Annotated in this window: 50 protein-coding genes and 2 pseudogenes (1 of these 52 cut by a window edge); 28 read left to right on the forward strand and 24 right to left on the reverse strand. The window is 63.4% G+C overall.

The genetic code is table 11. The features are described from left to right. Positions 1-287 precede the first annotated feature (287 nt). The 3 genes and pseudogenes from MMB92_RS13040 to MMB92_RS13050 all read right to left on the reverse strand — a co-directional run. Positions 288-436 (reverse strand): annotated as a pseudogene (locus MMB92_RS13040) (IS256 family transposase); the annotation flags it as partial. Between the two features lie 225 nt (positions 437-661). Next, positions 662-2923, reverse strand: a complete 2262-nt coding sequence (locus MMB92_RS13045) for a UvrD-helicase domain-containing protein (protein ID WP_146127435.1) — start codon at positions 2921-2923, stop codon at positions 662-664. Positions 2924-2925: 2 nt separating this feature from the next. Continuing rightward, positions 2926-3759, reverse strand: coding sequence for a hypothetical protein (locus MMB92_RS13050; RefSeq protein WP_146127436.1), 834 nt, complete (start codon positions 3757-3759; stop codon positions 2926-2928). Positions 3760-4293: 534 nt separating this feature from the next. On the opposite strand from MMB92_RS13050, the gene MMB92_RS13055 reads away from it, so the two are divergent. From MMB92_RS13055 to MMB92_RS13065, 3 genes are all read left to right on the forward strand, one after another. After that, positions 4294-5007 carry a DUF5343 domain-containing protein gene (locus MMB92_RS13055; protein ID WP_048988742.1) on the forward strand — a complete coding sequence of 238 codons (714 nt, stop codon included), beginning with the start codon at positions 4294-4296 and terminating at the stop codon, positions 5005-5007. 8 nt (positions 5008-5015) lie between these two features. Continuing rightward, positions 5016-5525 carry a hypothetical protein gene (locus MMB92_RS13060; protein ID WP_048988755.1) on the forward strand — a complete coding sequence of 170 codons (510 nt, stop codon included), beginning with the start codon at positions 5016-5018 and terminating at the stop codon, positions 5523-5525. A 656-nt stretch (positions 5526-6181) separates the two neighbouring features. Further along, positions 6182-6385 carry a hypothetical protein gene (locus MMB92_RS13065; protein WP_277562723.1) on the forward strand — a complete coding sequence of 68 codons (204 nt, stop codon included), beginning with the start codon at positions 6182-6184 and terminating at the stop codon, positions 6383-6385. Here MMB92_RS13065 and MMB92_RS13070 read toward each other — a convergent pair. Beyond that, positions 6377-7587 (reverse strand): IS3-like element ISBcen6 family transposase gene (locus MMB92_RS13070; RefSeq protein ID WP_265221795.1). Its coding sequence is split into 2 segments (ribosomal slippage): positions 6377-7272 and positions 7272-7587, totalling 1212 coding nucleotides; the frame shifts between segments, so codons are not numbered across the junction. The two genes, MMB92_RS13065 and MMB92_RS13070, sit on opposite strands and share 9 nt — an antisense overlap. Before the next feature lie 145 nt (positions 7588-7732). Here MMB92_RS13070 and MMB92_RS13075 point away from each other — a divergent pair. Further along, positions 7733-8797 carry an IS110 family transposase gene (locus MMB92_RS13075; RefSeq protein ID WP_062885190.1) on the forward strand — a complete coding sequence of 355 codons (1065 nt, stop codon included), beginning with the start codon at positions 7733-7735 and terminating at the stop codon, positions 8795-8797. A gap of 622 nt (positions 8798-9419) precedes the next feature. Here MMB92_RS13075 and MMB92_RS13080 read toward each other — a convergent pair. The 3 genes from MMB92_RS13080 to MMB92_RS13090 all read right to left on the reverse strand — a co-directional run bounded on the left by MMB92_RS13080 (position 9420) and on the right by MMB92_RS13090 (position 13034). Continuing rightward, positions 9420-10661 carry an amidohydrolase family protein gene (locus tag MMB92_RS13080; protein WP_048988741.1) on the reverse strand — a complete coding sequence of 414 codons (1242 nt, stop codon included), beginning with the start codon at positions 10659-10661 and terminating at the stop codon, positions 9420-9422. A gap of 12 nt (positions 10662-10673) precedes the next feature. After that, entirely contained in the window at positions 10674-11990 is a 1317-nt protein-coding gene (locus MMB92_RS13085; protein WP_226245121.1) for an MFS transporter, read from the reverse strand. 132 nt (positions 11991-12122) lie between these two features. Continuing rightward, positions 12123-13034 carry a LysR substrate-binding domain-containing protein gene (locus MMB92_RS13090; RefSeq protein WP_034178642.1) on the reverse strand — a complete coding sequence of 304 codons (912 nt, stop codon included), beginning with the start codon at positions 13032-13034 and terminating at the stop codon, positions 12123-12125. A 194-nt stretch (positions 13035-13228) separates the two neighbouring features. On the opposite strand from MMB92_RS13090, the gene MMB92_RS13095 reads away from it, so the two are divergent. The 6 genes from MMB92_RS13095 (at position 13229) to MMB92_RS13120 (ending at position 21414) form a co-directional block, all read left to right on the forward strand. After that, entirely contained in the window at positions 13229-13639 is a 411-nt protein-coding gene (locus tag MMB92_RS13095) for a TIGR02594 family protein (RefSeq protein ID WP_006496036.1), read from the forward strand. Between the two features lie 539 nt (positions 13640-14178). Then, positions 14179-16731, forward strand: a complete 2553-nt coding sequence (locus MMB92_RS13100) for a type VI secretion system Vgr family protein (RefSeq protein ID WP_319000285.1) — start codon at positions 14179-14181, stop codon at positions 16729-16731. Between the two features lie 10 nt (positions 16732-16741). Continuing rightward, positions 16742-17545, forward strand: a complete 804-nt coding sequence (locus MMB92_RS13105; RefSeq protein WP_226245123.1) for a DUF4123 domain-containing protein — start codon at positions 16742-16744, stop codon at positions 17543-17545. Positions 17546-17575: 30 nt separating this feature from the next. Continuing rightward, positions 17576-20152 (forward strand): T6SS effector BTH_I2691 family protein, encoded by a 2577-nt coding sequence (locus MMB92_RS13110; RefSeq protein WP_226245124.1) that lies wholly within the window; start codon positions 17576-17578, stop codon positions 20150-20152. A 12-nt stretch (positions 20153-20164) separates the two neighbouring features. Next, a complete protein-coding gene (locus tag MMB92_RS13115) occupies positions 20165-21133 on the forward strand; it encodes a DUF6708 domain-containing protein (protein WP_011694664.1) in 969 nt (322 codons plus the stop codon). Then, positions 21130-21414 (forward strand): PAAR domain-containing protein, encoded by a 285-nt coding sequence (locus tag MMB92_RS13120; RefSeq protein ID WP_077190822.1) that lies wholly within the window; start codon positions 21130-21132, stop codon positions 21412-21414. Before MMB92_RS13115 ends, MMB92_RS13120 begins: the two co-directional genes overlap by 4 nt. A gap of 372 nt (positions 21415-21786) precedes the next feature. On the opposite strand, the pseudogene MMB92_RS13125 reads toward MMB92_RS13120, so the two are convergent. The 6 genes and pseudogenes from MMB92_RS13125 to MMB92_RS13150 form a co-directional block, all read right to left on the reverse strand. Then, positions 21787-22210: pseudogene (locus MMB92_RS13125) on the reverse strand (transposase); the annotation flags it as partial. 75 nt (positions 22211-22285) lie between these two features. After that, a complete protein-coding gene (locus tag MMB92_RS13130; protein ID WP_226245125.1) occupies positions 22286-23728 on the reverse strand; it encodes an efflux transporter outer membrane subunit in 1443 nt (480 codons plus the stop codon). Between the two features lie 18 nt (positions 23729-23746). Further along, entirely contained in the window at positions 23747-25321 is a 1575-nt protein-coding gene (locus MMB92_RS13135; RefSeq protein WP_006484370.1) for a DHA2 family efflux MFS transporter permease subunit, read from the reverse strand. A 13-nt stretch (positions 25322-25334) separates the two neighbouring features. Continuing rightward, a complete protein-coding gene (locus MMB92_RS13140) occupies positions 25335-26429 on the reverse strand; it encodes an HlyD family secretion protein (protein ID WP_034202668.1) in 1095 nt (364 codons plus the stop codon). Between the two features lie 64 nt (positions 26430-26493). After that, positions 26494-26925, reverse strand: a complete 432-nt coding sequence (locus MMB92_RS13145) for a MarR family winged helix-turn-helix transcriptional regulator (RefSeq protein ID WP_006491751.1) — start codon at positions 26923-26925, stop codon at positions 26494-26496. 109 nt (positions 26926-27034) lie between these two features. Then, a complete protein-coding gene (locus MMB92_RS13150) occupies positions 27035-27955 on the reverse strand; it encodes a LysR family transcriptional regulator (protein WP_006491760.1) in 921 nt (306 codons plus the stop codon). A gap of 92 nt (positions 27956-28047) precedes the next feature. Here MMB92_RS13150 and MMB92_RS13155 point away from each other — a divergent pair, with 92 nt between their 5' ends. The 3 genes from MMB92_RS13155 to MMB92_RS13165 all read left to right on the forward strand — a co-directional run bounded on the left by MMB92_RS13155 (position 28048) and on the right by MMB92_RS13165 (position 30398). After that, positions 28048-28476, forward strand: coding sequence for a MarR family winged helix-turn-helix transcriptional regulator (locus MMB92_RS13155; protein WP_006484349.1), 429 nt, complete (start codon positions 28048-28050; stop codon positions 28474-28476). A 202-nt stretch (positions 28477-28678) separates the two neighbouring features. Further along, positions 28679-29926 carry an aconitase X gene (locus MMB92_RS13160; RefSeq protein ID WP_058902839.1) on the forward strand — a complete coding sequence of 416 codons (1248 nt, stop codon included), beginning with the start codon at positions 28679-28681 and terminating at the stop codon, positions 29924-29926. Beyond that, the gene (locus MMB92_RS13165; protein WP_034202666.1) at positions 29919-30398 is read left to right on the forward strand and encodes a DUF126 domain-containing protein; all 480 of its coding nucleotides are present in this window, start codon (positions 29919-29921) and stop codon (positions 30396-30398) included. The genes MMB92_RS13160 and MMB92_RS13165 overlap by 8 nt, the downstream gene beginning before the upstream one ends. Positions 30399-30497: 99 nt before the next feature. Here the strand turns inward: MMB92_RS13165 and MMB92_RS13170 are convergent, their stop codons facing one another. The 3 genes from MMB92_RS13170 to MMB92_RS13180 form a co-directional block, all read right to left on the reverse strand. Further along, positions 30498-30947 (reverse strand): hypothetical protein, encoded by a 450-nt coding sequence (locus tag MMB92_RS13170; protein ID WP_226245126.1) that lies wholly within the window; start codon positions 30945-30947, stop codon positions 30498-30500. Positions 30948-31096: 149 nt separating this feature from the next. Further along, on the reverse strand, positions 31097-31642 hold the full coding sequence (locus tag MMB92_RS13175) for a hypothetical protein (protein ID WP_226245127.1): 546 nt from the start codon (positions 31640-31642) through the stop codon (positions 31097-31099). Between the two features lie 202 nt (positions 31643-31844). Continuing rightward, positions 31845-32915 (reverse strand): AraC family transcriptional regulator, encoded by a 1071-nt coding sequence (locus MMB92_RS13180; protein WP_196432809.1) that lies wholly within the window; start codon positions 32913-32915, stop codon positions 31845-31847. A 75-nt stretch (positions 32916-32990) separates the two neighbouring features. Here MMB92_RS13180 and MMB92_RS13185 point away from each other — a divergent pair, with 75 nt between their 5' ends. Further along, positions 32991-35024, forward strand: a complete 2034-nt coding sequence (locus tag MMB92_RS13185) for an NADPH-dependent 2,4-dienoyl-CoA reductase (protein WP_060268383.1) — start codon at positions 32991-32993, stop codon at positions 35022-35024. 187 nt (positions 35025-35211) lie between these two features. On the opposite strand, the gene MMB92_RS13190 is transcribed toward MMB92_RS13185, so the two are convergent. Together MMB92_RS13190 and MMB92_RS13195 are read right to left on the reverse strand one after the other, a co-directional pair. Then, entirely contained in the window at positions 35212-35616 is a 405-nt protein-coding gene (locus MMB92_RS13190) for a DUF2471 family protein (RefSeq protein ID WP_006484347.1), read from the reverse strand. A gap of 164 nt (positions 35617-35780) precedes the next feature. Further along, positions 35781-36674 (reverse strand): LysR family transcriptional regulator, encoded by an 894-nt coding sequence (locus tag MMB92_RS13195; protein ID WP_006484342.1) that lies wholly within the window; start codon positions 36672-36674, stop codon positions 35781-35783. An 86-nt stretch (positions 36675-36760) separates the two neighbouring features. Between MMB92_RS13195 and MMB92_RS13200 the strand changes: the two genes are divergently transcribed. Beyond that, entirely contained in the window at positions 36761-37540 is a 780-nt protein-coding gene (locus MMB92_RS13200; protein WP_006496025.1) for an NAD(P)H-dependent oxidoreductase, read from the forward strand. Between the two features lie 179 nt (positions 37541-37719). On the opposite strand, the gene catC is transcribed toward MMB92_RS13200, so the two are convergent. From catC to MMB92_RS13215, 3 genes are read right to left on the reverse strand one after another with little or no spacing between them, the layout of a single operon-like run. Continuing rightward, positions 37720-38010 (reverse strand): muconolactone Delta-isomerase, encoded by a 291-nt coding sequence (gene catC, locus MMB92_RS13205; protein ID WP_006484359.1) that lies wholly within the window; start codon positions 38008-38010, stop codon positions 37720-37722. Positions 38011-38053: 43 nt separating this feature from the next. After that, positions 38054-38956 carry a catechol 1,2-dioxygenase gene (gene catA / locus MMB92_RS13210; RefSeq protein ID WP_006496024.1) on the reverse strand — a complete coding sequence of 301 codons (903 nt, stop codon included), beginning with the start codon at positions 38954-38956 and terminating at the stop codon, positions 38054-38056. Positions 38957-38988: 32 nt separating this feature from the next. Further along, positions 38989-40122: a muconate/chloromuconate family cycloisomerase gene (locus MMB92_RS13215; RefSeq protein ID WP_058902842.1), complete on the reverse strand. Its 1134-nt coding sequence runs from the start codon at positions 40120-40122 to the stop codon at positions 38989-38991. Positions 40123-40213: 91 nt separating this feature from the next. On the opposite strand from MMB92_RS13215, the gene MMB92_RS13220 reads away from it, so the two are divergent. The 3 genes from MMB92_RS13220 (at position 40214) to MMB92_RS13230 (ending at position 43302) form a co-directional block, all read left to right on the forward strand. Continuing rightward, positions 40214-41104, forward strand: coding sequence for a LysR family transcriptional regulator (locus tag MMB92_RS13220; protein WP_058902843.1), 891 nt, complete (start codon positions 40214-40216; stop codon positions 41102-41104). Between the two features lie 165 nt (positions 41105-41269). Then, positions 41270-42946 carry a methyl-accepting chemotaxis protein gene (locus MMB92_RS13225; RefSeq protein WP_226245128.1) on the forward strand — a complete coding sequence of 559 codons (1677 nt, stop codon included), beginning with the start codon at positions 41270-41272 and terminating at the stop codon, positions 42944-42946. Positions 42947-42990: 44 nt separating this feature from the next. Beyond that, positions 42991-43302, forward strand: coding sequence for a hypothetical protein (locus tag MMB92_RS13230; protein ID WP_012493170.1), 312 nt, complete (start codon positions 42991-42993; stop codon positions 43300-43302). A 156-nt stretch (positions 43303-43458) separates the two neighbouring features. Here MMB92_RS13230 and andR read toward each other — a convergent pair whose 3' ends face one another. Further along, entirely contained in the window at positions 43459-44418 is a 960-nt protein-coding gene (gene andR / locus MMB92_RS13235; RefSeq protein WP_034202656.1) for an anthranilate 1,2-dioxygenase regulatory protein AndR, read from the reverse strand. A gap of 212 nt (positions 44419-44630) precedes the next feature. Here andR and andAc point away from each other — a divergent pair, with 212 nt between their 5' ends. The 5 genes from andAc to MMB92_RS13260 all read left to right on the forward strand — a co-directional run bounded on the left by andAc (position 44631) and on the right by MMB92_RS13260 (position 49349). After that, positions 44631-45902 carry an anthranilate 1,2-dioxygenase large subunit AndAc gene (andAc, locus tag MMB92_RS13240; protein WP_058902844.1) on the forward strand — a complete coding sequence of 424 codons (1272 nt, stop codon included), beginning with the start codon at positions 44631-44633 and terminating at the stop codon, positions 45900-45902. A gap of 15 nt (positions 45903-45917) precedes the next feature. Next, entirely contained in the window at positions 45918-46394 is a 477-nt protein-coding gene (andAd, locus tag MMB92_RS13245; protein WP_006490977.1) for an anthranilate 1,2-dioxygenase small subunit AndAd, read from the forward strand. A gap of 35 nt (positions 46395-46429) precedes the next feature. Further along, on the forward strand, positions 46430-46756 hold the full coding sequence (gene andAb / locus MMB92_RS13250; protein ID WP_006496019.1) for an anthranilate 1,2-dioxygenase ferredoxin subunit AndAb: 327 nt from the start codon (positions 46430-46432) through the stop codon (positions 46754-46756). Next, positions 46746-47966 carry an anthranilate 1,2-dioxygenase system ferredoxin--NAD(+) reductase gene (gene andAa, locus MMB92_RS13255; protein WP_058902845.1) on the forward strand — a complete coding sequence of 407 codons (1221 nt, stop codon included), beginning with the start codon at positions 46746-46748 and terminating at the stop codon, positions 47964-47966. The genes andAb and andAa overlap by 11 nt, the downstream gene beginning before the upstream one ends. A gap of 96 nt (positions 47967-48062) precedes the next feature. Continuing rightward, on the forward strand, positions 48063-49349 hold the full coding sequence (locus tag MMB92_RS13260; protein ID WP_006490986.1) for a DUF445 domain-containing protein: 1287 nt from the start codon (positions 48063-48065) through the stop codon (positions 49347-49349). 48 nt (positions 49350-49397) lie between these two features. Here the strand turns inward: MMB92_RS13260 and MMB92_RS13265 are convergent, their stop codons facing one another. Both MMB92_RS13265 and MMB92_RS13270 read right to left on the reverse strand, forming a co-directional pair. Then, positions 49398-49697 (reverse strand): addiction module antidote protein, encoded by a 300-nt coding sequence (locus tag MMB92_RS13265; RefSeq protein WP_006490972.1) that lies wholly within the window; start codon positions 49695-49697, stop codon positions 49398-49400. Positions 49698-49700: 3 nt separating this feature from the next. After that, positions 49701-50018: a type II toxin-antitoxin system RelE/ParE family toxin gene (locus tag MMB92_RS13270; RefSeq protein ID WP_059722545.1), complete on the reverse strand. Its 318-nt coding sequence runs from the start codon at positions 50016-50018 to the stop codon at positions 49701-49703. Positions 50019-50406: 388 nt separating this feature from the next. Here MMB92_RS13270 and MMB92_RS13275 point away from each other — a divergent pair, with 388 nt between their 5' ends. The 5 genes from MMB92_RS13275 to MMB92_RS13295 form a co-directional block, all read left to right on the forward strand. Then, positions 50407-52047: an acetolactate synthase large subunit gene (locus MMB92_RS13275; protein ID WP_006490980.1), complete on the forward strand. Its 1641-nt coding sequence runs from the start codon at positions 50407-50409 to the stop codon at positions 52045-52047. Positions 52048-52075: 28 nt separating this feature from the next. Next, the gene (locus MMB92_RS13280; RefSeq protein ID WP_006490987.1) at positions 52076-53509 is read left to right on the forward strand and encodes an aldehyde dehydrogenase family protein; all 1434 of its coding nucleotides are present in this window, start codon (positions 52076-52078) and stop codon (positions 53507-53509) included. A gap of 242 nt (positions 53510-53751) precedes the next feature. After that, the gene (locus MMB92_RS13285; protein WP_058902848.1) at positions 53752-55335 is read left to right on the forward strand and encodes a Na+/H+ antiporter; all 1584 of its coding nucleotides are present in this window, start codon (positions 53752-53754) and stop codon (positions 55333-55335) included. A gap of 474 nt (positions 55336-55809) precedes the next feature. After that, positions 55810-56943: a hybrid sensor histidine kinase/response regulator gene (locus tag MMB92_RS13290; protein ID WP_006490975.1), complete on the forward strand. Its 1134-nt coding sequence runs from the start codon at positions 55810-55812 to the stop codon at positions 56941-56943. Between the two features lie 124 nt (positions 56944-57067). Next, a protein-coding gene (locus tag MMB92_RS13295) for a methyl-accepting chemotaxis protein (protein WP_012493173.1) crosses the window boundary here: on the forward strand, positions 57068-57511 show its 5' end (the start). Its footprint extends 1233 nt past the window's final position; only the first 444 of its 1677 coding nucleotides appear in the window; it begins with the start codon at positions 57068-57070; its stop codon lies beyond the right edge, outside the window.

The raw sequence follows: 57511 nt of genomic DNA on the forward strand, positions 1-57511 counted from the left end.
TGGGGTAGTGCAGCTCATGACTGGAAGACCGCCATGAACCAATTCGCTATCCTTTACGCAGATCGATTCATCCGGCCTTCCGTGTAATTACTCAACCCGCCTTGAACACGGAAATCCTGACACCCCCGGCTGGCGCTACGCAACGTACTGGCCAAGACCGTGCGGTCCGCCTTCGACTGGAAATCAGCGATGAACCAGTTTGCTATCCTGTTCGGCGAGCGATTTACGCAGGCGCGCGGATAACCGGTTGTTCAACCGCCTCGCCCACAAAAACGCGGACAGGTTCAGCCGAGATGGTGACTCATCTCACCGCCCAGTGCTCGCTCGATTAGCGCCTTCTTGCTTCGACCGTCATCGGACCGCTGCCGAATTGCTCGAGCAACTCGGCAGGAATCGCAGGCAGGTCTACCGGTTTGGCTTTCGGTTTGCGAGGTATATAGTCTCTTTCGGAGCATCATATGCCTTGAACACGAAATTCCTGACAGGCACCCTAAAGCTACAACCGGAACGAACAATATGCCGATAATATACTGTGTCAGACCGAATCTTGATCATACCGCAGCCTTTCCGCCAGCTTTTCATGACACGCACACGCGAAAATGGAATTTCCGGCGAGCAGTAGCCAGCCGCAGCTGGCACACTGTTTACATCGACAAGATAGTCATCGTTTCTTTTGAGAGGAAACTACTGTTTTCTTCAAGCTACCTCGACTGATTGCCATGTTCAATACATCCGACGGTCCGCCGCGGGTTTGACACGAGCCGAGCTTCAAAACACGCTCAGCTCGACTAGATCCGAGATAGACATTCGAAATGAATCGTCGCTTTAAACCAACACTCGCGTCTGCCGGCGCATCTACCGCATCGGCATGCAACAAGAAGACCGTGTCAAATTGCAAGCCGGCAACATACTCTGGCATACTAAATATAAATCTCTTGCCGGCGTGACGTAATTCGGATGATGGCTCGCGGCTGGTGATTGGGAATATCGAGCCTTCGTATTGCCCCGTAGCAATCTCCAAATAAGTATCGAACATCTCGTCGCTTGCACATAGTACTGCAACTCGTCGCCCTCCACCTGAAATGGTTCTTGCCAGACTACGTGCTTGATCGAAAATGCTTCGGAATAGTTCCTTTTCATCTCGGAAAACTAGAAGCTCGGGGGCGTCACCATTCGCCAACTGTGCTTTTCCGCTATATGCATCCCATTCACCGGGAATGTCGATGGCGGGAAAAGTTGCATCCAAGTCGGAAAGAAAATCGGCGATTTCAGGTGTGTACCGAAAAACCTTTTCAAGCTTTATGAGCTCAGAATTTTGAAGCCGTGCACCTGAAGAGAAGATTGTTCCGGTTGAATCGAGCGACGCGAACGCATCATTCGGGCTTTGCTTAAGATCATAGGCCATAAAGATCGGCGGCCGCATCGGCGTACCACTCGCGTCAACGGAGCGTTTGATGAGTTTGTGCAGAAGCTGCCGTTCTACCCCGGTAAATAAATGAAGTTCGTCAACGAAGAGAGCATCGTAGCCGTATCTATTTCTTAAGCTGTCCCACCGATTCGAGTCGAGAAATGAATTGAAATCTGCGATCATCTGATCAACGCTCAGAGTGTTCATTTCACTCAAATATGTGCGATATCGTCGATGTACCTCGAGTACAAATCGTCGATCAATTTCTTTGTCGAGTGGGATTAACCAATTGGCTCTATGTAAGCTTCCTTTCGAATATCTCTCGCCTTTTTCCTCTCCTGCGCGGACACCTTCGGCATCGAGAACGCTAGCGAATTCGTTCATCATTTCCGTGATGAACTTCGGGTCATGGCCAGAGGCGGCTGCACACCAACGCGTCGCCAGTTCAGCGGTTAAATCTTCATATTGAAGCTGAATAATTGGTGATGTGTGCATCTCCTTAAGAGTGCTCGAAATCAACTCAAATTGCAGGCGGCGCCCCTCACGTCCATCAAGGGATAGCGGTTTCAAATCATCCAGATTGAACTTTAGATGCTGATGTGCCAGATCGTATAACGTTCGAAGTTCTACGCTGCATGATTGCCCTCCTCCAGAAAGAAGCCCTCGCGTATCCAATGACTCCGTCAAGGCTGATACCATGTCCACGGAGGCTAAGCTATGCGTTAAAAAGCCGTACTTTGCAGGCCGTTTTTCTAGCTCAGCCACCTCTCCATCGCGTAGTACTTTGACCACCAACGAGAGCGTCTTTCCAGTTCCTGCTGCACCCCGCAATCTGACTGGTCCATCGTGGCTTTTGTCAACGAAATTGCGCTGCTCGGCTGTAAGCATCGATTCGTACCATTGCTTAAGAGTCGCTCCTTGAGCGAAGCCTTGGGGCAGACGACTACTGAGCACAATCCCTGCGCGACTCGTCGATTCATTCTCAGAGGGAACATCTGACAAAATCGCATCGGCTAGGTTTTCCCGTGCGAGTTGATAGAGATCTTCGTTGCGAGGAATTCGATTTAGATCAAAAGCATCTTTTGTCACCGCAAAGACAAAGAGAGAGTCTTCCCCGTTCGGTCGGCTGTCAAAATTGATTCTAGATCCGTCCCCCTTTTGACGATTGGAGACATATATAGAAAGTAAGCTTCTTTCATGGTATTCACGCCACGCAACAGGAATTCTGACGCTGTTCGTAAAAATAGAGCGTGCCACCGTAATAATGCGCTCCAAAATATAAACGTCCCGATGCGTGCCGCAAAAGACCGGATTTTCGCCGGCAAGACTCACCACTACGAGTGGTGTGTTATCTTGATCAAGGTCTGGTTCCAAAAAATAAACAATCTCGTCGATTTTTACTCGCTTGAATCCTTCGGCTCCTGCCGGGAGAAGGAAATCCGAGAACCATTCTCTTGATATTTCAAACTGGGATAGTCGGAAAAGTGCAGATGGGCTGAATGCAAGTGCTTTCATTTTTACGATGATTTAATGTGTTCAACAGCATTGTCAATGGCCAAGCTGGATAGCGCTGTCAACTCATCTGGTAGGCCGATGCGCGAATATTGTTGGGCAAAAATTTGAGCGATCTTAAATTTGTAGTGTGGCGTGAATCTGGATAGTCTATACGCGGAGGCTTCAGTACCCCGTTCGGTTGACTGCAGCGCCGAGTAAGCGGAAAAGCATCTCCGCGCATCAATGGAATGAATTCTTCGCATTCGAATGACGAAGCCAACACTGTTGTCACCTTTGAGATCTGTGACAAAGAAATGACCATCGCCAAGTGTTTTTTTTGCATCTAAAATTTGTGTGGACAAATATTTGTCGCAGTCTTCTGGGTTGGGCGCAAAATTCTTAACGCATGCCAGCGACATTGATTGTCGGCTAGCAATGGCTGACATCAGTCGCTGGATTGCGTTTTTAACGATTTGGCCATTCTTTTTATTTAACTCGAATCGCGAGATAAATTTATCGACATCGAATGAAGTATGCTCCTCGAGTGATTCGATCCAATTTATGATTTCGGAAATATTGTCTTCATTTATTTTGCATAATTCCCGAATGGTTTTGGATAGTGCTTCTATCTGATTATTTATGAAGCCAGGTAACCAAAAAATTTGGAGATATTCCGTAAATCTATAGATGGGTAGGAGTGCAATGACCCCATCATGTTTTTCCCATGCCATGTCACAATCTGCATTGATTATCACGGCAAGAGAGAAAGGTTGGGGAGATGATCCATTTGGCGAGATTTTTAGAATATCCCCTTGTCTGAGGGGTTGTTGCACCGGACAGTGTTCAGTTTCTTCCATTCAGAGACCCCGCTGATTTCAGCGCATTTGCGTTATCGTGTGTTGCAGAATGCGTGTGAAGTATAAACGTTCTTGATAGCGAGCAGTGAAGAGAATATTCGCCGAAGCGGGTTCTTCCTTATGCTGGAGCCGATGTAGGCGACTGCTCGCGATAGCTGGCTTTGCTACCGCCGAGGCTCAATGGTTAGACGGCACCCCATCGATGTCGCCCGCGAATGGCTGGCCGAGCTTACCGCGGCTCCAACAGGAGCGCTCGAAGTTCGCCGTTGGGCCATAGTGACGGTACGATACTATTGACGGAATCACGCGCATTATTGGTGAACGACTGTTGATGACTGGCCATCGGCCTGTCGAGGACGCGCCTAGATTCAGGATGCGACGGTGCATTTGATTTGAGATCAGGGCATGGAAGCTGCGAATCTTTTCGCGTCAACAACGGATAACGGTTATACAATTTATACTGCTGTGTCTCTAAATTGAGGGCGTGCACCGGGACTGTGTAACGTACAATAACCCACCTATGAGGGGAAGGTCGTGGCGGACGATAAGAAGCGCGGGTATCCAGTGATCGCACGGAATACATGGTTCACTTTGCGGGAGAAGTTCAAACAGAAGGTGCCTGGAGACGTTACACCTGCGTACCTCGCGGCGACTCTGAACATGAGCCCGGTGTCCGCGAGCGGAAACGTTCTGCCGTCGCTGCGAACCTTCGGGTTGGTTAATGACGCAGGCAAGCCTACTGATCTCGCCTTCGCCTGGCGCGACGATGAAAAATATGCGTCGGTGTGCGAGCAACTCGTCAAAAGCACCTACCCGGCGGGGTTACACGACGCGTTCCCGGACGTTGCAAACGCGCCGATGAACCGTGTGGCTGCATGGTTTGCACACGATACGAAAGCTGGGGACAGCGCCGCCGTCAAATACGCGCGCGTGTATCTTATGTTACTGGAGGGCGATCTAGGAAAAGCCAACGAGAAGCCGGCAAGGGGCACGGCGACCGGTCGCGTAGCGACCACGCCGAGGACTACGCCCAAAGCTGCGAAGGTCACGGTCGCACCGGCGGCGATGGCCAATCCGGAGCCGGGCGAGCATGACCACCAGCAGCGACAGCCCCCCCCGGTCGGCAGCGCGTTCTCGCCGAAGCTGCACATCGACGTGCAAATTCACATCTCCCCCGAGAGTAGCGCGGAGCAGATCGACAAGATTTTCGAAAGCATGGCCAAGCACCTCAAGGACTTCCGTTCTTGAGCACAACCATGGATATCGCAAAGACTTTAGAAGTCGCGAAGCAACTGCGTGATGCAGTGCGAGCCAAAAACCCACCCCCTGAAGAAGGCGCGCCCAGCGCCGTTGAGCACGTTGTCTATTTCTCGCTAGTTAGAGGTACGAGGCCTTATCTCGAAAAGATAGTGCATCAAATAAATGGCTCATACGAGGGCGGATGGTATGACGCGTCGGCAGTTATGATTCGTCGGCTTGTAGAAACGCTGATCATCGAGGTATTCGAAGCGAGTGGAATCGCTGACAAAATTAAAAATTCAAATGATGACTTCCTTTTCCTGAGGGACCTCATCGGCGTTCTGATCGCTGAGAAAAGCTGGAATCTATCTCGGAACGCCAAAGCGGCGCTCCCTCGATTGAAGGATGTAGGCGACCAGTCGGCTCATAGTCGTCGCTTTGTCGCTCACCGGCAAGATATCGACAAATTGATCCCCGATCTACGTGTGGTAATCCAAGAGCTTGTGACTTTGGCCAAGCTGAAATAGGCGGGGACAGAGTCGAAAACCATATCGGCGGTGGTGCAGTGTCCTCGCGCGGCACTCTGTAGATAGCTTGCTTACTATTGCCGATGCCGGTCTCTTTAATTGCCGCGAAGCGGCAGCTCTCGGCGCCATTCGCACGGAACCACGGCTTCTTTAAAGGCCGGCCACTGGATTCAGCTTTGTCGGTGGTGCACAACGTTTGCCATCGGGCGTCCGAGAGCGACTGTGCCGCCATGCAAGCATGGTCAGCGTCGTTGGAGTCGATGAATTCTTCAGATTGGCGTGCGCCAAAATCCACTTGAGGATTCTACTAGGTGGCATTCGAGATCCGATATGCAATCGGGAACATCAGATGACTTCAGTTTGCGGCATTGGCCTTGTGTTAAGCGCGTTCCTATACCTAACGGCCAATTCCCCTCATTTCCCCATTTCTGAGATGCCAGCCCGACTACACTGGTCATGAAGCCTCGCTTCTCACCATCGGCAGTTGAACGCAGTCCTCTCCGCCCCGATGGTCGAAAGAAAGCCGTCTTGCCCAACAAGACCCAGCGAAGAGGGGAGAAAGAAGGGGAAACCCGAGGCAACAAAGAAGCGCGGGCCGCATGGGCGGCAACCCATACGACCCGCTGACCACCACCAACTCATCACAGGAGTCGGAAATGGCTGACGCCAATACTAAGCCACGTCGTAGAAAGAACAAACCCGTCAACATGCAGAAGAGGTTTGAGCTGGTCCTGCGCAACTACCCGGACCTTCCCAAACGAGGCTGGCCGTACCTGCCGTGGATGCAGGCGATCGACATTGATTTCAAGATCTTCGGATTTGGAGTTGACCCTGTAATACCGGACACAGCCTCACACTAAGGTTGCTGAATCCATCGAGCGCCGGAACTCGCGAGGCGAGCGGTATTTCAGCGCGCTATGGGGATGCTTCTCGTTGTAATGCTCGAACGCGATGGCCAAGTTGCGTGCAGCAGTCGCTGCGTCCGGCTTCGGCATGAAGGCGACGTAGTCGCGTTTCATCGTCTTCACGAAGCTCTCGGCCATCCCGTTACTTTGCGGGCTGCATACCGGCGTGGTCAATGGCTTCAGGCCGATGGCCACTGCGAACCGACGCGTGTCGTCGGCCGTGTAGCCCGAACCGTTGTCGCTCAGCCACTCGATTTCGGACGGCGTATGCAGCTCGATGCCAAACCGATTTTCCACTGCAGCCAGCATCACGTCGCGCACGATGTCGCCGCTGTGGCCTGCCGTCGTAGCCGCCCAGCTCATCGCCTCACGGTCACAGCAATCCAGCGCGAACGTTACGCGCAGCGGCTCGCCGTTGTCGCAGCGGAACTCGAAGCCGTCCGAGCACCATCGCTGATTGCTGCGCTCGACGGCTACCTTGCCGTCGTGTCGACGTTGGGGCCGAGGTGGAATCGGTCGGCGCTGCATCAGCAGCCCATGTGTGCGCATGACGCGATAGATTCGCTTGGCATTAAACGGCGCCAGTCCGACCGCAACGCGCTCGTTGCGCAAGATGCCCCAAACCCGGCGATAGCCATAGCTGGGCAAATCGCCAATGACCCGGCGGATCTCCTCGACCGCGGCCGCGTCGTCACTCTGCCTCGATTGACGGCCATCGCGCCACGTCGCCGGACGCGACACTCGTGCCGATACGTTCGAGCGCGACACGCCGAGAACTTCACAAACCAGTTTCACTGGTCGTCCTCCGGCAGCGAGGGCGAGTGCGCTATCCATTTTTTTGCCCGGCCGTACTCGACTGCTTCGCGGAGAATCTCGTTCTCCATGGTCTTCTTGCCGAGCATCCGTTGCAGCTCACGAATCTGCTTGAGTGCATCGGCCAGTTCCGAGGCCGGGACTACTTCCTCGCCGGCCTTGACCGCTGACAGGCTCCCACCCTGGTACAGCTTGCGCCAGTGGAACAGTTGGTTCGGATTCACGCCGTGCTGGCGCGCGACCATCGAAACCGATTTCCCCGGCTCGAAACTCTCGCGAACCATCGCCAGCTTCTGCTCCGCCGTCCAGCGCCGCCGACGCTCCGGGCCCGTCAACACTTCCATCACTTCCTGCCTAGTGTTAGTCAAAAACACAGTCCTATGCCTACCCGTTATTGTAAGTGGGTGACTGTGTCCGAATGCCAAGGACCTTCGTGGCGGAAAGAGCACAATGACGCGATTCGTTGACGATCCGATGAGGAGGTCAGATATGGAAGCCGTATCCAGAATGGGTGTGGATCTAGCAAAGCGTGTTATTCAGTTGCACTGCGTCGATCGACAAGAGCACGTGATCTTGCGGCGCTCGATCCCCACGGAGCGATTTGCCGAATTCATGTCACGCCTGCAGCCCTGCGACGTCGCGATGGAGGCCTGCGCATCCGCCCATCACTGGGCGCGCAAACTCACCGCAATGGGCCACTCGGTGAAGCTGATCGCGCCGCAGTTTGTTGCCCCATACCGCAAGGGTGGTGCGAGGTGCAAGAATGATGCGGCGGACGCTGAAGCGATTTGTGAGGCTGCCGCACGGCCCACCATGCGTTTCGTTCAGGTCAAAACGGTAGAGCAACAAGGCATTGCCACGCTTCATCGCATGCGTCAGGGTTGGCTAGAGGAGCGCACTGCTCTCATCAATCGGCTGCGTGGCCTGCTGGCCGAATTCGGGATCACGATACCTCAACGAATCGAGGCCTTGCGGCGTATTCCCGAAATATTGGAAGACGCCAACAATGAGTTGCCCGGCATTACTCGCGGTGCTCTCTACGCAGCGTGGGAGCATCTCAAAGTTCTCGATGAGCGGATGCGGGAAGTGGATCGGCAGATCGAGCAGCACGCAAAACAGGATGACCGAGCCTCCCGCATTATGGCGCTGCCTGGCGTCGGTCCGATCACCGCGAGCGCGCTAATTGCCGCTGTCGGAAACGCACGCGAGTTCAAGAATGGCCGCCAGTTCGCGGCATGGCTAGGTCTCGCGCCTCGGCAAAACAGCTCTGGCGGGAAATCTCAACTTGGCAGCATTACAAAGCGTGGGGATTCCTATCTTCGTATGCTGCTTGTGCTTGGAGCTCGAAGTGCACTTATGACGGCGGGTCGACGCACTGACCGCTTATCCCGATGGCTCCAAGAAGTTCAGGGCAGGCTCGGCTGGCAAAAAGCCCTAGTGGCCCTCGCTAACAAGCACGCGCGCATTATCTGGGCCCTACTGACGCGAGACGAGTCGTTCAGGCCCGACCACGTGCCGGCATGCTTTACGCCTATGCAACCGCAAGAACAGTAAGCAGCAACAGCAGCGCCTTTCTCTGACGGATTGCAACGGACGAATCGACGACAGGTTGGACCGGCAGCAGGACAGCTCGATGAAACGCTCGGCATGCACAGCGCAATGCCGCTGTCCGGATGGAGCCCTGCTGAGCGGTTAGTATTCTGGCCCGAGCCGAGCGCGCTCGCAGGCCGATTGTAGGTGCGCAGTCCATCTCGTCGCCATCGTGCCGCAATGCAGAGATGTCAGAACGACATTGCAAGAACCCGAAGGTCCTTGTAGGCGTTTCAGGGGGCTGCTCCAGGATTCAAGCCGGGCGACCGCATATATCTGAACGCCAACTACGTGACCCGGCAGATCACGATCACGCCGGACTACGGTCAGTTGGCGCTGCGAGAGCAGCCGTACCACGATCCTGATTGGGTACCGCCGCCGCTGTAACGTCTGCGAGGGCCGCTTGATGCGGCTCTAGCCCGTGGAAGCAGGCGTTTCCCGAATGCGATTGACCGCCGGGGCGATACCGCCCCGGCCATTGCCGCGAACGCCTCGACTCACACCTACAGCCACCGTCAACAACTGTCACGACCGCAAGGCCCGTGAGGCCGCACCGCGCCTGCTGAAATAGCCGAATGGCGTCAAATCACTGCCCGCCAACCCGCCGCTTCACAACCGCCCCCCGCTGCAACACATACTCGACCCGCGCGCCTTCATCGGCCACGACACTGATATCGTCGAGCGGATTGCCATCCAGCACGACGAGATCGGCGATCGCTCCCACCGCAACGACCCCAAGCTCCCCCGTCATATTCACAATCTCCGCCGCCACCGTCGTCGCCGACCTGAGCGCCTCCAGATTCCCAAGCACCTCTGCCCGAATCCGAAACTCCCCGGACTGAAACGCATGCATCTCGCCGAGCAGATCCGACCCGAACCCCATCTTCACCCCTGCCTTCGCATAGATCTCAAGCGATTCACGTCCTTTCTGCTGCACGGAAGCCACCTTCGCGATGGAGTCCGCCGGCATCCCAAACTCCGCCCCATGTTTAGCCAGCGCGTCATAAGTCACCAGCGTCGGCACCACAAACGCCCCCCGCTCATGCATCAGCGCCGCAGCCGCTTCATCCACGAGGTTCCCGTGCTCAATCGTCCGCACGCCGCATCTCACAGCCCGCGCAATCGCCCGCCCCGTATACGCATGCGCCATCACATAAGTATTCGCGGCCTCGGCCTCGTCGACGATCGCCCGAATCTCATCCTCCGAATACTGCGTGTTCGCGATCGGATCGGTCGGCGAAGCCACGCCGCCTGACGCCATGATCTTGATCTGCGTCGCGCCTTTCTGAATCTCCTCGCGCACGGCGAGCCGCACCCCTTCGACGCCATCGACGACCCGCGCAATCGCCCCCGTCCTGAAACAGCAGGAGCAAGGCTCCAGCACATCACCACGCGGCCGGAAATCCCCATGCCCACCAGTTTGCGACAACGCTTTCCCCGACGGAAAAATTCGCGGCCCCGGAATCAACCCCGTCTCAACGGCCTGCATCAAACTCCAATCCGCGCCCCCCGCATCCCGCACACTGGTAAACCCCCGCGACAACATCGCATCGAGAATCGGCAGCGACCGAATCGCCGCGAGAATATTCGGCTGCGTCGCATTCGCGCCCAGGTTCGCATTCGACGCCAGCACATGCACGTGGCAATCGATGAACCCCGGCATCACGGTCTTGCCGCGCACGTCGATCACCTGCGCATTCGGCAAATCCACCGGCCGATCGGTAACCTCGACAATCCGCTCGCCTTCGATCACGACATGATGATGTTCGAGCAACGCGCCTCGTTCGAGGTCGAGCACGTTGCCGCCTTGAAGCACGGTAATGGTCATGAGCAAAAATCCTTATCGAGTCGTTGCGGCCGCACGCTTCGCATCCTTCACGAAGCGCGTGCCGACGAAACTGACGGCGGCCGCGAGCATCACGTAGAACGCGGGCGCCATGTTGCTGCCGGTGCGGGCGATGAGCCACGTGATCAGGAACGGCGCGAACCCGCCGAAGATCGTCACCGCGAAGTTGTACGCGACGGACAACCCGGTCGACAGCACCTTGGTCGGAAACAGCTCCGCGAACGCCGCGAGGATCGGCCCCGTATAGGCCGCGATCAGCACGCCGAACACGGCCTGGAACACGATCAGCGACGCGAACCCCGGCGCATGGTTGATCCACGAGAACATCGGCCACGCGAGCACGAGGATCGCGAGCGCCGAGCCGGACAGGAACACGCGGCGTCCCCACGCGTCGGCGAGTCGCCCGACGATCGGCGAGCAGCACATGATCATCAGCCCGCCGACCATGCCGGCCGTGAAGCCGGTCGATTGCGGCAGATGCAGCGTGCGCACGGAATAGGTCGGCATGTAGAACAGCAGCACGTAGGTGCAGACGGTCCACAGGATGACCATCGAGAAACTCGCGAACGTCTCGCGCGGATACGTGTGCAGCACTTCCTTCAGCGGCGAGCTTTCCTTCGCCTGCGATTCGACGGCGCTGAATGCGGGCGTCTCGTCGATATGGCTGCGAATGAAGTAGCCGACCGGCCCGACGACGATCCCGAGCAGGAACGGCAGCCGCCAGCCCCAGCTATGCAGCGCCTGCGTGTCGAGCGACGTCGTGACGAACGTGCCGGTCGCCGCACCGAGCAGCACCGCGAAGCCGATGCTCGACTGGATCCAGCTCGAGTAATACGCGCGCTTCTCCCGCGGCGCGTATTCGGTGAGGAACGCGGTGGCGCCGCCCATCTCGCCGCCGGCCGAGAAGCCTTGCAACAGCCGCGCGACGACGATCATCAGCGGCGCGGCGATGCCGGCCTGTTCGTAGGTCGGCGCGATCCCGATCAGCGCGGTGCCGGCCGCCATCAGCAGGATCGTGAGCGACAGCGCGGCCTTGCGTCCGACCTTGTCAGCATAGACGCCGAGCACGATGCCGCCCACCGGCCGCATGAAGAAGCCCACGCCGAACGTCGCGACGGTGAGCAGCACGGACGTCAGTTCGTTGCCGGTCGGGAAGAACAGCTTCGCGATGATCACCGCGAAGAAGCTGTAGACGGTGAAGTCGAACCATTCGAGACCGTTGCCGATCACGGTCGCGACGATGGCGCGGCGGCGCTGTTGCACCGCTGCATCGACGGCAGGCGCGGCGCGCGGGGAAAGCGTTCCTTGCATGGTCTCTTCCTTGGTCAGAAGACGGGGCGGCTGCCCCGCGTGAATCCCATGCTAAGGACAGCCGCAATTTTTTCTGAAACGAAAGATTCGCATGCCTGCATGCGCTGCACGCATGGATCGGGCGCGTGGTATTCAGGCCCCGGTTTGCTGCTCCGCCTGTTCGAACAGCCAGCGGGTGAACAGGCGGGCGGCCTGGTTCTGCGCGCGGTCGTTCGGCGAGATCACGTAATAGCCGCCGCCGTGGCTCGCGGACGCTTCCGTCACGCGCACGAGCAGGCCGGCTTCGATGCAGGCGTCGATCATGTAGCGCCAGCCGAGCGACACGCCCTGACCGAGTATCGTCATCTGCACGATCTGCGGATAGGAGTTGATCGTGATGTCCTGCGGCTGCGCCTTCTGCCGGTCGACGTCGTTCAGGTCGAACCATTCGGACCACGACATCCATTGGCGCTGGCCGTCTTCGAGGCGCAGCAGCGTTTCGTTCGCGAGATCGGCCGCGTCGAGCGTGCGGCCGGCCAGATAGCCGGGCGCGCAGACGGGGAACACCTCCTCGTCGAACAGCCGGCGCGCGGTGTATTCGGCCGGCGCCTGCTGGCGCACGTAGTAGACGCCGACGTCGAATTCCGCGGGCGACATCGACGCAAGGCCGTCGCGCACGATCAGGCGCAGCTTGATGTTGGGATAGGTGGCGCGAAAGTCCGGCAGCCGCGGCGTGAGCCACAGCAGCGCGACGCCGGACGAGCACGCGATCGTCAGTTCGAGATCGCCGTACGGTTTCATCACGTCGTGCGTGGCTTCCGCGCATTGCACGAGCAGACGGTGGACTTGCGCCGCGTATTGCTCGCCGGCGATCGTCAGCCGCAGCGAACGGTGTTCGCGCACGAACAGCGAGCGGCCGAGGAATTCCTCGAGCTGCTGGATCTGGCGGCTGATCGCGCTTTGGGTCAGGTGCAGTTCGGCGGCGGCTTTCGTGAAACTCGCGTGCCGCACGGCGGCTTCGAACGCGATGAGGCACTGAAGGGGCGGCAGGGGCGTGATGCGCATGGCGGGCAGGGGAGTCAGGGGAGGCGCTGCCTCCATGATACGGGCGGACCTGACGAAAATCGCCACTCGTGACGGGGCTGTGGATTCGCCCTATTCGTGCGAAGATTGCGCGAAACAATACCGACACGTATCCGAGAACGACGTGACCCCTATCGAACCCTGAGAGCAAAGTGAAAGCCGTACACCCACCCTGGATGCCCGTCGCGCTGGCCGAACTCGGCATCCGCCGCCACCCGCCGGGCAGCATCAACCCGCGCATCGTCGAATACAACAACCAGACGAACCTGGTCGGCTACGACGACAAGATTTCCTGGTGCTCGTCGTTCGTGAACTGGTGCATGGCGCACGCCGGATTCCGCGGCACCGGCTCCGCGCTCGCGCGCTCGTGGCTCGAATGGGGCAAACCGCTGGAGCGCCCGGTCTACGGCTGCATCGCGATCCTGACGCGGGATGATCCGACGAGCTGGAAAGGGCATGTTGGTTTCTACCTGCGGCACGACGCCGAACACGTTCACCTGTTTGGCGGCAACCAGCTGGAAGAGGTCCGGGAACTTGCGTATCCGTTGCATGAAGTGATCGGATACCGTTGGCCGGCTACCGAGTGACCGTGCAGCGGTAACACACAACAATCCAGAACAAGGAGCCCGCAGTGCAAACCGGAAATCTCCGCCTCTACGCGGATGTGCAATACACGAGCCATTATGCGATGTCGGTCTTCGTCGCGCTCGAGGTTGCAATGCTCCATAAAATTTGGCCGGCCTGTTATTTCTAACAGGTCTTTCCTCTCAGTGGAAACGTTTATCTACAAAATCGAGTAACTCAACACGGTTGCTCGGAGACCGATTTAGCGTGCATTTTGTAGAATTGCACATGCTCCTGAAGGAGGCGAAGCGATCGGGCGTTTCAATCCTGGATAGTGAAGGAGTCGGTCCGCTGCTTGTTTCGACGTTAATTGCTGTAAGAAATGCCCTTGTTGTCGATGCGAAAGATTAGAAAGCATTGAAACATAAAATGATGTCGGTTGTCGGGAGACTGTTTTTACGTTTGTTATCAAAGCGGATAGGTCGTTGTGGCAAAATCTCTTTCGACCTTTCGCGCTGCCTCCGATTTACGTTCATTTTTTCGTCCAGAGGAGATATTCGAGATGGGTAGGTTGCCCAATTCGTTGATGCTTGACGCGGGTATCGAGCAGACGAACCGAACGCTCGTCCTGGAAACGCCCCTCGGGGCGAAGGTACTGTTGCCCCAACGCGCCATGGGCGAATCGCGCGTGGGCCGGGATTTCGAGCTCACAGTGGACGTCGTGACCCGGGAGCGCGCGCTTCATTTGAAGAAGCTGATGGCGCAACCTGTCACATTATGGGTGCGTCAAGCCGACGAGTCGTACCTGCCTTGGCATGGCTACGTCCATGCAACGCGACGCCTCGGAGCGGACGGGGGACTCGCTTACTATCAGCTTTCGTTTTCGTCGTGGATGCGCTTTCTGCAGTACCGCAAGGACGCGCGCATTTTCCAGGACCTAACGACCGCCGACATCCTGACTAAAGTGTTCAGCGGCCATTCGCAGGCGCGCGGTCATTTCCGGCTCGATGTGAAAGACCCGGGCGCGGTTCGCTCGTACTGTACTCAGTACGAAACCGACCACAATTTCGTCCATCGGTTGATGGAGTCGGAGGGATGGTTCACGTATGTCGAGCATGCAGAGGACGGTAAGTCGCATACGATTGTCGTGACCGACGACCTCTTCAATTGCAAAGCGCTCGCTACCCAGCGAGTACCGTTCTATCGCGGCGACCGAGACGGCCAGGCTGGCACACTCGTCGAATGGAGCGGCGAGCGTACGACGCAAAGCGTCGGATATGCGTTCAGCACGGCGGATTACAAACGTCCGGCACGCACGTTGCAGCGGGCGGACCGGTCCACGGTTGACCAAGGCGATATCCCGCAGGAGTTGGAAGTCTACGAATACGCGGGCCACTATAGCTTTCCAGTCACCGGCGAGTCCTACGACCGTGGCGAGCGCGCTATGCGAATTCGGCTGGAAGAGATGGCCTCGCGCAGCAAACGGTTTTTCGGGGTGGGCAGTGTTCCGTGCATGGACGCCGGTCGATGGTTCACGCTCGAAGACCATCCCGAGCACGACGCAGACAAGCCTGAGGACCGCGAGTTCGCGATTCTTGGCGTGCGTTGGGCTATCCAGAACAATCTGCCGTTGGGCAACAGCCGCCCCTTTCCGGGTAGCCTGCAGCGACGCCTGTCGCGTCTGCGTGCCGAATACAAGGACCGGCAGGCCGCATTCGTATCGAAGGACCCGTTAGGCAATGAAAGTTTCGTGCTGGCCGAAATCGAGGTCCAGCGCCGCTCGGTGCCATTCCGCAGCCCGTTCGAGCACAGAAAGCCGGTCATGCATATGCAGACCGCCACTATCGTGGGACCGGCGGGTGAGGAGGTGTACACGGACGAGTTGAACCGGGTGAAGGCTCAGATGCACTGGGACCGTCTGGGGAGCAATAACGAGACGTCATCGTGCTGGATGCGGGTAATACTGCCGCACGCCGGCAAGGGATTCGGCGGTGTGTTCGTCCCTCGAATCGGGCAGGAAGTGGCCGTCAATTACCTCGACGGGGATTGCGACCGGCCGGTCGTCAGTGGAGTGCTCTTTCACTCTGTCAACACGCCACATTGGCATTCGAACGGCCTGCTGTCCGGTTTCAAGTCGCAGGAGTACAGCGGTCAGGGTTTCAATCAACTCGTCTTCGACGACTCCACGTCGCAGAACCGGGCGCAGCTTTTCAGCTCGACGGCGAATTCATATCTTCACATCGGCTATCTCATCGACCACAGCGGCAATACGCGCGGCAACTACCTTGGCACTGGCTTCGAACTGAAGACCGAGGCGTCAGGCGCCCTGCGGGCCGGACGCGGGCTCTACGTATCGACCTACGCCCGCGGCGGCACGTCGAGTCAGCCGCTGGATGTGAAGGAAGCCACGCAACACCTTATCGATTCGAGCGGCGTGATTCAGCATCGCTCACTCGCTGCTGCTGACGGCCAGGCCGAGACCCTGGACGATGCACAGGACGCCATCAAGGACTTCGCTGCGACGACGCGGAGCGATGCACAGGGCTCTATGGCGGGCGGCAGGACAGCGGGTGGCGGCACCGGAAGCGCCAATGCGTTTTCGCAACCCGTCATGTTGCTTGCGAGCCCGGCTGACATGGGCCTGTCGACACAGAAGTCGCTCCACGCAGCAGCTACCCAGCACGTCAATTTGGTTAGCGGAGAGAGCACCTACGTTTCGGTGGCGAGGTCGTGGATTGCCAGTATTGGCGAGAAATTAAGCTTCTTCGTGCAGAATGCCGGTATCAAGCTGTTTGCCGGCAAAGGCAAGGTCGAAGTGCAGGCGCAGTCGGACAACATCGAACTTACGGCAGACAAGACTGTAAAGGTCGTGTCCACTTCCGATTCGGTGAACGTTACAGCCCAGAAGGAAATCACCCTTACCGCCGGCGGCGCATCGATTCGCATCGCCGAAGGTAAGATCTTCATCCATGCGCCGGGGCTGGTCGAGGTCAAGGGCAGTCCGCTCATCTTCGATGGCCCGGCGGGCGATAGCGCGTCGGCGCAGCTTGCGCCTTCAAAGTCGTGCGCCCAGCAGTTCGCAGCCGCAGCGCAGGCCGGCTCGGCACTCGTGTAGGGCGGTCGGCATGGTTCACTACGTTATCGTTGAAGTCGTCAACGGGAAGCTCGAGTTGCCTGGCGTGCCGCCGGTCTATGAAGTCGGTGAATTGGTTCCTGCGGCGCGTCCCGAACTCGAGGGCGTGGCTCCCGTGTTGTACTGCGCCGAGCATCCCGAGCTGCAATTGCCAGCGTTGAGAAAGCGCGCCGAATCGGACCTGGAGAATGGCTTGCCGCCGGTCGTTTGCGCCATTGTCGAATGCGGCAAGGCGACGGGCCGGCTTCAGCAACATCTGTCGAACCGGTTGATACTGCAGGCGCCGATTTCGGGCGATGCGGTCTTCCGCTACTACGACCCGCGCGTGTTTCCGCACTTGGGTCGCATCTTGAAGGCCGAGCAGATGGATGCGCTTCTGGGGCCGGTTGCAACGTGGACGTACCTCGACCCCGTAAGCGGATGGACGGTGGTCAACGGCGCGGCCGAACCGGAAGCCGCCTTCGCGGTTACTGCGGACCAGCACGCACGAATTGCGCGCATCGAGTTGGTTCAGCGCGGGCTTGACCTACTCCGTTGCAATGGTACGGCGCCTCGTCCCGATATGTCGGCGCTGCTCGACGCGCAACTTGCAAAAGGAGAGGCTCACGGGCTCGCCGGTGGGGACCTGCTTGCTTTTGCACTTCACGGCACACTCGTTTCCCCCTGCTTTGACCGTCACCCGCGTGTTCGGGCCATTCTGCAGGCGCCGCGGAAAGGCCCGTATGCTGAAGCGGTAGCGAACTGGAGCGCGGCAGACTGGGAAGCGATTGCTCGCGAGAGCCTCCAATATCAATGAGCCCGGGTGGCGGCACGAGAGAGATAAAGAATGGCACTCGACACGAATTTTGCGAGTATTTCGCAGCTCACGCAGTCCGCGATGCAGACCAGTTCGCGTGCGCCGAATTCATGCAGCATGTGCAAGAAGAAGGGATTGCCGATTCTGCCTGTCCGCTACGGGGTCGTGGCCAACTCCAAGGCTCACAGCTCTGCTGGCGCGATGTCGCTCATGGGCGGAAAGTTTGGCGACGGCGTCGTCGGTATCGCGCTCAAAAAGGCAAAGTACACGCTGCGCACCCTGCGCTACGGCTATGTGTATATCTTCTATCCAAAGACACAGCGATGGCAGATATACGCGGTTACGGCGGAAGGATACTTGTACGACTATCCGGTCGGCATCAAGCTCGACCGTAGTTTCGAGAAACCGTTCAGTTGCCACCAACCTGGGCATGCGCAACTGGCTCAATGCATCACCGTTGAAGACGCCGAACATGCCGGAACCGTGTATCTGGCGTTCAGCGATGAGCTTTGGACACAGAAAGTCCGAGACACCTACGCGAAGAACTTCATGGGTTGTCGTGACAAGCGGATGCAGAAGTTCGATGCAACCGCCTGGTATAACGGCAGCATGAACCAGCCGCACGCGGATAGCCTGGACCATCTCGAGGGGCTACTGAGCGAATACAAGGGCGGTCGTCCCGATGCGCTCGTTACCGGTTGCTTTCCGTACCATGACCGTGCCGGGCAGCAGCCGGCCCTGAAAAAGGCGATGGATTCCATACTACCGGACAAGGGGCTGTTCTTCGCGTTGTGGGACCCGGTTGGCATCACGCAGGAACTCAATTTTGAGCAGCGCGTTGCTTTCGGCGCAGCGCTTGCGCCGTATGAACACGGAATATGGGCCTCCAGCGCAATCGACGCGCTGCAAAAGGCGGTCGTGGTTTCGGCGAAAGAGGACGTGGAACGTGCCGCCGGCATGCTGGAAGCCAATACTTATGAGGGCATGGGCCTCGGGGCTCTGTTCGATGGTGGCAAGGCGCTCGAGAAGCGGCTCAAAAGCATTGAGACGCAGAAGGAATCTGAACTTGCAACAGCCGGACCGGAGGCATGGAAGCCCTACACAACCCACTATCGGCAGCAGGCTATCGTCGACTTTCGGCAACAGATGGCGAACGCGATGAAGTCGGAGCAGGCGAGCACGCTTATACCGCTGTCGCAAGACCATCAGGCGTGGCTGTCCAGTTCAGCATTGCTGAACGTTTTCGAGTCGGATTACGAGCCGGGAAGCTGGAGATGTGGGCTGAACTATACCAACACATTTACGCGATGCATCGAAGGCTCGGCTGACCGCAAGAATGCCGTCGATGTGCTCGTCAAATGGGCTAAAGGCAACGTATCCGATACCCGTAATCCGCTGTTGCGGGCGTTCGTCCTAAACAGCCCGGTGCTGGCTGAGAAGGTCAAGGAGGCGTCCGGCTATCCGTACATGGAACTGAGGGAGTTCGTCGCGAAGCTCATAGAGTCGTACAGCAAGATAGAGGGCGTGGAAGAGTCGAAGGATAAGGGCGTCAAAGTTGCTGTTGCGAAGGCGTTAGCATGGCTTCTCCATGAGACAGGTGGGCCCGTGGCCGAAGCTATCAGCGCGAGTGTAGATACGGCTGCAACCAAAGTGCTGTATGCGACTCTGTGCATGCGAACGAAACAGCTGTTCGAGTTTAAGGTCGTATACGGTTCGGTAAACCAATGGGTGAACTACATCGCCCGTCAGATGCAGGAAGTGATGCCGGGCCGGCAGAAAATCAGTGTCCAGGACCTGAAAAAGCAGCTTCAGGACAAGGCCTCCGTAGGCGGAGGCGTAGACGCGGAGATCAAGGCGAAGCAGTTCGTGCCAGTCGAAAGCCCGGCGACAGAGGCCGCTGCCCTGGCTGGCGTCAAAGCCAAACCCGGCTTCGAGAAATTGGCCAGTGCGACGTTGACACCCGACGTGGTCGAGACGATTTACATGCCGAAATTTAGGCTCATGACGAAGGGGGAGCCTGGGTTTGCGGGCATCGGGGCGATATTCAGTGCTATCAATCTTCGCTTTGCTCGGGAAGAATTGAAGAAGGCGAATCGGTTCAATCAATCGGAGGCCGGCATCAAGTTCAACAACGCCATTGGTGGACTCGTGGCGAGTGTTGCGCAATATGGTTCGGCTGCAATTGACACCGTCGGAAAGGCTGGGGCTCAGTTGGGTACAGGCTGGCTTCGACTAGAACGTTTCCTCAACGTCGCGGGGAGGTACGGCGGCGCGGTGGTTGGGCTCGTGTCTGCTGCGATTGACATCTATCATGCCGTGCAGGATTTCAAGGAAGGTAATGTGACGATGTTTATACTGGATGCCGCATCAGCGGTTGTCGGTCTTGCCCTCGCTTACTCTGTCATATTCCTTTCGGCATCCGCTGCAGCGGTCGTGGCCCTGCCGCTTCTGCTTATCGCTGCCCTTATTGGTATCCTCATCAACTACTTCAAGGGTAAGGAAGTGGATGAGTGGCTTGAGCGATGTTTTTTTGGTCTGAAAGAGGCCAAAGAGCGGTTCCCCACTCTGGCCGAAGACCAAAAGGCATTTACGGCAATGCTTTCGTGATGGAGAAAAAAGATGGCATTTGACGGACTCTCGTGGTACCGCCTGAACCGGCCGGTCAGCGAGGAGGAGCAGGCTGCCCGCCTCGCAATCGGACAGCCTGCGTCTGACACGGCTAAGGATGAGCGTTCAGTATTCTCGATGAGCGATACTTGCCTAGAGGTCCGAGACGGAAACTATTCGGAGAAGGGCTGGGGGGTCTTTGCGTTTATGTTACCGGGGCTCGGTTCGTTGGCATTCACGGCGGCCCTTCTTTGGATGATGACTCATGTACCTCCTATCTACGAGCAGCGGGGACAACTGGGGCTCATTTATGGAGTGCTTTCGTTTTTCTTGTTTGTCGCGCTCGGTTTCTCGGGAATTGGCATTTGGGCATTGACACGCGACTGTTTCAATTACACCTGCAAGCCCGTCCGGTTTAACCGGCGTGACCGGATGATTTACGCGTTCAAGCACAATGGCCCTGGCGGGGTTGTATCGGTACCCTGGGATAGCGCCTTCCTGTACGTCGAACGCAAACCCAGAAGCGGCCCCACGCGCACGGCGCCGCGCGTGGTTCGTTGCCTGGTTCTTGACGACAAGGGGATGGTCAAGGATACATTCTCGATGGGAACGCGAGTTGTCCTGTCGTCCGATGAGGGAAGCGTCGGGGGACAGGAGGTCATGAAAGTCCTCTACCAGGACTTTGAGTTCTACCGGCGATTTATGGAAGAAGGCCCCGCTTCGCTGCCCCCGGTGACCGAGTTCCTGCCGAAGGGAGCCTCCCTGCGCAATTCGCTGAGGTTGAATTTCGACGGAACCTCGGGCCTACTTAAGTCGGGCAATCCGATAGTGTGGCTGGTGGTGGCGGTCGGGGCACTTCCCGCATTCTCTCAATCCCTATTGCATTGGCTCGCCCAACTGACTTGCCGCGAACCGGTATGGCCGGACGATATCGAGCGGGCGTGCAATGCTGCGACGCCGTCCAACGGCCTTACAGCATGAGCCGCCGGTTCATTCGTCAGGGCGATAAGACTGACCGCAACGGGGTTGTGGTTGAGGGTATCGCAGGCACCTCGTTGCAAGGCCAACCTTTCGCTTATCTGGGCGCCCCGGTTCAATGTCCCGCCTGTGGCACGACGGGTGTCATCATAAGCGACGGCTCGCCACGTGCGATGACGATGATGGGTAAGCAGGTCGCATTAGAGAACGATTTGTGCCAATGTAAATGTGAGCCACTGCCAAAGCTGATTTCGTCCCAGGCTCTCGGTTCAATAAAGACATGACGGCGCGTCGCTGCCTGTTGCAGGGCAACGGGCGCGGTTGTTGAAACGTATCAGCCACGGGCTCGTTGCCGCTCGCGATGAGTTGTACGGTCATTTCCTATCATGATGCGGACGATTGCAGGGATGGCGTGCGCAAGATGTTTGATCCGCTTGATAGCCATATAGCCGATGGCGTGCCAAGGCGACGGCGCATGACCGTGAATGGCCACCTTCGCAGTGGATGACCATCGATACGATTTCTATCGGTAGGGCTTCGACAAAGGAGTGAATCGCCTGAGCCTGCTCCGCGGTGAACGTGCGGGCGAGTTTGTCCCGCGGCCTCTTCGATAGATTCGGGTTCAGGAAATCGGTGTCCGCAAAGCTCAGTCGCCGCAGATGGCCCTGAATCAAGCGTACGCTCATGCCGCGCGCATACATGCTGATGACGTGATCATCGAAGCCGGGCAGCCGGCATTGATACTTGCCGGCCAATTGCCGTTCGAACGTTGCCTGCTGGTCATGCGGAATATCCAGCTTCAGTTCGCCGTTGGGGCGTGAGGAACGTCTTGGTGCGGGTGCCATTGCGGTTGCCGGCCTTGCCTTGCTCGGTCCCGGCTTCTGGATGGTGGCTCATCTCGGCCGCGAGCATGCGCTCGGCCAACCGCTTCCCGAGCTGGCCGGCCAAGCCCGATTCGCCCCAGGATCGACTCGGCGTTCTTGCCCTGAACCTGGGCAAGCAACTGATCGTCAGTTCGTCGGGAAACACCTTCAGCGCCTTCGGATTCTTGCTTTTCTTGATCACTGTTGCATCGGTCATAGGACGTTAGTTCCGTTATCGTTTCATGACCTCGGCACACTGAAAGTCTGACAGGCTCCCGCATCGTGATCCCACCTAGTTCTTTGCCACAGCTTCGGTTTCCGTCCGCGGTCCACCCGCCGCCTCATTCCTGCTCCACCCACCCCCAAGCGACCGATACAACGCCACCGCCGCGAGCGCATGTTCGCGCTTGACCTGATTGAGCGAATCCGAATCCCGCAGATAAACCTCCTGCGCCGACAGCACATCCAGAAAATCCGTCGCGCCGCCCTTATAGAGCTGATTCGCCAGCCCGAGCGCTTTATCGGAAGCCGCCAATGCGCTACCCAGCCTTCGCGTCGCCTCATTGGAACTGACGAGATTCGCACGCGCATCCTCGACTTCCCGCAGTGCTTGCAGCATCGTCTGCCGTAACCCGAGTTCCGACTCGCGCATCCGGCTTTCGCTCTGCGAGATATCGGCGGTAATCCGCCCCGCGTTGAAGATCGGGCTCGTCGCGCTCAGTGCCGCGCTGAACAGGTTATCGGTCAACGTCGGCAGCCCGAGATAGGAAGCCGCCAGAATCCCGTCCGTCAGGTTCAACGAAAACTTCGGATACCGCTCGGCCTTCGCCACGCCCACTTGCGCTGCACGTCGCTCGACCTGCGCATAGGCAGTCAGCACATCCGGCCGCCGCAACAACGCCTGCGAAGGCAGCGTCCCCGGCGCGCCAATCGGCGGCGCGGGAATCTCCCCGGCCTGCGCCAGCACGAGCCGATCGACCGATTCCGGCGTCCGCCCCGAATACACGGCGATCAGATTGAGCTGATGCGAAATCTGCGCCTGCGTCGGCGGAATCCGCGCCTCGAGCGCGTCGAGCTGGTTTTGCGCACGCGTCACGTCGAGTTCCGTCGACAGCCCGAACGCCTGCCGCTTGCGTGTGAGTTCGAGCGCATGCTGCCGGATCTTCGCGTTGTCCTGCAGGATCTTCAATTCCTGCTGCGCCCAGCGCAGATCGATATACGCGGATGCCGCATCGGCGGCAAGCGCAAGGCGCATCGCATCTTCCGCGTGCTTTTGCCCGACCAACTCCGCTTGAGCGGCCAGCAAATCGAGCCGTTCACCGCCGAACACATCGGGCGACCAGCTCAGCGCGAGCCCGGCCCCAGCCTGCCGCACATAACCGAGCGGCGGCGGCGTGTTCTGCCGCGCGTCGGCCGCATGCGCGGTCGCGTCGAGTTCGGGCAGCAGCACCGCGCGTTTCTGCACGGTCAGCGCCTGCGCCTGCTTCACGCGTTCGGCGGCGGCTTGCAGATCGAGGTTCCCGTCGAGCACCGTCGCGATCAGCCGGTCGAGCACGGGGTCGTGGAACTGCGCCCACCAGGCAGCCGCATCGATGTCCGCGCGCGGCACGTCGGTATCCCACGCGGTGGGCGCGAGCGTCTGAACGGATTCGTTCAGCGCCGGATGCTGCGCGGGCTGCACCGCACACCCTGCGGCGAATGCGCTGACGGCCAGCGCGACGAGTAGCTTCTTCATGATGATGATCCCTGGGCCTCAGTGCGCGTCCGGCGGCGGCGCGTTCAACGTAATGGGTTTGGAAAACACGACGGCAAGCAGCGCGACGACGAAGCACAGCGACAGCGCGTAGTACGCATCCGCATAGGTGAGCGTCAGCGCTTCGCGATAGATCAGCCGATGCAGGTTCGCGAGCCCGGCCTGAGCGGTGTTCAGCGTATTGCCGGCCACCGAGCCCCAGTACGCGGCCTGGCGATCGAGCAGCGACGCGACCTGCGGTTCGCCGGCGCTCACGTGTTCGTTCAGCCGCAGGTAATGAAAATTCAGCCGGTCGTTGAGCATCGTCGCGCTCACCGCGATACCGATCGCGCCGCCGAGGTTGCGCATCAGGTTGAACAACCCGCTCGCCGATTTCAGGCGCGACTGCGGCAGCGAACCAAGCGCCATCGTCACGATCGGCGGCACGCTGAACTGCTGGCCGATGCCGCGCAGCGCCTGCGGCAGCAGCAATTCCTGCCAGCCCCAGTCGTGCGTGATCGGCGTGTACAGGTAGCAGCCGAGGCCGAAGCAGATCAGCCCGAACACGAGCAGCGCACGCATGCTGACGTAGCGCGCGGCGAACGCATACGCACACAGCGCGATCAACTGGAACGCGCCGACCGACAGCAGCGCGATACCGATCTGCAGCGAGCTGAACGCACGCACCTGCGCGAGAAACAGCGGCGTCAGGAACACGGTCACGAAGATCCCGATGCCGGTCACGAACGACAGCAGGCTGCCGATCCCGAAGTTGCGCACGGCGAGCGCGCGCAGGTCGACGATCGGGTCTTTCGCGGTCAGCGCATGCACGATGAACAGGAAGCCGCAGATGCCGGAGAGCCACGCGCAGATCACGATCGCGTCGTCGCCGAACCAGTTCTTGCGCGGGCCTTCCTCGAGCACGTATTCGAGGCAGCCGAGGAAGCCCGACATCAGCACGATGCCGAGATAGTCGCCGCGCTTGATGAGGCTGAGATCGGGCGCGTCGATATGCACGTAGCGCGGCACCAGCGCGGCGACCGCGATGCCCGGCACGAGGTTCAGGTAGAACAGCCAGTGCCACGACCATTGATCGGTGATCCAGCCGCCGATCACGGGGCCGATCGCCGGCGCGAGCGATGCGAGCGCGCCGATGGTCGTCGACGCGATCAGCCGCTGCCTGCCGGGGAACAGCACGAACGCGGTCGTGAACACGGTCGGGATCATCGCGGCGCCGAGCGCGCCCTGCAGCCCGCGAAACAGGATCATCGAGTTGATGTCCCACGCGAGCCCGCACAGCATGCTGGTGATCGTGAAGCCGACGGCCGACGCGGCGAACAGCCAGCGCGTCGACATCACCTTCGACAGCCAGCCCGACATCGGGATCACGATGATCTCGGCGATCAGGTACGCGGTCTGCACCCACGACAGTTCGTCCTGGCTCGCGGACAGCCCGCCGCCGATGTCGCGCAGCGACGACGCGACGATCTGGATGTCGAGCGTCGCCATGAAGAAGCCGACGCACATCAGCGCGAACGCGAACACGCGCTGTCTGGTCGGTTGCGACGCCGGGTCGCCGGAAAACGCGGTGGTCATCGTCGGCTCCCGCTCAGTGCTGGTGGTCGGTATGCACGGTCACGACCGCGGACAGGCCGGGGCGCAGCACCTGCTCGATGCCGGGCTGCGGATCGAGATGCACGCGCACCGGCACGCGCTGGACGATCTTCGTGAAGTTGCCGGTCGCGTTCTCGGGCGGCAGCACGCTGAAGGTGGCGCCGGTCGCGGGCGCCAGGCTGTCGACGCGGCCGTGCAGGCGCGTGCTCGACGCATCGAGCGCGACGTCGACGCGGTCTCCCGCGCGCATCTTGCGCAGCTGGTCTTCCTTGAAGTTCGCGTCGATCCACAGGCCGGAGGCCGGCACGACCGTCAGCAGCGGCACGCCGACGTTCGCGAGCATCCCGACGCGCCCCGTGCGGTTGCCGACGTAGCCGTCGACCGGCGAGCGGATCGTCGTGTATTCGACGTTGAGCGCCGCGACGCGCTGCGCGGCGAGCGCGGTGTTCACGCGGGCCCGCGCATCGGCGAGCTGCGCGCCGAGCACGTCGAGCTGCCGCTTCGATGCGAGCAGCGCGGCGTCGCTGCGTTCGACGGCCGCGCCGGCCTTCGAGTAGTCGGCGTCCGCGCGCTCGACGATCTGGTTGGATACGGCATCCGACTTCACCAATTCGCGGTAGCGCACGCGGTCCGACGCGGCGCGCGTCAGCTCGGCCGACGACGCGTTCTTGTCCGCCGCGTGCTGGCCGATCACCGCGTATTGCAGTTGCTGCTTCGCTTCGAGTTCGGTCACAGCGGAGCGCGCGCTGTCGACTTCGGCGCTGGCCTGCGCGAGCTTCGCGTCGTAGTCGCGCGCATCGAGCTGCACGAGCACGTCGCCGGCCTTCACGCGCTGGTTGTCGGTCACGAGGATCTTGTCGACGAAGCCGTTGACCTTCGGTGCGAGCACGGTCACGTCGCCGCCGACGTACGCGTCGTCGGTGCTTTCCTGGAAGCGCAGCACGAACAGCCAGTCGAGCGCGGCGGCCGCGACCACGACGACGACGGCGCCCACCGCGATGCGCATCCACGGTACGCGGCGTTGCTGCTTGGCGGGCCGCTCGGTTGTGGCTGCTTCGCGTGACGAGGCAGCGTCTTGGGTCGTATCCATCGATTCACCTATGTATATGCACTTATTAAAACGATCGACGGCACGACGTCGATCGGGGAAAGGGTTAGCGTTCCGGCAGGTTGTGCGTGATGCGGAACAATTCGTCTCTCAGTCGGGCCGCCTGCACCGACCCGAAGCACCGCTCGAACGCTTCCTGCGCGGCGAGCCAGTGCACGTGCGCATCGGCCACCTTCGTTTCGCCGTGCGCGGTCAGCGCGAAGGTCTGACCGCGGCACGGTGGCTCGATCCGCCCCGTCACCAGCGCCGCGCCGACGAGCGGCTTGAGCGCGCGCAACAGCGCGGTGCGTTCGATCACCAGCACGTTCGACAGCGTCGCCATCGTCAGGCCGGGCCGTTCGCGCAGCAGCGCGAGGATGCTGTATTGCGACGGCGTGACGCCCGCCCGCGACAGGTAGCGCTCGTAGAACTGCGAGATCCGCCGGGCGGCTTGCCGGACCGCGAAGCAATCGTCATCGGTGAGCGTGGTCTTGTGCATGTGCACATGTTAGGTGGCGACGCGGCGCGAAGCGAGGGGCGCGGCGGGATCAGATTGGTGTCGTGGCTGTATCAATCGGCGTCGGAAACGCGCATTCGCGCGCCCGGCGTCACGCCGCTGCCGGAACGATCCAGCCTTCGCGGTCGCAGTACGCGGCCGTGTAGTCGATGAACGCCTTCACCTTCGCGGGCAGCAGCGCGCGGTTCGCGTACGCGAGCTTGATTTCGACGAACGCGTCGACGAGATCGGCTTCTTCCAGCAACTGCACGAGCGCGCCCGATGCGAGTTCGGCCTGGACGAGCGTCTTCGGGACGACGCCGATGCCGAAGTCGTGCATCACCATTTCGCGGTTGAACACGGGGCTGTTCGACGAGATGTCGAAACGGAACGGCACGGTGAGCATGTCGCCGTCGACCCGGAACGACAGCGCCGGGCGGCGCAGCGACGGCGAGATCGGCACGAACGCGTGATCGGCGAGGTCGGCCGGCGTCTCGGGGCGCGCATGCGTCTGCAGATACGCAGGCGTCGCGACGATCACGACCGGAATGCGCTCGACCAGCCGCACGACGGTCGATTCGCTCGTCAGCATGTACGGCACGACGATGCCGATGTCGTAACCTTCGCCGACCAGATCGACCGGGCGCTCGGTCAGCGTGACGTCGAGGCGCACGTTCGGATGCGCGCGCTTGAAGCCGGCGATCAGCGGCACGAGCCGGTTCAGCGCGGCCGTCGTATGCGCGACGAGGCGCAGCAGGCCTTCGGGTTCGCGCGTGTGCGTCTGCGCTTCCACTTCCAGCGCGTCGAGTTCGTCGAGCACGGCCGCGCAACGCTCGTAGATGCGTTCGGCCGTTTCGGTCAGCGACACCTGGCGGGTCGTCCGGTGCAGCAGCCGGCTGCCGAAACGCGCCTCCAGATCCGCGACCGCACGCGATACGACCGGCCGTGCGAGGCCGTGCATGTCGGCGGCGCGCGTGAAGCTGCGCATCTCCACCACCGACCGGAAGATGCGCAGCTTGTCGATGTAGTCCATGTCGGTCTCCTTGACGCGATGGCCGGCCGCCGGCCGCTGTTACGGCGGAGTGTACATTGACTTTATGCATATGCACATATAAATTGCCGAACATGAACGACACCTCGATTGCCCAGGCGTGCAACTGTCTCGCGCTGCGTCAGGCAGCGCGCTTCGTCACGCAACTGTACGAACGCCATCTGGCCCCGGTCGGCGTCACGCCCGCCCAGTTCTCGATCATGGCGAACCTCACGCGCCACCCGGGCCTCCTGATGAGCGAACTTGCCGACATGCTCGTGATGGACCGCACGACCTTGCTGCGTGCGCTGAAGCCGTTGCAGCGCGACGGTTTCGTCTCGACGGCGGCGTCCGAGCACGATGCACGCGCGCATGCGCTGCACCTCACGAAGCTCGGCGAGCGTACGTTCGCGCAGGCAAAAGTCGCGTGGCAGGCCGCGCAGGACGAATTCGACACGCAGTTCGGCCGCGAGCGCGCGAAGGCGTTGCGCAATGAATTGTTCAGCCTGACGGCGGAACGGTAGGCGGGGCTGGCGTGGCGGTGTGGCGATCAACTGGCGCGAAATTCAGGCCATTGGTCAGCTTGGAAGTAGTCGATTGCTGGAATTGGTTTTGATGATGTCCGGTTTGATGGTGATCTGGACAGTTTTTATTTCCAGTTGTAGAGTCCTCTGACTGTTTTCACGAACCGGCGCCGCCGCCGGTACGCGTCACGAGGAGCAACCGATGCTGCAGTTGAGTGACCGCGACGACGCCATGTTGCGCGGGGATTTCGGCGACGGCGTCGCCCGCGCGATGCGGATCGTCGCGCGCACCGCGCAGGTGATGTCCGCGCCGCACCTGATCGACATTACGTCCGCCCATATCGATGGCTGTCTGTATCACGGCCAGACGAGCCTCGACTTCGTCGACTATTTCGTCGACACGGGCGCGAAGGTCGCGGTGCCGACCACCTTGAACGTCGGGTCGCTCGACCTGATCCATCCCGAGCTGTACCACGGCGACCGCACGATCCAGCGCGATGCGCAGCGCCTGATGGACGCGCATCTGCAACTCGGCTGCGAATCGAGCTTCACGTGCGCGCCGTATCAGCTGAAGAATCGTCCGGCGAAGGGCGAGCAGATCGCGTGGGCCGAGTCGAATGCGATCGTGTTCGCGAACTCGGTGCTCGGCGCGTGCACGAGCCGCTACGGCGATTTTCTCGATCTGGCCGCCGCGATCACCGGGCGCGCGCCGTACGCGGGGCTGCATGTCGACGCGAACCGCGCCGCGCGGATCGTGTTCAATGCGCCCGATTTCAGCCGCTTGCCGTCGCGCGACATCTATTTCGCCGCGCTCGGTTTGGCGGTCGGCAAGGTCGCAGGCGCGGTCGTGCCGGCGATCGTCGGGTTGCCGGCGGACACCACCGAGGACGAACTCAAGGCGCTCGGCGCGGCCGCCGCGTCGAGCGGGGCCGTCGCGCTGTTCCATGCGGTCGGCGTGACGCCCGAGGCGCCGACGCTCGACGCCGCGTTGCACGGCCGCGCCGCGCAGCGCACGGTCGATATCGCGATGGCCGATCTCGACGAGATTCGCCGCACGCTGAATCACGGTGCGGCCGGCGACGCGCTCGTCGCGGTCGCGCTCGGCACGCCGCATTTTTCGCTGGCCGAATTCCGCACGCTCGACACGTTGCTCGACGCGTTCGACGGCAAGCCGGCGTGCGACTTCTACGTGAACACGAGCCGCTTCATTCTGTGGGAACTGGAGCAAGCCGGCCTCGCGGAGAAATTCGCCGCGCGCGGCATCCAGATCGTCGTCGATACCTGCACGTACATCACGCCGGTGATGAAGCAACTGTCGGGGCTGGTGATGACCAACTCGGGGAAATGGGCGTCGTATGCGCCCGCGAACATCGGCGTGACGGTCGCGTACGGCAGCATGCGCGAATGCGTGCGCTCCGCGTACGAAGGCAAGGTGCGATTCGATGACTGAAACGACGGGCACATTCTTGACGGGCGACACGCTCGTGCCGGGCAGCGCGTGCGCGCGCCCGTTCATCCTCGACAAGCCGCTGAGTTTCTGGGGCGGCTACGACTCGGGCGCGGGCCGGATCGTCGACCGCGGGCATCCGCAGGCCGGCGCGAGCCTCGCCGGCAAGGTGATGGTGATGCCGCACGCGAAGGGTTCGAGCTCGAGCAGCAGCGTGCTCGCGGAAGCGGTGCGCAATGGCACGGGGCCGGTCGGGATCGTGTTGAAGGAGCGCGACCTGATCATCTCGATCGGCGCGATCGTGGCCGCCGAGCTGTATGCGATCGCGGTGCCGGTGGTGTGCGTCGGTGATGACGTGTACGACGCGATCGTCGCTTCAACCGGCGACGTGCGGATCGAAGCGGGCGAGGGCGACGGCGGCGCGCGGATTTATCTGGGCACTGATGCGCGTTCGGGCCGATTCGGTTCGACCTGAACGAGCGGCGCGAACTGACGGCGAGTCAGGTGGTGGCCGCGGCGATGCGATCCGGAGCGAGCAGCGTCGTTCGCCGCGCGGTAGCCGCACCTGTCCCGGTCAGATGAAGCGCACGTGTCGGGTTTCTTCCTGCGTGAGCGACAGCGCTTGAGCTGCCGCGTTCATTTCACGTTTGCCGCCCGGCTGCGCCAGTCTTCTGATTTCGGGCCATACGATCACGCCGAACAGGATGCGCAGGATCGCACTCAGCACGCACAAGCCGATTACGCTCGCGCTGATCAGCGCAAACACGTCGAACGTCGATTCCATGCTGAGCGTCACCGCGGATACGATTCCGCTGACGACGGCCGCGCCGATCACGCAAATGAGCATGACGAAAAGGTCGGTTCGGGCGCCGGCGACTTTGGCGGGACGCAGCAGATAAGCCGAACCGTCGGTCATGTTGCGAATGCCGTAGATGAACTGGCGATCCTGGTCGCCGGCATAGGCGACATTCAATCGATCGCCATCGGCGATGAACAGGCGCGTCGTCCGGTTGGTCCTGAACACGAGGGGGGACGCGAGCGAATCGAGTTTGAGCGTGATTTCCTCGATACTTTGCGTCGTCGTGCCCAGGTTGTTGCTCCAGACCTTCGTCTCGATCGATTGCTGACTGATTGCCGTCACGCGGCCGGATACGATCTGCATGTCGTGGTTCGTCATGGGCTACTCCGCTCCGCGCTGAAACCGGACGGTTCGCCTAGCCAGCAATCCTGGGCTTCGCGTCGCTGCGGCTGGAAGATCAGGTCGGACAAGCCGCCGATGGCGACCAGGTTGCCCACCAGACCGACGATGGCCACGACGGTGGCCAGTGCCGAGGTGAACGCCCAGCCCGAATGGAGTGCCGCGGCAGCGGTACCCAGACTCAGCACGACCAGGCACGACGCCCAGGCGAGCAGCGACAGGTTCCGTCGCTTTTGCGCGCGCACGTCGTACGGCGCGATGGCAAGGCTGCCGCTCCTGATCCACGCGATTCGGCGACGGCCGCGATGCTCGAACGTGCACGCACGCACCGACATGCCGGGCCTCAGTTTCTCGATCTGCTTGAATGCTTCTTCGTCGACGTCGTTGGCCGTGACGAAGTAGCAGATGTTCTGCATCGTCAAACGGTATGGCGGGTGCTTCCTGACATCGGCCTTGACTCGGATGAGGTTGGTATCGACACGGTCGATCGTGGCCTCGATCAGGGTGGTGCGATTGGGCATGGGTCGGAGAGGGCGCGGGTCCGCGCGACGTCGTTTTGATGTGGCGCCCATCATACGCCACAGCTTTCGGCCCACCGTCCGGCATTGTCGGACGACGGGTTGGCTGGCGCGTGGCACTGCGATCCGCGCGCGGCCGCACCCGCCTCCTCCCGCCGGCGGTTCGGCGTTATTCGCGCCGGTGCCCGGGTCGCCGCTGACGCGATCACCTCGCAGCCGCTTCCCGAAACGCGCTCGGCGTCTGCCCCGCCCAGCGCCGGAACGCACGCGTGAAATTCGCCGGGTCGGTGAATTGCAGCCGCTCGGCGATCGTTTTCAGATCGAGATCCGACGCGGCGAGCAACTGCTTCGCGTCGCGAAACCGCGCTTCGTCGAGCAATTGCCGATAGCTCGATCCGGCTTCCTCCAGCCGGCGCCGCAGCGTGCGCGTCGACACGAGCAGCGCATCGGCGAGCGTGTCCGGCCCCGGATAATCGCCGGCGGCGCGCGCCAGTTCCGCGCGCACGCGCTCGACCAGATCGCCTTCCTCCTGCCGCACCTGCGCATATTCGCGCTCGACCTGCACGAGCGCCTGCCGGTGCGCGACTTCGTCGGCGAGCGGTAGCGGCCAGTCGAGCGCATCGCGCGCGATCCACAGCGCGTTGGCCGCGCAGCCGAATGCCACCGGCGGCAACTGGTCGCGATAGCGCGCGAAATACGCGGGTTCCGGCCATGCGAATTGCAGCGTGATCGGCGGCGACACGCGGCCGGACCATTGCGAGATGTTCTGTGCGAGCCCGGTCAGCACGAATTCGAACATCACGTGATGCTGGAGGACGGGATTCGCCTGCACGCCGTGCAACTCGAGCGTCGCGCCGCGTTCGTCTTCCGCATAGGTCAGCCGGTACTGGCGATTGCGCATCCGGAAGTAACGCTGCGTGACCGACAGCGCTTCACGGATGTCCCGCGCGGTCAACGTCGCATAACCGAGAAAGCCGTGCACGGTCGGCTTCAGCAGCAGCCCGAACGCGAGCCCGATGCCCGGATCGCCGCCGATTTCGATCGCGTTGAGCACGAGCCGCCCCCATTGCGACGGCGCGACGCGCGCGTCCGGTTCGGCCAGCACCGCGTCGCGCAGGCCCGTGCCGGCGCGCACGGCCGCCAGGTCGACGCCGCGCGCGGCCAGCGCCTGCAGCAGCAGGCGCGTATAGGCGACCGGAATCGTCGGCCGGCGTAGCCCGAGGCGATCCTTGCGAGACGGGGAAGTCATGTCGATTTGGCCGGAAATGACAAGCATTATGGCTGTTTGCCCCCTCACGTTCAAGGCAGCGCGCGCCTACGATGGCAGCCATCGCTTATTGGCCGACTCATCATGACGACACCCTTTCCCCACTTGCTCGCCCCGCTCGATCTCGGCTTCACGGCGCTGAAGAATCGCGTGCTGATGGGCTCGATGCATACCGGCCTCGAGGACAGCCGCAAGACGCTGCCGCGCCTCGCCGAATATTTCGCCGAACGCGCGCGCGGCGGGGTCGGCCTGATCGTGACGGGCGGCTTCGCGCCGAACGTGGCCGGCTGGACCAAGCCGTTCGGCGGCACGCTGATGACGTCGGCCGCCGCGCGCCGGCATCGCGAGATCACCGGCGCCGTGCACGCGGAGGACGGCAAGATCGCGCTGCAGATCCTGCATACGGGCCGCTACGGTTATCACCCGTTCGCGGTCGCGCCGTCGAAGATCAAGTCGCCGATCTCGCCGTTCGCGCCGCACGAACTGAGCGCGCGCGGGGTCGAGCGGCAGATTCGCGCGTTCGTGCGCTGCGCGAAGCTGGCCCGCGAAGCCGGTTACGACGGCGTCGAGATCATGGGCTCCGAGGGCTACCTGATCAACCAGTTCATCTCGATGCATACGAACAAGCGCAGCGATCAGTGGGGCGGTGCGTACGAGAACCGCATCCGCCTGCCGATCGAGATCGTCGAGCGCACGCGCGAAGCGGTCGGCCGCGATTTCATCCTGATCTACCGGCTGTCGATGCTCGACCTGATTCCGGACGGCAGCGACTGGCGCGAAACCGTGCAGCTCGCGAAGGCGGTCGAGCGCGCGGGCGCGACGATCATCAACACCGGGATCGGCTGGCACGAGGCGCGCGTGCCGACGATCGCGACGTCGGTCCCGCGCGGCGCGTTCGCGTGGGTGACGAAGAAGATGAAGGGCGAAGTGGGCATCCCGCTCGTGACGACCAACCGGATCAACCGGCCCGAAGTGGCCGAGCAGATTCTCGCGGACGGCTGCGCGGACATGGTGTCGATGGCGCGGCCGCTGCTCGCGGATGCCGAGTTCGTCGTCAAGGCCGCGCAGGGCCGGGCCGACGAGATCAATACCTGCATCGGCTGCAACCAGGCGTGCCTCGATCATGCGTTCAAGAACAAGATTGCGTCGTGCCTGCTGAATCCGCGTGCATGCCACGAGACCGAGCTGAAATACACGCCTGCGTCGCAGCCGAAGCGTATCGCGGTGGTCGGCGCGGGGCCGGCCGGGCTCGCGTGCTCGACGGTGCTCGCGCAGCGCGGCCATCAGGTCGACCTGTTCGACGGCGCGGCCGAGATCGGCGGCCAGTTCAACATGGCGAAGCGGATTCCGGGCAAGGAAGAGTTTCACGAAGCGCTGAATTACTTCGGTCGGCAAGTCGAGCTGACCGGCGTGAAGCTGCACCTGAACCGCCGCGTCGACGCGAGCGACCTGATCGCGGGCGGCTACGACGAGATCGTGCTCGCGACCGGCGTCGCGCCGCGCGACCCGAAGATTCCGGGGCAGGACGGGCCGAACGTGCTCAGCTATATCGACGTGCTCGCGGGCAAGCAGCCGGTCGGCCGGCGGGTCGCGGTGGTGGGCGCGGGCGGGATCGGCTTCGATGTCGCCGAATATCTGGTGCAGGACGGCGAGTCGCCGGCGCTCGATCTGGACGAATGGAAGGCCGAGTGGGGCGTGACCGACCCGGCCGCGACGCGTGGCGGCGTGACGCGGGCGCAGGTGTCGGCGCCCGCGCGGGAAGTGACGTTGCTGCAGCGCAAGGCCGCGCCGCTCGGCAAGGGGCTCGGCAAGACGACCGGCTGGATTCACCGCGCGACGCTGAAGATGAAACAGGTGAAGATGATCGGCGGCGTGAACTACGAACGGATCGACGCGCGCGGGCTGCATGTGTCGTACGGCGAGCAGCGCACCGATCACGAATTGATCGAAGCCGATACGATCGTGCTCTGCACGGGGCAGGAGCCGCAGCGCGCGTTGCTGGCGCCGCTGCAGGCGGCCGGGCGCTCGGTGCACCTGATCGGCGGCGCGGAGCTGGCCGCCGAACTCGATGCGAAGCGTGCGATCGATCAGGGTGCGCGGCTGGCGGCGCGGTTGTAACGGGCGGCCGTTGCGGCGGTCGATTCGGATGATCGTCGCGTGGCGATGATCAGTGTGCGCGACGGTTGGCGGACTGATGCGCCCATTCGCGGGCGCGGCAACCATGACGAACCGCGGCGCCGATGGCGCCACCACGCAACGTGGCGGCGCGCACCCGCAGACCGTGCCCGCGATCGACCGGCGCGACTCAGGCCGCTTCGGCCCGCTCTTCCGCTTCCGCTTCGAGCATCGCCTTGACGATCAGGTAGACGGCCGGCAGATCGTCGTCGTCGCGGTGCCAGTCGACCGGTTCCTCGACGTCCGCGGCGACCAGCCGGCTGTCGCGCAGCCGGATGAACGCGTCGACGACGGTCGGATCGTTGCGGTTCAGGAACCCGGCATTCGAGAACGCCAGCTCCTCGACGTTCAGCAGCGCCTGCCAGCTCATCGTGCGCACGGCCGCCGGATGGGTGCGGCGGCGCAGGCCCAGCGCCCGCTGCGCGGGGCCGCCGACGACACGCTGCAGATCGACGACCGCCCGCTGCGCGGCGCGCTCGAAGTGGACGGGATTGAAGCCGGGTTGCTCGGGATCGAATGCGGAAGCCTGGAACATGGTCGCCTCACAAAAGTCCGTTCGTCTGTGGATGACGGAATTCGGGTCAAATGGTGCAAAAGTACTGTAAATATATACAGTGTTCGGCGCGGTTTCAAGCCCCGAATGCAGGATTTCGCGCATCGGCGATCGATGCGGGCGATCGCGTCGATCGGGCGGACGATCTACACCGCCGCCGCGATCGTCTCCCGCAGCCACCGATGCGCGGGATCGCGATGCACGCGCTCGTGCCACAGCATCGACATTTCATAGCCGGGCACCTCGACCGGTGCGTCCACCACGCGCAGCGCCGGCACGTCGCGCACCAGCCGCTCGGGCAGCATCGCGACGAGATCGGTGCTCGCGACGGCCGACATCACGAACAGGAAGTGCGGCACCGACAGCACGACGCGCCGCGTGGCCCCGACCTTCGCGAGCGCTTCGTCCGTCACGCCGAAGAAGCCGCCGCCGTCGGGCGACACGATCACGTGCTCGAGCGTGCCGAACTGCGCGAGCGTGGGGCGCCGCTTCAGCTTCGGGTGGCCGGCGCGGCCGATCAGCACGTAGCGCTCGACGAACAGCGGCAGGCGCCGCATGTCCGGTGGCGACCCTTCGGTCGTATGAAAGGCCAGGTCGATGCCGTTTCGTTCGGCATCCTGTTCGATGCGTGGCGGCACCAGTTCGACGACGGCCAGCCGCGTGCCGGGCGCGGCCGAACGCAGCGTGTGCAGCGCGGGCAGCACGATCGTCGATTCGCCGTAGTCGGTCGCGGCCACGCGCCACGTGTTCGTTGCGGTCGCGGGATCGAACGGCGTGGCCGGAATCACCGCGCGCTCGACCGCTTCGAGCGCATCGCGCAACGGCTCGCGCAGCGCTTCCGCGCGTGCGGTCGGCCGCATTCCGCGCGGCCCGGGCAGCAGCAGCGGATCGCCGAACACGTCGCGCAGTTTCTGCAGCTGCACGCTGACCGACGGCTGCGACATGTTCAGCTTCTCGGCCGCGCGCGTGACGTTGTGCTCGGCGAGCAGCACGTCCAGCGTGACGAGCAGGTTCAGATCGAGCCTTCTGAGATTATTCATGGCTATACCTGGAATATCAGGAATTCATTTCAAATATACCGTCGGAGGCCGCATCCTGCAGTCATTCAATCCACGGAGTGACGAAGATGAATGTGCTGATCGTGTATGCCCATCCCGAACCGCGTTCGCTGAACGGCGCGCTGCGCGATTTCGCCGTCGCGCATCTCGAAGCGGCCGGCCACGCGGTGCAGGTGAGCGACCTGTATGCGATGAACTGGAAGGCGGTGCTGGACGCGAACGACGTGACCGATCGCGCGCCCGACGCGCGGTTCGATCCGTCGCTCGATTCGCGGCGCGCGTTCGCGGCGGGTACGCAAAGCGACGACATCGCGCGCGAGCAGGACAAGCTGAAGTGGGCCGACGCGGTGATCCTGCAGTTTCCGCTGTGGTGGTTCTCGATGCCGGCGATCATGAAGGGCTGGTTCGAGCGCGTGTACGCGTACGGTTTTGCGTACGGCGTCGGCGAGCATTCCGATACGCACTGGGGCGATCGCTACGGCGAAGGTTCGCTGGCCGGCAAACGCGCGATGATCGTCGTCACGACGGGCGGGTGGGAGTCGCACTACAGCCCGCGCGGCATCAACGGGCCGATCGACGACTTGCTGTTTCCGATCCAGCACGGTGTGCTGTATTACCCGGGATTCGACGTGCTGCCGCCGTTCGTGATCTATCAGACGGGCAAGATGAACGCCGCGCGCTTCGACAAAACCTGTACGGCGCTCGGCCAGCGTCTCGACGCTCTGTGGACCACACCGCCGATTCCGTTTCGCCGGCAGAACGCGGGCGATTACGAGATTCCGGCGCTGACGTTGAAGGAGGACATCGCGCCGGGGAAGGTGGGGTTCGCCGCGCACGTGACCGCCTGACGGCTGCTGCACACCCCGACGCGGGGCGGCACGGACAACCGCCGCCATACGCAAGATGCCGGATGCAGAATGCAAACGACCCGGGCGGCCTGCGTGACATCGCCGGCCGCCCGGGTCGTGCCTCTCGTGGCATCTCGGCCATTTCGCGGCCGTGGGGCACGGCCGCGATTCATCGCTGCTTACCGATCGTCGTCCCGCACCGAAGACGGATGCCGGCACAGCGCCCGCACCTCCATCTCCATATACGGAAACAGCGGCAGCTGGCTCAGCACGTCATGCAGCTGCTGCACGCTTTCGACGTCGAAAATACTGACGTTCGCATACTGCCCGGCGATCCGCCACAGATGGCGCCACGTGCCTTCGTTCATCAGCCGCTGGCACATCGCCTTTTCTTCGGCCTTCAGCGTGGCCGCCTTGACCGGATCCATGTCCGCCGGCAGGCGAACGGTCATTTCCACATGAAACAGCATCCTGCACTCCTTGCGTTGTCGATTCGTCGAACGGGAAGGGCGCTCACGCCTGCGCGCGGGCCCGCTCGACTTCGCTGCCCGGCACGTCCTGCTTGTCCTTGAGCAGCGTGAAGTCGAAGTCGATCAGCGCGAACTGCCCGTCGACGCCATACGGCTTGCCTTCCGCGCCCTCCGCCTGCTTGACCGGCGGGATCAGCCCGTCGCGCGTCGCGAACGCGAAGTCGTCCCACAGGTGCGGATCGCCGTCGATGTTGATCTGCGTCGTCAGCTTACGATAACCGTCCGCCGAAACGAAGAAGTGAATGTGCGCCGGACGATGGCCGTGGCGGCCGAGCTGATCGAGCAGTTGCTCGGTCTTGCTGCCCGGCGGCACGCTGTAGCCGACCGGCAGCACGCTGCGGAAGCTGTAGCGGCCTTCGGCATCGGTGCGGATCGAGCGGCGCAGGTTGAACGCCGGCTGCGACGCGTCGAAGTACGAGTAATTGCCCAGATGGTTCGCGTGCCACACCTCGACCAGCGCGTTCGCGAGCGGCGCGCCGTCCTGGCCGAGCACGCGGCCGCGCATGATCAGCGTCTGGCCCGGATCGGTGCCGTCGTCGAGCCGCGCGTGGCCGACCGATTCGGGCGCGCCGGCGACGTACAGCGGCCCTTCGATCGTGCGCGGCGTGCCGCCCTGGATGCCGGCCTTGGCCTCGGCTTCGTCCATCCGCACGTCGAGGAAGCGTTCGAGGCCGAGGCCCGCGGCGATTAGCCCGAATTCGCGGCCGGCTTCGTTCAGGTAGTTCAGGGCCGTCCAGAATTCGCTCGGCTGCACGTCGAAGTCCTCGATCGTGTAGCAGATGTCCTTCACGATCCGGTTGACGATCGCGCGCACGCGCGGGTTGCCGGGCTTTTCCGCGGCGTCGTCGAAGGTCTTCAGCAGGGCGTCGATGGCTTGCTTGTTCATCTGTGTCTCCGGTGTCGGTTGTCGTGTGGGGATCAGCGGGCGTCGCGTCGCATCCGTTCGATGCGGGCCCAGTCGAAGGTGATGCCGAGGCCGGGCGTCGCCGGCAGATGCAGCTTGAAATCCTGGTAGCGCAGCGGCTCGACGAGGATCTCCTCGGTGAGCAGCAGCGGGCCGAACAGTTCGGTGCCCCATTTCAGCGAGTCGAACGTGCTGAACAGTTGCGCGGACGCCATCGTGCCGGCCGCGCCTTCGAGCATCGTGCCGCCGTACAGTTCGATGCCGGCCGCCGCGGCGATCGACGCGACGCTCGCCGCGCCCTGCAGGCCGCCCGACTGCGCGATCTTCACCGCGAACACGTCGGCCGCGCGATCCTGCGCGAGCGCGAACGCATCGACGGGGCCGTGCAGCGCCTCGTCGGCCATGATCGGCACCTGCGCGAGCTGCGTGAGGCGTTTGAGCCCCGCGCGGTTGGTCGCGGCGATCGGCTGCTCGACGAGGCTCACGCCGGCGTCGGCCAGCCGCGCGCCGGCCCAGATCGCATCGGTTTCGCTCCAGGCCTGGTTCACGTCGACCCGCACGTCGCCGCGCTCGCCGAGCGCGCGCTTGATCGCGACCACGTGGGCCACGTCGTCGGCGACCGCGTTCGAGCCGATCTTCAGCTTGAACGCGCGATGGCGGCGGGCGTCGAGCATCGCTTCGGCTTCCGCGATGTCGCGTTGGGTATCACCGCTCGCGAGCGTCCACGCGACATCGACCGCATCGGTCCGCCGGCCGCCGAACAGCTCGGACAGCGGTACGCCCAGGCGCCGCGCCTGCGCGTCGAACAGCGCGGTCTCGATCGCGCATTTCGCGAAACGGTTGCCCTGGAACAGCTTGCGCGCCCGCGCGATCGCGGCGCCCGGGCGCGTCGCGTCCATGCCTTGCAGCAGCGGCGCGAAGTAGGTGTCGATGTTGACCTTGATGCTTTCGGGGCTCTCCTCGCCATACGCGAGACCGCCGATGGTCGTCGCCTCGCCGACGCCTTCGATACCGTCCGTGCATCGAACGCGGACCAGCACGAGGGTCTGGCAATTCATCGTCGCGACCGACAATTTGTGGGGCCGGATCGTCGGCACGTCGACCAGCAGCGTGTCGATGCGTTCGATGGTGGCGGCAGTTGCTATCATGCGATTCCTCCTGTTGGTGCACATGGTAGGAATTCCCGCCCCGCGTCGTCCAACACTCTTTCCGACTACTTCCATACCTTTGAGGCATGAAATGGAATTGCGTCAGCTCCGTTACTTCATCGCCGTCGCCGAGGAAATGAACATCACGCGGGCCGCGGAGCGGCTGCACATGACGCAGCCGCCGCTGAGCCGCCAGCTTCAGGCGATCGAGGAGGAGATCGGGTTGCCGCTGTTCGAACGCGGCGCGCGGCCGCTGAAACTGACCGATGCCGGGCGCGTGTTCTATGCGCAGGCGAAGCGTCTGGTCGACCAGGCCGACGAACTGGGGCCGCTGACGCGGCGGCTCGCGCAACTGTCGGAGCGGATCGTGATCGGTTTCGTGCCGTCGACGCTGTACGGCGCGCTGCCCGACGTGATCCGTGCGTTTCGCGAGGCGCAGCCGGACGTCGAGCTGTCGCTGATCGAAATGTTCACGCTCGAACAGCTCGGTGCGCTGAAGGGCGGGCGGATCGACGTGGGGTTCGGCCGCCTGCGCTTCGACGACGACCAGCTGGTGCGCGAGGCGCTGATCGAGGAAAAGCTGATCGCGGCGCTGCCGGTCGGGCATCGGCTCGCCGATCCGGCCCGGCCGCTGACGCTCGCGGATCTCGCCGACGAGACGATGATCGTCTACCCGAGCACGCCGCGGCCGAGCTTCGCCGATCAGCAATTGTCCGCGCTGCGCGACGGCGCGGTCGTGCCGGCGGCCGTGCACGAGGTGCGCGAGCTGCAGACCGCGCTCGGGCTCGTCGCCGCGCAGGTCGGCGTGTCGCTGGTGCCCGAGAGCGTGGAGGGCGTACGCGTGAAGGGCGTGGTCTACCGGCGGCTGCCGGAGCCGGGCGCGACGTCGCCGATCATCATGAGCCGCCGGCTGCACGGCGAAAGCGCCGCGACGGCGGCGTTCTGCGCGATTGCGCGGGAGATGATCGTGCCGTCGGCGTGATGGCTGACGGCCGACACAAAACGATCGCCGCATGCCGATTATTGCCGCACATGGTTTTTTCTATCCTGCCGGCAGCCGATAAATCGGCCATGTCGCTCTCCGTAAACAGGGTTGGACGCGGGGTTTCCCGTTCCGCATCGCCCTGGAACAGTGGAGGAGAGCAGCGTGAGCCGATTGGGGAAAAGCATCAAGTTCAGGATCTTTTTCGCGCTTGCCGCGTGTGTCGCGCTCATGGTCGCCATCGGCGTGTTCGGCCTGTTCGGTCTGTCGAGACTGAATTCGAACGTCCATGATGCTTATACGGACAACACCTTGCCGATCAGCGAATTGTCGGAAATTCGCGCCGCGACCTTCGAGACGCAGCTTCGGATGCGCGGGGTGTTGTCCGAGCGCGATCCCGCGCGGGTCCGCAGCGGGATCGACGAGACGCGTGCCGGGCAACGCCGTCTCGACACGATATGGAACCGCTATTACGGCCAATCGATCACGAGCGACAAGGAGCGCCGCATCGCGGCCCGGATTCGCGACGTGCTGCCGCGGTTCCGGGCCGGCGTGGACGCGGCACTCGCGGCGGTGGGCGGCGGGGACCGCGACGCGGCCGCCGCGGCGATCGACCGGCTGGCGCCCGCCGCCGGCGCGCTCAAGCAGGCGCTCGACGACGACATCGCACTGAACATCGATCAGGCGAAGTCGTTCGTCGACGACAGCGCGTCGACCTTCGTCATGATCCTGTGGATCGCGATCGGCCTGATCGGTATCGGCGTGCTGGTCGCGGCGTGGGTATCCGCGCACCTGATGCGGCACATCTCGACGCCGCTCGGCAAGGCCGTGCGCGTGGCCGACGAGATCGCCGGCGGGTCGCTGGACAACCGGATCGACGTCGACTCGCACGACGAATTCGGCCGGTTGCTCGGTGCGTTGGCGACGATGGATCGGCAACTCGGTGCGACGGTGCGCGGCATCAAGCGCAGCGCGGAAGCGGTGGGGGTTGCGTCGCGCCAGATCGCGAGCGGCAATGCCGATCTGTCGGCCCGCACGGAAGAGCAGGCCGCGTCGCTCGAGGAAACCGCATCGAGCATGACGCAACTGACCGAGACCGTGAAGCAGAACGCCGACAACGCGCAGCAGGCCAATACGCTGGCGACGCGCGCGACCGGCATGGCCGATGCCGGCAACGATGCCGTGCAGAGCATGGTCGCGACGATCGGGCAGATCAGCAGCAGTTCCAGCCAGGTTGCCGACATCACGGGCGTCATCGAGAGCATCGCGTTCCAGACCAACATCCTCGCGCTCAACGCCGCGGTGGAGGCCGCGCGCGCCGGCGAGCAGGGGCGCGGCTTCGCGGTGGTCGCGAGCGAGGTGCGCAGCCTCGCGCAGCGCTCGACGGCCGCTGCGAAGGAGATCAAGGAACTGATCGGCGCGTCGGTGTCGATGATCCGCGACAGCGCGCGGCAGGCCACGGGCGTCGGCGCGACGATGGAGCAGGTGAAGCTCGCGATCAAGCAGGTGTCCGATATCGTCGCCGAAATCGCGGCCGCGTCGCGGGAGCAGAGCCAGGGGATCGGGCAGGTCAATCTGGCGATCGAGCAGATGGACCAGGTGACGCAGCAGAACGCGGCGCTCGTCGAGCAGGCGGCCGCGGCGGCGCATTCGCTCGAGGAGCAGGCCGGCCGCCTGCAGGCGGCGATGGCGGCGTTCAAGCTCGCGCCGAATGCCGACGATGCGCCGGTCATGGCGTCGTCGGCGCCTGCATCCGCGCTCGCCGTCGCACCGACGAAACCGCTGGCGGCGGGGCTGAGCACCCCTGTCGCGGGCGGCGCCGTCGACTGGAAGGCGTTTTGATCGGGATAACGGTTCGCAGCCTGCTGCGACGGGAGTATCGGCCCTTGAATGGCTCGACGCGTTCTGCTCACGTGGTACTCACGCTCGATGCGCTCGTCGACGCATGCGTGCGTTTCGATCCGTTGGACCGGGATCAGCGGCTGATCGTCCGGACGCTGGTCGTGCCGATGCTCGCGCGGCGGCTGAAGTGGCTGGGGCTGTTGCTGCGCGCGAGCCCGCGCAGCGAGGCCACGCGCGCGATGCTCGAACGGATCGAAGGGGCGCTGGCGTGCGCGGCGGCACGGCTCGACCCTGCGCGCCGGCCATCCGCGGATGCGGCGAGCAACGCCGTGCCGCGGCGCGGGCCGCCGGCGTAGATCGCGACGCGAGGTCGTTGCGCGAGTGCGACCGGCCGTCGATTGGGGCGACCTCGCTCACGCGCGGAAGGCGCGAAGGGTGGGAACGGCGATCGGCAGGACGGCGCGCGAAATGCAGCCTACGGCCGTGCGGCAGTGCGTGTGCGGACGGCTGCTTCAGCGCCTGGCGTCGAGCGTTTCCGACGGCGATTCGCCGAACTTCTCCCGATACGCGATCGCGAACCGGCCCAGGTGGGTAAACCCGCAATCGAGCGCGATATCGGCGATCCGTCGCTCGGATGTCGACCCACGCAGCAACTCCCTCGCATGGTCGAGCCGCGTCGCGCGCAGATATTGCATCGGGCTCATCCCGCGGAATTGCAGGAACGCGTCGCGCAGCGTCCGTTCGGGCACGTTGGCGGCCTGGACGATATCGGCGAGCTGCAGCGGCTGCGCGTAGTGCGCATCGACGAACTCCTGCGCGCGCCGCACGAAGCCCGGCGCCGGGTCGCGATGCGACGCCTGCGGCACGGACGGCGGATGGCCTTCGATCAGCAGGTCGATCAGCAGATGCTCGAGCTGCGACGCGACCCGCGGGTTCGCGTTCGCGCGTTCGAGCAGCTCGGGCGACCGCGCGACGAGCATCAGTTGCTGACGCCACGCGGCGAGCGCGGCGTCGCTGACGTGCAGCACGGGGTCGAGCGTCGCGCGCGGGTCGCCGGTCAGCGAGCCGACGGTCGCCGCGTCGATGCGCAGCACGAACTGCTCGCAATCGGCCGACAGCACCGCGTCGAAGCGCTCGCCGGGCGCGCACAGCACGCCGGTCTGGCCGTCGACGCCGAGCTGCCGCCCCATCGCGCGCACTTCGGCCTGGCCGGACAGGCAGAACATCAGCAGGTAGTAGCCGTCGACGGCATCGACCTGCACGCGCATCGCGTCGCCGAACGCGATCGTGCCGATCCCGAGCCCGCCCAGCTTGACGAAATCCATGTGCGACGCGCCCTGCACGCGGCCGCTCGGCAGCAGCGCGTGCGGCTGCATCACGCGCGAGATCCGCTCGCGCGTCTCGTCGAGATCGCGGGATTCGAACAGCCGGTGCGCGCGTAGCGCGAGCGGCTCGAACGACGTTGGGGACATGGGCCTCAGCCTTGGTAGGGCGACGCGCGCTTCGATCCGACGAATGGGTCGCGATCGTGCGACGGGTCGCGTGTGCCGTCATGCTAGCGCAGAAATCCGCCGAAAGTGGATATTGCACCGCCGCAATCGCACTTTCCGGATAGACGCTGAATATTAGCTTTTCAAAAATCGGCTCCATGCATTCAACGCAACGGATCGACAAGGAGTCCGACATGGAGCAGACAGAATCGCCCGTCGTTTTCGCGGAGCGCGGCGACGCATCCGACGTGACCTTTCCGCACGACGACGGCTCGCGCGTGCCGTACAAGGTGTTCAGCTCGCGGGCGGTCTACGATCGCGAGCAGGAACGCATCTTCCGCGGGCCGACGTGGAACTTCGTCGCGCTCGAAGCGGAGATCCCGAACGCCGGCGATTTCAAGAGCACGTTCGTCGGCGACACGCCGGTGGTCGTCACGCGCGCCGAGGACGGCACGCTGTCCGCGTGGGTGAACCGCTGCGCGCACCGCGGCGCGCAGGTGTGCCGCAAGTCGCGCGGCAACGCGAGTTCGCACACGTGCGTCTATCACCAGTGGAGCTTCGACAACCAGGGGAACCTGCTCGGCGTGCCGTTCCGGCGCGGCCAGAAGGGGATGACCGGGATGCCGGCCGATTTCGATCCGAAGCAGCACGGGCTGCGCAAGCTGCGCGTCGACAGCTATCGCGGGCTCGTGTTCGCGACCTTCAGCGACGAGGTCGCGCCGCTGCCCGAGTATCTGGGCGAGCAGATGCGTCCGTGGATCGACCGGATCTTCCACAAGCCGATCGAGTATCTCGGCTGCACGCGCCAGTATTCGAAGTCGAACTGGAAGCTGTACATGGAGAACGTGAAGGACCCGTATCACGCGAGCATGCTGCACCTGTTCCATACGACCTTCAACATCTTCCGCGTCGGCATGAAGGCGCGCTCGATTCCGGACGCGAATCACGGGCTGCACAGCATCATCACGGTGACGAAGACGAATGACGACACGTCGGCCGCATACAAGCAGCAGAACATCCGTTCGTTCGACGAGGGCTTCCATCTGGAGGACGAATCGATCCTCGATCTCGTATCGGAATACGACGAGGATTGCACCAACCATATCCAGCCGATCTTCCCGCAGCTCGTGATCCAGCAGATCCACAACACGCTGGTCGCGCGGCAGATCCTGCCGAAAGGGCCCGACAACTTCGAGCTGATCTTCCACTTCTTCGGCTATGCGGACGACACGCCCGAGCTGCGCGCGCTGCGCATCAAGCAGGCGAACCTCGTCGGGCCGGCCGGCTACATCTCGATGGAAGATACCGAAGCGACCGAGCTCGTGCAGCGCGGCACGGTGCGCGACGCCGATGCGACGTCGGTGATCGAGATGTCGCGCGGCAATCCGGACCAGCAGGACACGGTGATCACCGAGAGCCTGATCCGCAAGTTCTGGGTCGGCTACCAGAAGCTGATGGGCTATTGAGGCGGGAGCAGGAAAATGACGGAAGACATGAAGACGTGGTTCGAGATTTACATGCTCCAGAACCGCTATATCGGGCACCTCGACAACGATCGGCTCGAACACTGGCCGGAGATGTTCACCGAGGACTGCACGTACGAAATCGTGCCGAAGGAGAACGCCGATCTCGGGCTGCCGGTCGGGATCGTCCACTGCACGAACCAGCGGATGCTGCGCGACCGCGTGGTGTCGCTGCGGCACGCGAACATCTACGAGGAGCACACGTACCGGCACATGACGTCGGGCCTGACGATCGTCGCCGAGCGCGACGGCGAAATCGATACCGAGAGCAACTACGTGGTCGTGCAGACGCGCAGCAACGGCGAATCGAACGTGTATCAGGCCGGCAAGTACTACGACACGGTCGTGCGCACGCCCGACGGCCTGCGCTACAAGACCAAGCGCGTGATCTACGACACGTCGCGCGTGCAGACGCTGCTCGCGACGCCGATCTGACCGCTCTGATCGATCTGACGAAGCAAGGAATCGACATGACTGAAGCAACGCTCGCCCAATGGCATCCGCTGGGCGCTTTCGACGAATTCTCCGAAGACGAACCGGCGGCGCGCGTCGCCGGCCAGAAGCCGATCGCGGTGTTCCGGATCGGCGACGAACTGTTCGCGATGCATGACCTCTGCACGCACGGCCATGCGCGGCTGTCCGAAGGCTATGTGGAGGATGGCTGCGTCGAGTGCCCGCTGCATCAGGGGCTGATCGACATTCGCACCGGCGCGCCGAAATGCGCGCCGATCACCGAGCCGGTGCAGACCTATCCGATCCGGATCGTCGACGGGCAGGTGGAAGTCAATGTCGGCTGATCCGTTCGTGATCGTCGGCGCCGGCCACGCGGCGCGGCGTACGGCCGAAGCGCTGCGCGCACGCGATGCGGCGGCGCGCATCGTGATGATCGGCGCGGAGCGCGAGCTGCCGTATGACCGGCCGGCGCTGTCGAAGGATGCGCTGCTGACGGACGGCGGCGAACAGCGCGCGTTCATCCGTGATGCCGCGTGGTATGACACGCAGCGCATCGCGTTGCGGCTCGGCACCCGCGTCGACGCGATCGAGCGCGATGTGCAGCGCGTGCGGCTCGACGACGGGGCGACGTTGCCGTACGGCAAGCTCGTGCTCGCGACGGGTTCGCGTGTGCGCACGTTCGGCGGGGCGATCGACGAAGGTGTCGCGGTGCATTACGTGCGCACGGTCGACGATGCGCGTGCGTTGCGTGCGCAACTGGCGCCCGGGCGCCGCGTGGCGGTGCTCGGCGGCGGCTTCATCGGCCTCGAGGTCGCGGCGGCCGCGCGCCAGCTCGGCTGCGACGTGACGGTGATCGATCCGGCGCCGCGGTTGCTGCAGCGCGCGCTGCCGGAAGTCGTCGGCGCATATGCGCGGCAATTGCACGATGCGCGCGGCGTGCTGTTCCGGATGGCGACGCTGCCGCGCGCGATCCGGCGCGCGCCGGGCGGCGGCGCGGTCGTCGAGACCGATCAGGGCGACGTGCCGGCCGACGTCGTCGTGGTCGGCATCGGCGTGGTGCCGAATGTCGAGCTGGCGCAGGCGGCCGGGCTCGACGTCGACAACGGGATACGCGTCGACGCGGGCTGCCGCACGGCCGATGCCGCGATCTTCGCGGCGGGCGAGGTGACGATGCACTTCAACCCGCTGCTCGGGCGGCATGTGCGGATCGAATCGTGGCAGGTGGCCGAAAACCAGCCGGCCGTCGCGGCCGCGAACCTGCTCGGTGCCGACGAGACCTATGCCGAGCTGCCGTGGCTGTGGTCGGATCAGTACGACTGCAACCTGCAGATGCTCGGGCTGTTCGGCAGCGAGCGCACGATCGTCGTGCGCGGCGAGCCGGCGAGCGGGCCGTTCACGGTGTTCGCGCTCGGCGACGACGGCAGGATCGTCGCGGTGGCCGCGGCGAACCTCGGACGCGACATCGGCGCGTCGCGCCGGCTGATCGCGGCAGGGGCGGTGCCCGATCCGGTGAAGCTGGCCGATCCGGCCGTCAACCTGAAGACGTTCATGTAGCAGCGGCGCGCGCGGTGCGTGCCCGCGCGGGCCGCGGGTTTGTCGGCTGCGGCGAAATCGGGGATATTAGCGGCATCGCCGATCCGCTCGTCTTCCATGACGCCAGACAAAGCCCTCGAACTGAAACGAAGCAAGCGCCGTGCGCTGTGGCTGCTGCTCGCGGCCGTCGCGGTGTTCGTCACCACCATCGTGCTGCCGCGCGGCCCGTGGGTCGACGGTTTCAAGGCCGTCGCGGAAGCCGCGATGGTCGGCGCGCTCGCCGACTGGTTCGCGGTCGTCGCGCTGTTCCGCCGCGTGCCGATTCCGTTCGTGTCGCGCCACACCGAGATCATCCCGAAGAACAAGGACAAGATCGCCGACAACCTCGCGGTGTTCGTGCGCGAGAAGTTCCTCGGCCCCGACGCGCTCGCCGCGCAGATCCGCCAGCACGATCCCGCGCAGAAGCTCGGCGCATGGCTCGGCGAGCCGGCGAACACCGACGCGCTCGGCGGCTACGTGACGAAGCTGATGAGCTTCGCGCTCGACATGACCGACGACGCGCGGATCCAGTCGTTCGTCCACGATGCGTTCCGCGCGGTGATCGACCGGGTCGACCTGTCGCAATCGGCCGGCGCGATCCTCGATACGCTGACGAAGGACGGCCGCCACCAGGCGCTGCTCGACGACGCGATCGAACAGGTGGTCGACGTGCTCGACAAGGAAGAGAACCGCGAGGTGATCGCGGGCTTCATCGTCGAATGGCTGAAGACGCAATACCCGAAGGTCGAGAAGATCATGCCGACGCAATGGTTCGGCGAGAACGGCGCGCGGATGCTCGCCAGCGCGGTGAGCCGCGTGCTCGAAGGCGTCGCGGCCGACCCCGAGCACGAGTTGCGGCAACGCTTCGACCGGACGGTCGTGCGGCTGACCGAGCGGCTGAAGCACGACCCCGCGTTCCTCGCGAAGGGCGACGAGATCAAGCGCTATATTCGCGACGGCGACGCGTTCAACGAGTACGTGCGCGACTTGTGGGACCAGTTGCGTGCGTGGCTGAAGGCCGATCTCGCGCGCCCCGATTCGGCGCTGCACCGGCAGGCCGCGACGCTCGGCGGCTGGCTCGGCGCGCGGCTCGCCGAGAGCCCGGCGCTGCGCGCGTCGCTCAACGAACATGTGGAGCGGGCCGTGCACGAGATGGCGCCCGATTTCGCCGATTTCCTGATGCGTCACATTCGCGACACGGTGCGCAACTGGGACGCGCGCGAGATGTCGCGACAGATCGAGCTGAACATCGGCAAGGATCTGCAGTACATCCGCATCAACGGCACGCTGGTCGGCGGCCTGATCGGGCTCGGCTTGTATCTCGTGTCGCTGGTGCCGCGCTGGGCGGCCGGGTGGCTGCACTGACACGGGCACGGACGTTGCGCACGTGGCGCGACGCCGTGCGCCGCCGGATCACGCGGCAGCCTTGGCGCCGTGCAATTGCAGGCCGAGCGCCTTGATGACTTTCAGGATCGTGCCGAAGCTCGGATTGCCGTCGTGCGACAGCGCCTTGTACAGCCCTTCGCGCGACAGGCCCGCATCGCGTGCGACCTGCGACATGCCGCGTGCGCGGGCGATCACGCCGAGCGCATGCGCGATGAAGGCCGGATCGTCGCCGGCCTCCTGCAGGCATGCGTCGAAGTAGTCGGCCATGTCGTCTTCGGTTTTCAGGTGTTCGGCCGAATCCCACGGCCGCGTCTTGATCTTGTCCATCGATCACTCCATGTCGAGGTGCGCGAGCATTGCGTGCGCGGCGCGGATGTCGGCCTGTTGCGCCGATTGATCGCCGCCGCAGAGCAGGATGACCCATATCGTTCCGCGCCTCACGTCATAGACGCGATAGCCCGGGCCGTGGTCGATACGCATTTCGACGACGGGGGAGCCGGCGGATTTCCAGTCGCCCGGATTGCCCATCGACAGGCGGTCGATGCGCGCCTGGATGCGGCGTTTGGCGAGGCGATCGGGCAGGCCGGCAAACCAGGCGTCGAAGACGTCGGTGGTCCGGATGCTGAATGCAGGAGGACTGTAGGGCATGCATTGCAATGTGTCAACCATGGTTCACATGTCTGTTGAATGGAACATCGTTGCCATGCCAGCCCGCCGGTCGCGTCACCGGGCGCTGACTGGCCGTCAGGCCGATCTTTCCGCTGCCGGAGCCGGCCATCCGGTCGAAGCCGGAGTTGCGCGAATCCGTCTACAATCAAAAACGTCTTTGCCGCCTGCGCGTGCTTGCCGCGTGCGGGCGGGTCCGTCCGTCCTCCGGTGTTCGGGGGCGTCGCCGCGCATCACGCATCGCGTCGTGCGCGGCGGGCAGTGCCGTGGTCAGTGTCCAGTAGGTAAGGCGTCCGCGTGCCGTAGGCCGGCGCGCGTCATGAACGCCGCGTGTCCGTAGGCCGGGCAGGCGGCATAACCGAGAGTCCCCATGAAAGCATCGGATCTGTTCGTGAAGGCGCTGGAAGCCGAAGGCGTCGAGTACGTGTTCGGCATTCCAGGAGAAGAAAACCTCGATCTGCTCGAATCGCTGCGGCGATCGAAGATCAAGCTCGTGCTGACCCGGCACGAGCAGGCGGCCGGGTTCATGGCCGCCACCTACGGCCGTCTCACGGGCCGCACCGGCGTGTGTCTCGCGACGCTCGGGCCGGGCGCGACGAACTTCGTGACGGCCGCCGCGTATGCGCAGCTCGGCGGGATGCCGATGCTGATGATCACCGGGCAGAAGCCGATCAAGTCCAGCAAGCAGGGCCACTTCCAGATCGTCGACGTGGTCGACATGATGCAGCCGCTCACGAAGTTCACGCGGCAGATCGTGTCGATCGGCAACATCCCGTCGGCCGTGCGCGAGGCGTTCCGCCGTGCGGAGGAGGAGCGCCCGGGCGCCGCGCACCTCGAACTGCCCGAAGACATCGCGCACGAGGAGGGCGACGGCAAGCCGATCCCGCGCAGCTACAGCCGGCGGCCGGTGGCCGAGGAGAAGGCGGTCGCGCATGCGGTCGACGCGATCCAGGCCGCGCGCCATCCGCTCTTGATGATCGGCGCGGGCGGCAACCGCAAGACCACCTGCAAGATGCTGCTCGAGTTCGTCGACAAGACGGGCATTCCGTTCTTCACGACGCAGATGGGCAAGGGCGTGATCGACGAGACGCACCCGCTGTGGCTCGGCAACGCGACGCTGTCCGACGGCGATTTCGTGCATCGCGCGATCGAGCACGCGGATTGCATCATCAACGTCGGCCACGACGTGATCGAGAAGCCGCCGTTCTTCATGCGCACCGACGACAAGACCGTGATCCACGTGAACTTCCTCGGCGCGCAGGTCGACCCCGTCTATTTCCCGCAGATCGAGGTGGTGGGCGACATCGCGAACGCGGTGTGGCAGATGAAGGAGGCGTTGACGCCGCAATCGCACTGGGATTTCGAGCGCTTCAAGATGATCAAGGCGCATTTCGACGCGCACCTGGAAAAGGGCCAGCACGATCCGCGGTTCCCGATGTACCCGGTGCGGATCGTCAACGACCTGTACAACGCGTTGCCGGTGGACGGCATCGTCTGTCTCGACAACGGGATGTACAAGATCTGGTTCGCACGCTACTGGCGTGCGCACGAGCCGAACTCGCTGCTGCTCGACAACGCGCTCGCGTCGATGGGCGCGGGCCTGCCGTCGGCGATCGCGACCAAGATCGTGCATCCGCAGCGCAAGGTGATCGCCGTGTGCGGCGACGGCGGCTTCATGATGAATTCTCAGGAGCTCGAAACGGCGGTGCGGCTGAAGCTCGACATCGTCGTGATGATCCTGCGCGACGACGCGTTCGGGATGATCCGCTGGAAGCAGGAGAACATGAATTTCCCCGATTTCGCGATGACGCTGCAGAACCCCGATTTCGTGTCGTACGCGCAAAGCTACGGCGCGCACGGGCATCGCGTCGAGTCGGCCGACGATCTCGAGCCGCTGCTGCGCGAGTGCTTCTCGTCGCCGGGCGTGCATGTGATCGACGTGCCGATCGACTACTCGGACAACGAGCGCGTGCTGAACCGCGAGATCAAGCGCCTGTCGGCGCAACTCTGAATACCCGTTCACAGGAAGGAGTCGTTCCATGTTGAAGGAAACCTATCCGTACTACCTCGCCAACGAAGCCGTCTACGCGAACACCGATCTGGAGGTGACCGACAAGTTCAGCGGCAAGGTCGCCACGCGCGTCGCGCTGGCCGACGCGAAGGCGATCGATGCGGCGATCGCCGCCGCCGTCGACGCCACGAAGCCGATGCGCGAGATGCCGGCCTACCGGCGGCAGGCCGTGCTCGATCATTGCGTCGCGCGCTTTCGCGAACGGTTCGACGAGCTGGCCGAGGCGTTGTGCATCGAGGCCGGCAAGCCGATCAACGATTCGAAGGGCGAAGTCACGCGGCTGATCGACACGTTCCGCGTCGCGTCCGAGGAATCGGTGCGCATCGACGGCGAGATCGTCAACCTCGAGATCTCCGCGCGTGCGCAGGGCTATACGGGCTACACGAAGCGCGTGCCGGTCGGCCCGTGCTCGTTCATCTCGCCGTTCAACTTCCCGCTGAACCTCGCCGCGCACAAGGTCGCGCCCGCGCTCGCGGCCGGCTGTCCGTTCGTGCTGAAGCCGGCGAGCCGCACGCCGATCGGCGCGCTGATCATCGGCGAGGTGCTCGCGGAGACCGACCTGCCGAAGGGCGCGTTCTCGGTGCTGCCCGCGCATCGCGACGGCGCCGACCTGTTCACGACCGACGAGCGCTTCAAGCTGCTGTCGTTTACCGGCTCGCCGGCCGTCGGCTGGGCGCTGAAGGAGAAGGCCGGCAAGAAGAAAGTCGTGCTGGAGCTCGGCGGCAACGCGGCCGCGATCGTCGATGCCGACCAGCGCGACCGGCTCGACTACGTGGTCGAGCGGCTCGCGTTCGGCGCGTACTACCAGTCGGGCCAGAGCTGCATCGGCGTGCAGCGGATCCTCGTGCATGCCGATCTTTACGACGCGCTGCGCGAGAAGCTGATCGCGAAGACGCGTTCGCTGAAGATGGGCGATCCGAAGGATCCGTCGACGTTCGTCGGCCCGATGATCTCGGAATCCGAGTCGCGCCGGCTGTCGGGCTGGATGGATGCGGCCGTCGCGGCAGGCGCGAAGATCGTCGCGGGCGGCAAGGTCGACGGCGCGATGTTCGAGGCGACGCTGCTGGAGAACGTCGGGCGCGAGCAGGACCTGTACCGCAAGGAGGCGTTCGGCCCGGTCGCGATCCTCGAGAAGTTCGACCGCTTCGACGACGCGCTCGCGCGCGTGAACGACAGCGACTTCGGGCTGCAGGCCGGTGTGTTCACCGATTCGCTCGCGCATGCGCACCGCGCATGGGACGAACTGGAGGTCGGCGGCGTCGTGATCAACGACGTGCCGTCGTTCCGCGTCGACAACATGCCGTACGGTGGCGTGAAGGATTCGGGCCTCGGCCGGGAAGGGATCCGCTACGCGATCGAGGACATGACCGAGCCGCGGCTGATGGTGGTGCGGCGCCGGTAACGCGCGGCAGGCAGCGCGGCGCCGCGACGGCACGCGGGCGGGCGATCGGGCCGGCCTGCGTGCCGTTTTGCATGGCGGCGCGTGGAGCGGCACGGCGCCGCGCATGTGCCCTGCATGTGCCGCGCCGCGGGCCGCCTGAAACAGGCTCGACTGCGGGCCTCGCCTCGTGATGTAATCGCGCGAAACTGCCGACCGGGGTACGACGCCGGAACGCGCGAATTCATTCTTCACGAGGTCGATTCATGTCCCCCGTCTCGGCATTCAAGCTGGTTCTGTTGTCATTCCTCGCGATCGTCGCGCTCGAATGCATCGCCAAGCGGCTGCGGCTGCCGCCCGCGGCCGCGCTGCTGATCGGCGGCATCGGCATCGCGTTCATTCCCGGCCTGCCGCCGATCAACCTCGATCCCGAGCTGGTGCTGCTGGTGTTCCTGCCGCCGCTGCTGATGGACGGCGCGTACTTCTCCGTGTGGGAAGAGTTCAAGCGCAACGTCGGCGGCATTCTGATGCTGGCGATCGGCGCGGTCGTGTTCACGACGTTCGCGGTCGGCTTCGCCGTGCACTGGGTGGTGCCGGAGCTGCCGTGGGCCGCGTGTTTCGCGCTCGGCGCGATCGTGTCGCCGCCCGATGCGGTCGCGGCGAAAGCCGTGCTCGAACGCGTTGCGCTGCCGCGCCGGCTGATGGTGCTGCTCGAAGGCGAGAGCCTGCTGAACGACGCGGCCGGCCTCGTGCTGTTCCGCTTCGCGGTCGCGGCCGCGCTCACCGGCGCGTTCAGCCTCGAGCACGCGGTCGTGCGCTTTGCGGAGCTCGGGCTCGGCGGCGTGGTGGTCGGCTTCGTGGTCGGCAAGCTCGTCGTGTGGTTCCTGAAGCTGCTCGACGACGACTATCTCGTGATCACCGTCGCGGTGATCGCCGGCTGGATTTCTTACATCGCGGGCGAAATGGTCGAGGTGTCGGGCGTGATCGCGACCGTCACGACCGGCATGATCGTCGGCTGGCATCAGCACGAGGTATTCTCGGCGGCGGTGCGCACGCGTGGCACGGCATTCTGGCAGGTCATCGTGTTCCTGCTCGAGGCGATGGTGTTCGTGTTGATCGGCCTGTCGCTGCGCGGTGCGATCCATCGGCTCGGCGGTTTCGAACAGGTGCTGGGCACGATGGTGCCGCCGGTGCTCGCGGTGCTGGCGGCGGTGATCGTGTCGCGCTTCGTGTGGATCTACGCGGTCGAGGCGCTGAAGTGGCCGGTGCGCGGCGTCGTACGGCGCGGCGAGGCACCCGACTGGAAGGCCGCGACGATCATGAGCTGGGCCGGCATGCGCGGCGTGGTGACGCTGGCGATCGCGCTGTCGCTGCCCGAGGCGCTGCCTGGCCGCGACGTGATCCTGGTCGCGTCGTTCGCGGTGATCCTCGTCACCGTGCTGCTGCAGGGCACGACGATCGGGCCGCTTATCCGGCTGCTGCGCCTGCCGCAGCGCGACGAGCGGGCCGCGCACCATCTGACCGAGCCGCAGACATGGGCGTACGTCGAGGCCGCGCAGCTCGCGGCGATCCAGCCGCTCGTGCGCGACGAGAACGGCGTCGTGATCCATCCGCGCCTGCTCGAGCAATACACGTATCGCGCCGAGCTGACCGAACGCTCGAAGAACGAGCCCGCGTATCCGGCGGAAGTGCGCATGGCGCACTACGACGTGGTGCTGGCCGCGATCCGGGCCGGGCGTGCCGAACTGTTGCGCCTGCACCGGTCGGGGCGCATCCACGACGAGATGCTGCACGCGCTCGAACGCGACCTGGACCTGCAGGAAGTATCCGCGCAGCACGCGCGCGGCTAGGGCGCCCGGCTCGCGAATCGCACGGGCCGGCGCCCTGCCGGTCCTGACCCGCGCGCGGGGCGAGCCACCCCGTCGCGCGATTTTCTCCTCCCGCCAGCCGATTCGGAGTATCTGAATCCGGCCCTCAATATGACCGATCCCGAGTCTTGCAGCGCATGCAAACCTCATGGCGCCGGTCTCGCAAACGTTATCGTCTCTCGAATCCGGAAATGATCTGATTTAACTGTTTCCGTCTCTTTCTGCATATTTGGCAAAACTAAACCGGAAGGAGATAGATGCTGTGTTCTAATTTCATTTAGAATCAGCCGGTTATGTTTATTGAGAGAAAGAATGCGGAGGTAATGCGGTCGTCGACGGGGGAACAAGCGGCGTCCAAAGCCCCGCAAGGCAGTGCCGACAGGCCAAATCGGCGGAATCAGGCGGGTTTTTCAACTGCCAATATAAGATAGCGTCCAAGTCGGATAAACAACTCCTATGAAAGAATCGATTGGAGATTCGGCGTTTGAAACTGTATTTATGAAAGAATCGAGCAGTGATAATGCCTCGGATTACCTCGAATCGGGGTTATCGGTCCTCCTGGTCGACGACCAGCCGTTCGTCGGCGAGGTGATCCGCCGCGCGTTGCGCAGCGAGCACGACATCGACCTGCACGTGTGCACCGACGCACACCGGGCGATGGCGGTCGCGCGCGACGTGAAGCCGACGGTCATCCTGCAGGATCTCGTGATGCCGGAGATCGACGGCCTCGATCTCGTGCGCGCGTGGCGCGCGGACGCCGGCACCGCCCGCGTGCCGATCATCGTGCTGTCCGCGAAGGAGGAGCCGATCGTCAAGCGCGAGGCGTTCATCGCCGGCGCGAACGACTATCTGGTGAAGCTCCCCGACGCGATGGAGCTGACCGCGCGCATCCGCTATCACTCGAATTCTTACCTGATGTCGCGGCAGCGCGACGAGGCGCTCGATTTCCTGTCGCACGACATGCGTTCGCCGCAGACGTCGATCCTCGCGCTGCTCGACGTCTACCGGACCGAACACGGCGACATGCCGGCGATCATGGAGCGCATCGCCGGCCATGCGCGGCGCGCGCTCGCGCTCGCCGACGGTTTCATCCATCTGACCCGCGCGCAGTCGGAGCGCCGCGCGCACGAGGTCGTGAGTCTCAACGAAATCGTGCTCGACGCCGTCGACCAGCTGTGGGAGAAGGCGGCCGGGCTCGGCTGCCGGGTGATCGCGCACGTGCCCGATACCGAGTGCGTGACGATGGGCGACCGCATGATGCTGACGCGCGCGGTCGCGAACCTGGTCGACAACGGGCTGAAATACGGGCCGGCCGGGATGGACGTACATTGCACGCTGGGCGGCGAGGACGGCGCCTGGCTGATCGGCGTCGAGGACGCCGGCGCGGGCATCGCGCCGGAACAGCGCACGGCCGCGACCGAGTCGTTCGTGCAGCTCGAATCCGCGCACGGCGCGGCGCGCGGCGGCTTCGGCCTCGGGCTCGCGTTCGTCCGCGCGACGGCGGCGCGGCATCGCGGCCAGATCCTGATGCGCAATACGGCGCGCGGCTTCATGGTCGCGCTTCGGCTGCCGGCGCAAGCGGAGCGGTGATTTCGCGGCGCGGCCTGCCGGCGCCGCGCCGCTCGCGAGACCCCGATGCGCTCGTGGCGCGCCACCCGGCGCGCATGCGGACGCGGATTTTTTCAACGCTGAATTTAGAAAGCCCATAACGAACATGGCCACCGTGACGCCCCGCGCGACCAATGAAAGCCTGCATCCGACCATCGGCGCTGGCCGGCTGACGCTCGGCAATCGCATCCTGCTCAGCTTCGGCGTGCTGTTCGTGCTGATGCTGGTGACCGCCGGCGTGTCGTACGAGCGACTGCGCGCGATCAACGCCGAAGCCATCAGCATCGAGCGCGACTCGCTGCCCGGCGTCTACCTCGCGTCGACGCTGCGCGGCTCGGTCAACGAATCGTTCACGCTGCTGCAGCAGGCGACCTTCGTCGATACCGAACCCGAAACCGTGCAGCGCGATCTCGCGAAGATCCCCGACGTGCTGAAGGACATCGAGTCGCTGTCGGTGGACTACCAGAACACGACGTTCCGCGACGACGACCGGCAGCGCTTCGTGGCGTTCCGCGGCGCCTACGATCATTACGCGCCGCTGCTGAACGAA

This window comes from Burkholderia sp. IO2 (genome assembly GCF_029522185.1).
Classification (GTDB): domain Bacteria; phylum Pseudomonadota; class Gammaproteobacteria; order Burkholderiales; family Burkholderiaceae; genus Burkholderia; species Burkholderia cenocepacia.

Coding starts and splice junctions, on each gene's coding strand:
- MMB92_RS13045 (WP_146127435.1), bottom strand. CDS start 2,923: ATGAAAGCACTTGCATTCAGCCCATCTGCACTTTTCCGACTATCCCAG.
- MMB92_RS13050 (WP_146127436.1), bottom strand. CDS start 3,759: ATGGAAGAAACTGAACACTGTCCGGTGCAACAACCCCTCAGACAAGGG.
- MMB92_RS13060 (WP_048988755.1), top strand. CDS start 5,016: ATGGATATCGCAAAGACTTTAGAAGTCGCGAAGCAACTGCGTGATGCA.
- MMB92_RS13065 (WP_277562723.1), top strand. CDS start 6,182: ATGGCTGACGCCAATACTAAGCCACGTCGTAGAAAGAACAAACCCGTC.
- MMB92_RS13075 (WP_062885190.1), top strand. CDS start 7,733: ATGGAAGCCGTATCCAGAATGGGTGTGGATCTAGCAAAGCGTGTTATT.
- MMB92_RS13080 (WP_048988741.1), bottom strand. CDS start 10,661: ATGACCATTACCGTGCTTCAAGGCGGCAACGTGCTCGACCTCGAACGA.
- MMB92_RS13085 (WP_226245121.1), bottom strand. CDS start 11,990: ATGCAAGGAACGCTTTCCCCGCGCGCCGCGCCTGCCGTCGATGCAGCG.
- MMB92_RS13090 (WP_034178642.1), bottom strand. CDS start 13,034: ATGCGCATCACGCCCCTGCCGCCCCTTCAGTGCCTCATCGCGTTCGAA.
- MMB92_RS13095 (WP_006496036.1), top strand. CDS start 13,229: ATGCCCGTCGCGCTGGCCGAACTCGGCATCCGCCGCCACCCGCCGGGC.
- MMB92_RS13100 (WP_319000285.1), top strand. CDS start 14,179: ATGGGTAGGTTGCCCAATTCGTTGATGCTTGACGCGGGTATCGAGCAG.
- MMB92_RS13105 (WP_226245123.1), top strand. CDS start 16,742: ATGGTTCACTACGTTATCGTTGAAGTCGTCAACGGGAAGCTCGAGTTG.
- MMB92_RS13110 (WP_226245124.1), top strand. CDS start 17,576: ATGGCACTCGACACGAATTTTGCGAGTATTTCGCAGCTCACGCAGTCC.
- MMB92_RS13115 (WP_011694664.1), top strand. CDS start 20,165: ATGGCATTTGACGGACTCTCGTGGTACCGCCTGAACCGGCCGGTCAGC.
- MMB92_RS13120 (WP_077190822.1), top strand. CDS start 21,130: ATGAGCCGCCGGTTCATTCGTCAGGGCGATAAGACTGACCGCAACGGG.
- MMB92_RS13130 (WP_226245125.1), bottom strand. CDS start 23,728: ATGAAGAAGCTACTCGTCGCGCTGGCCGTCAGCGCATTCGCCGCAGGG.
- MMB92_RS13135 (WP_006484370.1), bottom strand. CDS start 25,321: ATGACCACCGCGTTTTCCGGCGACCCGGCGTCGCAACCGACCAGACAG.
- MMB92_RS13140 (WP_034202668.1), bottom strand. CDS start 26,429: ATGGATACGACCCAAGACGCTGCCTCGTCACGCGAAGCAGCCACAACC.
- MMB92_RS13145 (WP_006491751.1), bottom strand. CDS start 26,925: ATGCACAAGACCACGCTCACCGATGACGATTGCTTCGCGGTCCGGCAA.
- MMB92_RS13150 (WP_006491760.1), bottom strand. CDS start 27,955: ATGGACTACATCGACAAGCTGCGCATCTTCCGGTCGGTGGTGGAGATG.
- MMB92_RS13155 (WP_006484349.1), top strand. CDS start 28,048: ATGAACGACACCTCGATTGCCCAGGCGTGCAACTGTCTCGCGCTGCGT.
- MMB92_RS13160 (WP_058902839.1), top strand. CDS start 28,679: ATGCTGCAGTTGAGTGACCGCGACGACGCCATGTTGCGCGGGGATTTC.
- MMB92_RS13165 (WP_034202666.1), top strand. CDS start 29,919: ATGACTGAAACGACGGGCACATTCTTGACGGGCGACACGCTCGTGCCG.
- MMB92_RS13175 (WP_226245127.1), bottom strand. CDS start 31,642: ATGCCCAATCGCACCACCCTGATCGAGGCCACGATCGACCGTGTCGAT.
- MMB92_RS13180 (WP_196432809.1), bottom strand. CDS start 32,915: ATGCTTGTCATTTCCGGCCAAATCGACATGACTTCCCCGTCTCGCAAG.
- MMB92_RS13185 (WP_060268383.1), top strand. CDS start 32,991: ATGACGACACCCTTTCCCCACTTGCTCGCCCCGCTCGATCTCGGCTTC.
- MMB92_RS13190 (WP_006484347.1), bottom strand. CDS start 35,616: ATGTTCCAGGCTTCCGCATTCGATCCCGAGCAACCCGGCTTCAATCCC.
- MMB92_RS13195 (WP_006484342.1), bottom strand. CDS start 36,674: ATGAATAATCTCAGAAGGCTCGATCTGAACCTGCTCGTCACGCTGGAC.
- MMB92_RS13200 (WP_006496025.1), top strand. CDS start 36,761: ATGAATGTGCTGATCGTGTATGCCCATCCCGAACCGCGTTCGCTGAAC.
- catC (WP_006484359.1), bottom strand. CDS start 38,010: ATGCTGTTTCATGTGGAAATGACCGTTCGCCTGCCGGCGGACATGGAT.
- catA (WP_006496024.1), bottom strand. CDS start 38,956: ATGAACAAGCAAGCCATCGACGCCCTGCTGAAGACCTTCGACGACGCC.
- MMB92_RS13215 (WP_058902842.1), bottom strand. CDS start 40,122: ATGATAGCAACTGCCGCCACCATCGAACGCATCGACACGCTGCTGGTC.
- MMB92_RS13220 (WP_058902843.1), top strand. CDS start 40,214: ATGGAATTGCGTCAGCTCCGTTACTTCATCGCCGTCGCCGAGGAAATG.
- andR (WP_034202656.1), bottom strand. CDS start 44,418: ATGTCCCCAACGTCGTTCGAGCCGCTCGCGCTACGCGCGCACCGGCTG.
- andAc (WP_058902844.1), top strand. CDS start 44,631: ATGGAGCAGACAGAATCGCCCGTCGTTTTCGCGGAGCGCGGCGACGCA.
- andAd (WP_006490977.1), top strand. CDS start 45,918: ATGACGGAAGACATGAAGACGTGGTTCGAGATTTACATGCTCCAGAAC.
- andAb (WP_006496019.1), top strand. CDS start 46,430: ATGACTGAAGCAACGCTCGCCCAATGGCATCCGCTGGGCGCTTTCGAC.
- andAa (WP_058902845.1), top strand. CDS start 46,746: ATGTCGGCTGATCCGTTCGTGATCGTCGGCGCCGGCCACGCGGCGCGG.
- MMB92_RS13260 (WP_006490986.1), top strand. CDS start 48,063: ATGACGCCAGACAAAGCCCTCGAACTGAAACGAAGCAAGCGCCGTGCG.
- MMB92_RS13265 (WP_006490972.1), bottom strand. CDS start 49,697: ATGGACAAGATCAAGACGCGGCCGTGGGATTCGGCCGAACACCTGAAA.
- MMB92_RS13270 (WP_059722545.1), bottom strand. CDS start 50,018: ATGCCCTACAGTCCTCCTGCATTCAGCATCCGGACCACCGACGTCTTC.
- MMB92_RS13275 (WP_006490980.1), top strand. CDS start 50,407: ATGAAAGCATCGGATCTGTTCGTGAAGGCGCTGGAAGCCGAAGGCGTC.
- MMB92_RS13280 (WP_006490987.1), top strand. CDS start 52,076: ATGTTGAAGGAAACCTATCCGTACTACCTCGCCAACGAAGCCGTCTAC.
- MMB92_RS13285 (WP_058902848.1), top strand. CDS start 53,752: ATGTCCCCCGTCTCGGCATTCAAGCTGGTTCTGTTGTCATTCCTCGCG.
- MMB92_RS13290 (WP_006490975.1), top strand. CDS start 55,810: ATGAAAGAATCGATTGGAGATTCGGCGTTTGAAACTGTATTTATGAAA.